The following is a 51,525-nucleotide window of genomic DNA, read 5'->3' as shown; positions in this document are numbered from 1 at the left end:
AAACAAGAAACCCCATAGATCGCCGCACATATCCCACCGCGCCTTCGTTCAATCCGGCTGCAATGAGGTCCGCATAGCCATGCCCGAAAAATTGCGCCGCGGACCTCACAGAAGCCTCCAGATTCCCCCGGCGCGAATTTTCTGACTCATTTGGCGCGAAGGAGATTCGCGTGGGGTGCGGCACGGTTAGGTGAGACATCCGGCTGCGGTAATTTGAACCGCAACCGGAGGTTTGGAAGTGACAAAAGAGGAAGAGCGTACTGCTGGGTCGAGATCGCCTGATCGCCTAGCTCTGGCTCTCATGAGCTGAAGCGGAGGAGCATTTTGATTGCTTCGTCGCGCAGGACCCCAGGCATTCAATTCCCGCCCTCTGGCGCATGACGTTCTTTCAGCAGGTCACATGATCGCCGTGCTCCTGGCCGGGGATAGCCACAGGCTTGGCCGCACCGGGCGCCAATAGGCGCGCAGAGTCTCGAGGATGCGCTTATTAAGAGATAGAGGCAATGCCCCGTAGCCCCATGCCAAAAGATACCACAGACGCTACCATATCGGAAAGGGCTGCAGCGCGTGGCCTATATTACTCCATCATCTCTTTGATTTTATTGGCTCCCCGAGTAGGACTCGAACCTACGACCTAGCGATTAACAGTCGCGTGCTCTACCAGCTGAGCTATCGGGGAATGCGGTCACGCCTATACAGGCCAGGGGGCGGTTTGCCAAGCCCGTCAGCACAAATCCGGCTCCAAGCTGAGTCGGCAAAATCGCCGCCGTCATTCCCGGACGCCGCGCAGCGCGCGATTTGGGAATCCACAGCAAACGCAGCGCGCCTGGATCGGCTCTGATTCCCAGTCAGGCCTTGGGCCCGCCGGAATGACGCTCGCGCTCACGCCGGGCTCAGCGCGTCCGCCGGCGCGAAGGCGGCGAGCGCGGCGGCGACGTCGTCGGGCGCGGGCAGACCCGCCTCATTGCCAAGATGCTGGATCTTATGGGCCGACGCGGCGCGGGCGAATTCGAAATGCGCGCGCCAGGGCGCGTCCGGCCGCTCCAGATAAGAGGCGCAATAGGCGCCGTGGAAGACGTCGCCGGCGCCCGACGTGTCGACGATCAGCTCATGCGGCACCGAGAGCGACGGCATCTGCGAAACCTCGCCGTCTTCGTCGTACCACAACATGCCCTTCTCGCCGGTCGTCACCGCGCCGATCCGGCAGCCCTTGGATTTCAGCCAGCCGAGCATGTCGAGTTCCGAGAGCGACATCTGCTCGCACAGTCTTTCGGAGACGACCGCAACATCGACGAAGCCGGCCAGCTCGTCGATGCAGGGCCGCAGCGCGCCGCCGTCGAGCGAGACCAGCAGGTCTTGGGCCCGCGCCGCCTTGGCGTAATGCAACGCGGCGTCGGCCATATGTCCGTCGAGATGCAGAACCCGCGCTTGCGAAATGTCGAGCCGGGGAAACGGCTGCAGATAATTGTCGTCGCGGGCGCGCAGGATCGCCCGCTTGCCGTCATTGGGCCAGACGAAGGAGAGCGAGGAGCGCGCCACCCGCCGCGGATGCACGTCGATCCCGTAAGAATGGGCCATGTCCATGAACATATGGCCGAGCCAATCGGACGCGAGCGTGGTCAGCAGGCCGACGGGGTGGCCAAGCTTGGCGCAGGCGAAGCCGGCGGTGACAGCGTTGCCGCCGAAACTCACGGCATAGTCCTGCGCCAGCGTCTTCTGATCGCCGGCAGGCAGCCGCGCGGCGCGCATGGTGACGTCGATATAGGCGTGGCCGATGAAGAGCGCGTCCAAGGCTCAAATCTCCCAGATGCCGCCAACTGGCAATCGAAGCTGTAACCTCAGACCGCAAAGCTGGTTCCGCAGCCACAGGAGGCGACGGCGTTGGGATTTTCGATACGGAAGGACTGGCCCATCAGATCGTCGACGAAGTCGATCCTGGCGCCGGCGAGAAAGCCCATCGACGAGGGATCGATCGCGACCCTTGCCCCGGCCTGCTCGACGAGGGCGTCCCCTTCGCCCGGGGCAGCGTCGACGCCGAAATGATATTGGAAGCCGGAGCAACCGCCGCCCTCAACCGAAACGCGAAACACCGCGCCGGGCGATTCATTGGCGAGGATTGCGTGGATGCGCCGCGCCGCCTGTTCGGTGAGCGCAATATCGCTTGGCGCCGTCGTCATCCGTTTCTCCATCGCTTGCTTATGCGGGCCGTCGCGCGTTTCAGCGCGATTCGAGCGCGGTCGCGCGATCGAATGGAACTCGCCCCGAAAATCGAATTTCGGCCTATCCAGTTTTGCGCCTCGCCAGCCCATTGCGGATATGCTCCATGCCGCAAGATAGGTCCAAACCTGTGGCCTTTCAATGAAAGGAGCGCAATGTGGCGATTCGCGGCCCTCTCGCGCCATACGCCAGCGACGCGGCGCGCTCGCGCGGGCGGCTCTATCCGGAGTCGCCGTCGCCGACGCGCAGCGAGTTCCAGCGCGATCGCGACCGAATCATCCACTGCACCGCCTTTCGCCGGCTCGCCCATAAGACGCAGGTCTTCGTGCCGCTCGACGGCGATCATTTCCGCACAAGACTGACCCATACGATTGAGGTCGGGCAGATCGCCCGCGCGCTCGCCCGGGCCCTGCGGGTCGACGAGGATCTCGCCGAGGCCGTGGCGCTCGCCCATGACCTCGGCCACACGCCTTTCGGCCATGCCGGCGAGGGGGCGTTAGAGGCCTGCATGGCGCCCTATGGCGGGTTCGATCACAACGCCCAGGCGCTGCGCGTGGTGACGCTGCTTGAGCGCCGCTACGCGCGCTACGACGGTCTCGATCTCACTTGGGAGACGCTCGAAGGCATCGCCAAGCACAACGGGCCGCTGCTGCCCGGCGCACGCGATGAGCATGCCGTCCCTCATCCTGAGGAGCCTGCGCGCATAGCGGCGGGCCATCCGCTTTCGCGCTATATCGTGGAGTTCGACGCGATCTTTCCGCTGGGCCTCGATAGTTTCGCCAGCGTCGAGGCGCAGGCAGCGGCTCAGGCCGACGACATCGCCTATATCGGCCATGACATCGACGACGGGTTGCGCGCCGAATTGTTCTCGCTCGACGACATTGCGCGAACGCCTTTCATCGCAGGCGTTCTCGCGCATATCCGCGACGCGCATCCTGGCCTCGAACGGGGACGCGTCATCCACGAACTCGTGCGCAGGGTCATCACCGCCTTCGTCGAGGACGCGATCGGCGAATCGCTGCGCCGTCTGGCGCGGGTCGCGCCCGCCAGCGCCGACGCGGCGCGGGGGGCGGGCGAGACCCTCGTCGGCCTTTCGCCGCCGATGGCAGAAGCCGAGCGCGACATCAAGGCCTTCCTCTTCGCCAATATGTATCGGCACGAGAAAGTCGCGGGCGTGTGGGCGCGCGCGCGCGACGCGATCTCGCGGCTGTTTCCGGCCTTTTTCGAGAGGCCCGAGCTGATGCCCGCCGAATGGGCGGCGCAAGCGACAAAGCTGCAAGGCGCCGAGAGGGCGGTGGTGGTCGCCGACTATATCGCCGGCATGACCGACCGCTATGCGCTGGGCGAGGTGAAGCGGGTGTTTGGGGGCTAAACGCCAGCCGCTAAGGGACCTCCGCGTCGGACCGGATCGCTCAAGTTTTTTGCCAATCGCCAGCGGTGCGGATGATTTCCCCGGCCCAAGCTGTTAAACGGGCGGTCGACCTTCCCGCCCGGACCTCCATGAACATTTTCGACGACTTTCACGCCCGCATCGCCGCCGTTCTCGATCGCATCGCCGGCGACGGACGTTTGCCGAAGCTCGATCATGCGCGCTTCGTCGTCGAGCCGCCGAAGGATACGACGCTTGGCGATCTCGCGTCGAACGCCGCCATGGTCTTCGCCAAGGAGGCGAAGCCACATTTTTCGTCGCCGCGGGAATTGGCGGTCGAGATTTGCCACGCGCTTGCCGAGACCGAGAATGTCGCCAGCGCGGAAGTCGCCGGGCCGGGTTTCATCAATATCCGTCTGAAGCCGAAGATTTTCGCTGACGTTCTCCGCGCAGCGCTACGCGATCCGGCAAATTTCGGGCGCGTCGCCAAAGGCCGCGCCAGCGCCCTGCAGGGCAAGGTGAATGTCGAATTTGTCTCGGCCAATCCGACTGGGCCGATGCATGTCGGGCATGGCCGCGGCGCCGTCTTCGGCGACGCGCTCGCAAATCTCTTGGCTTTTTCGGGCTGCGAGGTGACGCGCGAATATTACATCAACGACGCCGGCGCCCAGGTCGATGTCTTGGCGCGTTCCGCCTATCTGCGCTACCGCGAAGCGCTCGGCGAAGCGATCACGATTCCCGAGGGCCTTTATCCCGGCGATTATTTGAAGCCCGTGGGCGCGGCGCTCGCAAAAGCGCATGGAAAGACGCTCGTCGAAAAGCCCGAGAGCGAGTGGCTGCCGATCGTTCGCGCCGCCGCCATCGACGCGATGATGGAGATGATTCGCGACGATCTCGCCGCGTTGAACATCACCCACGAGACGTTCTTCTCCGAGCGCGCCTTGCATGAGCAAAAGAATGGCGTCTCCGACATCGACGCCGCGATCGACTGGCTGCGGGCGAAGGGACTCGTTTACGAGGGCCGATTGCCGCCGCCGAAGGGACAATTGCCTGACGATTGGGAAGACCGCGAGCAGACGCTGTTTCGATCGACGCAATTTAGCGACGACGTCGATCGGGCGCTCAAGAAATCGGACGGCTCGCCGACCTATTTCGCTGCCGATATCGCTTATCACAAGGACAAGATCGATCGCGGCTACGACACGCTCGTCGACGTGTGGGGCGCCGACCACGGCGGCTATGTGAAGCGCATGGCGGCGGCCGTCGCCGCGCTTTCCGACAAGCGCGTGACGCTCGACGTCAAGCTTTGCCAGCTCGTGAAGCTGATGCGCGCCGGCGAACCGGTCAAAATGTCGAAGCGGTCAGGGGACTTCGTCACGTTGCGGGAGGTCGTCGAGGAGGTCGGCGTCGACGCCGCTCGCTTCATGATGCTCTACCGCAAGAATGACGCGCCGCTCGATTTCGATCTCGCCAAGGTCATCGAGCAGTCGAAGGACAATCCAGTATTCTATGTCCAATACGCACATGCGCGGGGAAAGTCGGCGCTGCGCCAGGCGCTCGCCGCATTCCCCGATATCGACCTTGCAGCCGAAAGCTTGGCGGAAGCGGACCTGTCTCGCTTGGTGGACGAAGGCGAGCTTGCGCTGGCCAAGATCATCGCGCAATATCCCAGGGCAGTCGAGGCTGCGGCGGCGGCGCACGAACCGCACCGCGTGGCCTTCTATCTGCACGAATTGGCGAGCGTGTTCCATTCGCATTGGAATCGCGGCAAAGATCAACCACAATTACGCTTTGTTAAGGCTGATGATAGACAGTTGACCATCGCCCGGATTGCGCTGGTGAGCTCTTTAACAGTCGTCCTGGGGTCAGGCTTGAGGCTGCTCGGCGTGAGCGCCCCGGACGAAATGCGTTAATCGACGCTTGAGGGCCACGTCCGGGCGTCGGACGCGCCTATTAATTTGCTTCGCGTCCCAGGGGATAAGTGAGCGAGGTGCATCATGCGCGAGACATCCGTTAGAGGCCCGGCAATCGACCTTGGCGAGTTCGAACGGCGGCTGCGCGGCGCGCGCGCCCCCCAAGTCGAGGATACTCTCGGAGAGCTTGCGCGGCTGGACCATGGGGAGAACTCCGGCGCGACAGATCCTTACGGCCGGATTCTGGCGGCGCCGCACGATCCTCGCATTCCGGCCTCCGAGCTAAGGGGATCCTATGACCCCGCGCCGCCGGTGGCGGCGGAACCGTCCTATTATCCAGAGCCGTCAATGGAGCAGCCTCCGGAGCGCGCCTATTCAGTGGACCCTGCGTTCCAAGACATGCCGCAGGGCCACGAACCGCGACAGGACGCATACGAGACCGGCTCCTACGGCGCCGAGACCAGTTGGAGCGACGACTCGCAGTTCCTCGACTACGGGCCGGAAGAGGGCGAATACGAGGCCCCCTACAAAAGCGGTTGGCGAAGCTGGTTCCGGCCATGGCACGCTGTCGTCGCGATTTCGCTCGTCGCGGTGCTGAGCATCGGCTTCGCGTTCTGGCATCGAAGCGGTTCAAACGCTTCGCGCGAGATTGCGACGATCATGGCGCCGGAAGGGCCCGTAAAGGTCAAGCCGAGCGCCGAGACCGAGGCGGCGTCCGACGCCAGCGGCGCCGTGGTCCTTGACCGTAAAGAGCAGGCCCCTGTTCAGCAGGTTTTGGCCAATCAGGAGCAGGCGGTAGATCCTTCCGTCACGCCGAATGTGGCGAAGCTCGGCGACGGCCCTGTAGACCTGCCGCATGAGCCTCCGCCGGCGGTGGCCGCGCCAAAGAGGGTCAAGACCGTCACCGTGCGGCCGGATGGAAGCCGGATGGACGAAGGGGCGTTGCCGCCGGCTGTCGCCGTGGCGAGCCGGCCTGCTCCGGAACCGGCGCCGGCTGCTGTCGCCATGGGCGCCGCGACCGCGACCCCATCGAGCCAGGCGAAGCCGACCGCGACTCCGCCGCGAATCGTCAAGCCGAAACCCGCGGCCCAGCAGGCCGCCGCGCTCGAAGAGTCGGCGGCGCCCGATGATGATTCCGACCCGGCGGCGGCTGCGGGCAAGGGCGGTTACGCCATCCAGTTCGGGGCGGCGCCAACCGAGGCGGATGCGCGCGCTTTGATGAAGACCGTCGTCGGCAAATATAACTCGCAGCTTGGCGGGCGGAAGCCGACGTTCAAAATGGCCACTGTCAACGACAAGACGGTCTACCGCGTGCGCGTCGGCGGCGTGAGCAGGGAGTCCGCCAACGCGATTTGCGGCAGGGTGAAAGCCTCGGGCGGCGCCTGTTTCGTCGCGGGGAACTGACCCGAAGACATGCGAGCCTTCATCTGCGGACTTAAGGGCGGCACGCTCGAAGAGACGGAGCGCGCCTTCCTGCGCGAGGCGGCGCCTTGGGGCGTGATTCTCTTTCGCCGCAATATCATTGCGCCGGAGCAGGTTTCCCGTCTGACCGCCGACATTCGCAGCGCTCTCGGCCGCCACGCGCCAATTTTCGTTGATCAGGAAGGCGGCCGCGTTCAGCGGCTCGGTCCGCCGCATTGGCGCGCCTATCCGGCAGCCGCCCGTTTTGAACTGGCCGGCGCTTACGCCGCGCAGGCCGAGCGGCTTGCCTGGCTCGGCGCGCGGCTTATCGCCCACGATCTGCGACAGGTCGGCATCGACGCCGATTGCCTGCCGGTGCTCGACGCCCCGGCGGAAGGCTCGCACGCGATCATCAGCGATCGCGCCTATAGCCGCGCGCCGGCGCGGGTCGCCGTTCTCGGCCGCGCCGCCGCGGACGGGTTGATGGCGGGCGGCGTCGCGCCGGTGATGAAGCATATTCCCGGGCACGGGCGCGCCCGCGCCGACAGCCATCTCGAGCTGCCGGTCGTCGAGGCGTCGCGCGCCGAGTTGGAGGCCACGGATTTCGCGCCGTTCAAGGACAACGCCGATCTGCCGATGGCGATGAGCGCCCATGTCGTCTACACGGCGATCGATCCAGCGGCGCCCGGCACGCTCTCGAAGGCCGTAGTCGAGGGCGTGGTTCGCGGCCACATCGGCTTCGACGGACTTTTGATGACCGACGATCTGTCGATGAAGGCGCTAACGGGGAGTTTCCGCGAACGCGCCGAGCGCGCCATCGCGGCGGGCTGCGATATTGTGCTGCATTGTAACGGCGACCTCGCGGAAGCGCGGCCGGTCGCGGAAGGCGCGCCGCCGCTTGCAGGCGCGGCGCTGGCGCGCGCCGAAAAGGCGCTTGAATGCATTCAGCACATCGAACCCTTTGACCTCGCGGCGGCCACGCGCGAGTTCGACGCAGCGATGTCGGCGGTGGCGTGAGGTCTTGCGTGTCGTGAAGCGGTCCGTCGCCGCGGCGCAGGCACAGGGGTGTGCGCGTCTCTGTTCCGAAGACCTTTCTCACGGGCAGGTGATCGACAATCTGCAGATTATCGACCCTTTCCGATAGCGGTCTCTTCTGTGGATGGCCGCGCCAAGGCGCAGGCCGCGCTTGCGATGGCGGGCCAATGGAGCCAATCTTCGCGTGAAAGTCAGGCGACATTGATTCGCCAAGGGAAAACAGGCGCAAAGCGATAGAAATGGCGCAGGAGCTGACCTTCGAATTGGACGAGCCCCGCGGGGCGGGCGAGGAGGCCTTCCTCGTCGACGTCGACGGGTTCGAAGGGCCGCTCGACCTGTTGCTGGAGCTGGCGCGCCGGCAGAAGGTCGACCTCGCGCGCATCTCCATCCTCGCTCTCGCCGAGCAATATCTCGCCTTCATCGAGGCCGCCCGCCGCGTGCGTCTGGAGCTTGCCGCCGACTATCTGGTGATGGCGGCCTGGCTCGCCTTCTTGAAGTCGCGGCTGCTGCTGCCGGAGCCGCCCAAAGGCGAAGAGCCGTCGGCGTCCGACCTCGCCGCCGCGCTTGCTGAACGCCTGCGCCGGCTCGAGCTGATGCGGCGCGCCGCCGACAAGCTCACCGAACGCGCCCGGCTCGGCCGCGACATGTTTTTGCGCGGCGGTCCGGAGGGCGTCGAGACGATCTCGCATCCCAAATTTCAGGCGAGCCTCTACGATCTTCTTTCGGCCTACGCCCGCCAGCGCCAGAAGACCGCGACCTCGCACGTGGTGCTGCGCCAGCGCGCGGTCTGGTCTCTGGCCGAAGCCCGCGAAGCCCTCGAGCGGCTGATCGGCGTCGCGACCGAATGGACCGTCCTGGACGATTTTTTGCTGCATTACTGTGTCGACATGCAGACGGCGCGCACCGTGCGCGCCTCGGCCTTCACCGCTTCGCTCGAAATGGTGCGGGAGGGGCGCTTCGATATGCGTCAGGACCGGCACTTCGCGCCGCTTTGGGTTCGGCGGCGCGCGCCTGAGGAAGCGGAAGCGTCTGTGGGCGCGTCTTAGCCCGGAATTTCGAGGAGGACGCGTAGTGGCGCAAGCTGCGGAGAAAATCGAACTGTTTGACGTGAACAGCGACGAGGAGCTTGCGCGTCACGAGGCCCGGCTGCGCGAAGCGGAGCGGATTATCGAAGCGCTCCTGTTCGCCTCCGCCGAGCCGCTTGACGAAGCCGAAATGGCGCGCCGTCTCGAACAGGGCCCCGATCTCGAGCGAGTCATTGAGCGGCTGCGCGCCCATTACTCGGGCCGCGGCGTGAATCTTACCCGCGTCGGCAAGAAATGGTTTTTCCGCACCGCCGCCGACCTCAACTGGATCCTCGCGCGCGAGCAGGTCGAGGAGAAGAAGCTCTCCCGCGCCGCTTTGGAGACGCTGGCGATCATCGCCTATCACCAACCCACGACCCGCGCCGAGATCGAGGAGATTCGTGGCGTCGCCATATCGAAGGGCACGCTCGACGTGCTGCTCGACACCGGCTGGATCAGGCTGCGCGGCCGCCGCAAGGCGCCGGGACGGCCGATCACCTATGGCACGACCGACGCCTTCCTGATGCATTTCGGCCTTGAGCAGATCGGCGATCTGCCAGGGCTTGACGACCTCAAGGGCGCCGGCCTGTTCGACGGCCGCCTGCCGAAAGGCTTCGGCGTGCCGCAGCCCTCAGACGACGCCGCCTTGCGCGACGACGAAGAACCGCTCGAAGACGAAGCGCCGGAGCTTCTGGAAATGGAGTTTCCGGACGAGCCCGAGGCGCTGGACGCTCCGAACGAGCCGGACGGCGACGAGCTTTGACGCCGCCACGCCTTGGCGTGGTCAGGCGATGACCCTTCCTGGTTGTCGCAAGAAGCGCACAGCGCAGCCGGTTGCGCTTCCCGTCCTTGTTTTTGCGCCCACGGACGCATAGTTTCCGGGCAAACGCCGGTCATGCCGGTTTTCTCTCTCTTAGGAAGGATGCGCGCCATGGGCGGTCTGTCGATCTGGCACTGGATCATCGTCGGCGCGGTCGTCTTCATTCTCTTTGGCGGCAAGTTCAAGATTTCCGACGTGATGGGCGACGTCGCCAAAGGCATCAAGGCCTTCAAGAAGGGCATGTCGGAGGACGATGGCGCCGACGTGAAGGAAACGTCAAAGACGCTGCAGCATCAGGCGGCGGAACGAGCTGGCGAAGAGAAGTCCTCGGAAACAAAAAAAATATAGCGTTGACGCCCTCCCCTTGACGGGGAGAGTCGCGCTGCAAGCGCGGGGTGGGGTAAGAAGCCCTTGAACCTCGCCATCGTCACCCCACCCCGAAGCGCTTCGCGCTTCGACCCTCCCTTCCAAGGGAGGGATTCAGGGCGCCCGAGCACCACGCATGTTCGATCTCGAACCCGGAAAGCTCATCGTCATCGCCATTGTCGCCCTCATTGCGATTCCGTCGAAGGATTTGCCGCGGGTATTGCGCTCGCTTGGCCAATTCACCGCAAAAATGCGCCGCATGGCTGCGGAGTTTCAGGGACAGTTCATGGAGGCGATGCGCGAGGCCGAGCTTGAAGATTTGCGCAAGGGCGTCAGCGAAATGCGCGACGCCGTAAAGGAAAGCGTCAAGCTCGACGGCGCTTTTGATCCGATGGCCGAGGCCCGCAAGCAGATCACCGGGGCAATCAAAGGCGAATCGCTTTCGCGCACAGAAGCTCCTCAGGATGAGGGATCTCGTATTTCGGAAGGCGAGCAGGCTGATTCGTCGAAGAAGGCCGCCACATGAGCGAGGGCGACGAAGCCGAAATCGAGGCCAGCAAGGCGCCGCTGATCGAACATCTGATGGAATTGCGCGAGCGCCTGATCAAGGCGCTGCTCGCTTTTCTCGCGATGTTCGTGCTCTCCTTCTTCTTCGCCAAAGATATCTACAATCTGCTTGTCATTCCCTACACGCAGGTCGCGGGCCCCGAGGCGCGGCTGATCTACACCGCGCCGCAGGAATATTTTTTCACCCAGATCAAGGTCGCGCTGTTTACGGCGGCCTTTCTCTCCTGTCCGATCGTGTTGTCGCAGATTTACGCCTTCGTCGCGCCGGGACTCTACAAGCATGAGCGCACAGCGTTTCGGCCCTATCTTTTTGCGACGCCGATTTTTTTCGCGCTCGGCGCGCTCGTCGTCTATTTTCTGGTGATGCCCAATCTGCTGCGCTTCTTCATCGGCATGCAGCAGGCGAATGAACCGGGCAAGGCGCAGATCGAACTGTTGCCGCGCGTTTCCGAATATCTTTCGCTGATCATGACGCTCGTGCTCGCCTTCGGTATCGTCTTTCAGCTGCCGGTGGTCCTGACCCTGCTCGGACAGGTCGGCATCGTCACGTCGGAATTCCTGAAGGAGAAACGCCGCTACGCGATCGTGCTCGTGTTCATCGTCGCCGCGATTCTGACGCCGCCGGACGTGTTCTCGCAACTCGCGCTGGCAGTGCCCGGCATACTTTTGTACGAAGCGTCGATTTACGCCGTGCGCGCGATCGAGAAGAAGCGTGCCGCCGCCCAAGCGGCGGCGAGCGGCGGCTCATAGGCGACATCTCGCCGCTTGACCCTGTCACGTGCCCGCGAGAGAAAGGCGCCCTCGACAAAGCCCCTGCCGTCATGGCCGGGCTTGTCCGGGCCATCCACGCCGAGACGCTGCGCTCGTTTTCATATTACCGCAGTCGCCTTCGTGGATGCCCGGCACAAGGCCGGGCATGACGCGTTTGCAACAGTTCGCCCGTTACTCCCCACCGCCAGCAGGCCGATATGTACGACATCAAATGGATTCGCGAGAACGCTGAAATTTTCGACCGCGGCCGCGCGCGTCGCGGGCTCGACCCGATGTCGGCGCAGCTGCTGGCCTTCGACGATGCGCGCCGCGCCGCAATCGGCGCATTGCAAAAGGCGCAGGAGCGGCGCAACGCCGCCTCGAAAGAGATCGGCGCCGCGATGAAGGCGGGCGACGGCGCCAGGGCCGAAGCGCTCAAAGGCGAAGTCGCACAAATTAAGGAAAATTGGCCGGCGCTGGAAGAGGCCGAGCGCTATGCGATCGCCGAACTCGACAACGCGCTCGCGAGCATTCCCAACACGCCGCTCGACGAAGTTCCCGATGGCGCCGACGAGAACGACAATGTCGAAGTTGCGCGCTGGGGCGACCCGCGCGTTTTCGACTTCACGCCGAAGGAGCATTTCGAAATCGGAGAGAGCCTTGCACTCATGGATTTCGAAACGGCGGCGAAAATTTCCGGCGCGCGTTTCGTCGTCAACAAGGGCGGGCTGGCGCGGCTTGAGCGTGCGCTCGCGCAATTCATGCTCGATCTGCATACGAATGAGCATGGTTACACGGAAGTCAGCCCGCCGCTGCTCGTGCGCGACGACGCGATGTTCGGCACGGCGCAATTGCCGAAGTTTGAAGAGGATCAGTTTGCTGTTTTGAAAGGACTGCAAGATATCCACACTCGCGATATGGTGATCGATAGCGCGCGGCATGATCCGCCCGTTACATCGCAAGACATTCCTCCGCTCGATCAATTCTGGCTCATCCCCACCGCCGAAGTGCCGCTCACAAATCTCGTGCGCGAGTCCATCGTAGACGAGTCGCAACTGCCCATGCGCATGACTGCCGGCACCTATTGCTTTCGCGCCGAAGCGGGCGCCGCCGGTAAGGACACGCGCGGCATGATCCGCCAGCATCAGTTCTACAAGGTCGAACTCGTGTCGATCACCACGCCGGAGCAATCGCTCGAAGAACATGAGCGCATGACGGGCTGTGCCGAGATGGTGTTGCAGCTTCTCGAACTGCCCTATCGCAAGGTCGTGCTCTGCACCGGCGACATGGGCTTCGCGAGCCAAAAAACCTATGACCTCGAAGTCTGGCTTCCGGGGCAGGGGAAATATCGCGAAATTTCCTCATGCTCGGTTTGCGGCGACTTTCAGGCCCGGCGCATGAACGCCCGTTATCGCCCGGCCGAGAGCAAGGGGCCGCGATTCGTTCATACGCTGAACGGCTCCGGCGTCGCGGTCGGCCGCGCCATGGTCGCCGTGCTGGAGAATTATCAGCAGGAAGACGGCTCGGTCGACGTGCCGCGCGTGCTGCGGCCTTACATGGGCGGCTTGTCGCGCATTTCCCGGTGAACGGTCTTTCGCGGGCTGCAGCGCCCGCGTCTCGCTTTTTCCGCGCATTCGGGCTCGGGCGAGGTTCCAAAGAAAGGCGTCCAGCCATAGCCGTAATCTGCGCGCGGCGCATAGCCGTCGCTGAGCAGGCCGGGCGCCGCGACGGGCAGCACGACCGGAGCCGCCAAGAATCCTAAAAGACCAGATCCGGGCGCTGTCGGCGGCGCGCCAGGAATGACAAAGGCCGCCGGCACATAGCCCATGGTCCCGCCATACTGCACCTGACACCAGCGGCCGCATCCCAGGACATTGAACGGGATATTCGCCCCCATGGTCGTGACCGGCCTCGCATCGACGCTGGGGCTGACTTGCAGCGGCATTTCCGCCGCCACATAGGCTTCAAAAGCGGCGACGCGGCCGGGAACGGCGGCAAGCAACGCCGCCAGCAAGAACGACAGTCGTAAGCGCATCAAAAATCCCCCAGAGAATGGGCCTGAGCAATTCGCGTCATTGTGGACGTTTAGCGTCGAATCGTCCAAAGAAACCTGGGCCTCGTCAAATCGCCCCAAGCGCGAGCGAAACCGCCAAAAGCATGCGCATTCTCCTCACCAATGACGACGGCGTTCACGCGCGCGGCCTGGCGATCGCGGAAGCGATCGCGCGCGAATTCACCGATGACATTTTCGTCATCGCGCCGGAGTTCGAGCAGTCCGGCGTTTCGCATTCATTATCGCTCAACGATCCGCTGCGGCTGAGGGAGATTTCGCCGCGACATTTCGCCGTGAAGGGCACGCCGACGGACTGCGTGATCATGGGTGTGCGCAAGCTGATGCTCGATCATCCGCCCGATCTCCTGATTTCCGGCGTCAACTGCGGTCAGAATATCGCCGAGGACGTGTCCTATTCCGGCACCATCGCTGGAGCGATGGAGGGCACGATTCTGGGGATACCATCGATCGCGCTGTCCCAGGTCTATGATTTCTTCGCAAACCGGCAAACCGTCCACTGGGCGTGCGCGGCGACGCACGGCGCCGAGATTGTGCGTCGGCTGCTGGCGGCCGGCATACCAAAAAATGTGTTGATGAACGTGAATTTCCCCAACTGTCCGCCCCAGGACGTCGCGGGCGTCGCGATCACCATGCAGGGCCGGCGCAGCAGCGACATCATGAGGATCGAAGACCGCAAGGACGGCCGCGGCAATCCTTATCACTGGATCACATTCCAGCGCGGCGATTTCAAACCGGGGCAGGGCACCGATCTCATGGCGCTTGAAGAAGGAAAGATTTCGATCACGCCGCTGCAGCTCGATTTCACTGATCACCCGACCGTGACGCGGCTCGCGACGGCCTTCGAGAGCGACAAATGACCGGCGACGGCGGCGCACCCCAAGCGGCTGAGTTCGAAGAACGCGCGGCGTTGCTGCTGACGTTGCGTCAGGGGGGCGTACGCGACCTGTCGGTCTTGCGCGCAATGGAGGCGACCCCGCGCGAGGCGTTTGCGCCCTATCGCTTTCGCGATCTCGCGAACCGCAACCTCTCCTTGCCGATCGGCTGCGGGCAGACCATGTCGCGCCCGGTGGATCTTGCCCGGCGGCTAGAGGCGCTCAAGGTCGGCCGCGGCCATCGGGTGCTCGAGGTCGGGGCGGGGTCCGGCTATGGCGCGGCGGCGCTGGCGCAGCTCGCACGCGAGGTCGTGAGCCTCGAGCGGTTCGGGACTCTCGCGATCGAAGCCTCGCGCCGCTTGGCCGCCCATGGCGCGACCAACGCCAAGGCGGTCTGCGGCGACGGTCTCGATCCTCCTTTCGAGCTTGGGCGTTTCGATCGGATCATCGTGCAGGCCTCGGTCGGCGCCGCGCCGGCGGCGCTGATCCAATTGCTCGCGCCGGGCGGACTTATGCTCTTTGCCCGCAGAGCCCACGCCATGGCCGGCGCACGGGCGAAGGAACGATTGATTAAGCTTGATCGCAATGAGGAGGGCGAACTGCGGGAGACCGATCTCGGCCCCTGCCGCCTGGGCCCGGCCATTCCCGGCCTGGCGCAGGCGCTCTGAGACCGGTCGAACGTCCCGGTCGCGCCTGCGGTACGCAGGAAGGACGGGTCCAGCGAACAAGTCGCCCGGAATTCGTGTCATTCCTGTCGAAATGCTGAAAATTTATAGAGTCGTCGACGTTTCGCGTTCATCTTAAACGCCTCCTTAACCGCCGCGCTGTTATCGATAGTTCGTTCAATGTTGCGTTCGGGTGGGTCGCGTCATGGCTATCAAGCGTCCATTTGCTTATTCACGCGCCGCGGTGCGGTTTTTGGCGGCCGCAGGCGTCGCCGCCTTTGTCGCCGGCTGCTCCGACGCATCGCGTTTCATCGGCGATCCGTTCTCAGACCCGTTCTCGGGCTCGGCAAAGACCGCTTCGGTTGGAGTCGATCGAGCGCCGGTTGGCGCCATCGCCAGCGCGCCTGCGCAGAGCGCGCCCTCGAGCGCGGTGGAGTCCCGTCCGCTGCCGGCGCCCGCCGCCAGCGGCTCCGCGTCCGGCGCCAGCGCTTCAACCGCTCGAACCGCCCCGCCTGCCGCCGCGCAGTCGCCGGCGCGCGTCGCGGCCGGCGGCGGCCATTGGAGCGCCGAGGGCGGCACGCCGATCGTTGTCGCCCAGGGCGAGACCGCAAATTTGCTCGCCACCCGCTACGGCGTGCCCCCAGAGGCCCTGCTGCGCGCGAACGGCTTCAATATCGCGTCCCAGGTTCAGCCGGGCGCGCGTCTCGTGATTCCGGTTTTCCGCGCCGGCGGCGCCCCCGTCGTCGCCACGCATGCGCCCGCCAGTTCGGCGAAGGCGACGGCGGTCCCCGCGGCCAAACCCGTCGCAGCGAAGCCCTCGGCCCCGACAAAGCCGATGGCGGTCGCAAAGCCAGCCGAGCCGACCAAGCCGAAGCTGGCCGATTCAAAGGTCTCCGCAAAGGCCGAACCGCGCATCGCCGCCGCGACGCCTCGCGCGGTCAAGACGGAGCGCATCGTGCGAGCCGCGCCGGCCGAAGCGGAGGCGAATGCAGCCGATGCCCCGAGCAAGGCCGTTGTCGCTGAAACGCAGCCGGAAGCCGGCGGGGCCCGCAAGGTCGACAAGACCGCGACCGCCTCCATTCCCCCGGCTAATGACGTCAAAGCGGTCGCCTCCGACGATGGCAACCCCGAATTCCGCTGGCCCGCGCGCGGCCGCATCATTCAGGGCTTCTCGTCGGGCGGCAATGACGGGATCAACATCGCCGTGCCGGAAGGCACCCAGGTCAAGGCGGCAGAAGGCGGCGTCGTCGCCTACGCCGGCAATGAACTCAAGGGCTACGGCAATCTGGTGCTCATTCGCCACCCGAACGGTTTCGTCTCCGCCTACGCCCACAACGGCGAGCTCGATGTGAAGCGCGGCGATCAGGTCAAGCGCGGTCAGACCATCGCCAAGTCCGGCCAGTCGGGCAATGTCGGCTCGCCGCAGCTTCACTTCGAGCTGCGCAAGGGTTCGACGCCGGTCGATCCCACGCGTTATCTCGCCGGTTTGTAAGCGTCGGCGCTAGAACCCTCCGGCGCTCCGCGAGACATAGACGCTGGAGTTCGAGACGGCGGGTCCAAGGAAAGGCCCGCCGCTCTCGTCTTTTGATGCGTCGCGACCAGGGAAAATGCTATAGGCCGCGGGTCATAACCTGAGGAACCCGCACAAGTGACCTATCGTCTTGCTTTGGCTTTCCTGTTCGCCGCCACGCCGGCTGTCGCGGCCGATCCGACCGGCGTTCCGCAATGCGACGCCCTGCTCAAACGCTACGAGGCGTGTTCGGGACAAATGCCGCCGCGCCAAGTCCATGCTGCGCAAAAGGAGTTGCTCGAGGGCGCCATGGGCATTCGCGCCGCGGCGGCCGATCCTTCGAAACGAGCCGATCTCGAACGCTATTGCGTCGACCGCTTCGAGCAGATGAAGAAGGAAAGCGACATCAAGGAGTGTATGTCGAAGCCATGAGCGGCGCGCGGGCCTGGACGTAGTCCTTTCCACGCATTTCGATCAGGCGGGAGGCGGCGCGCTCGAACTCGCGCGCCTCCGCGCCGAAGGCGGCCTGATAAAGTTCGCAAGGTTCCGCCGCGGCGGACACGATCAGCAGAACGCGCGCGTCGTAGAGAACGTCGACGAGGGTGATGAAGCGGCGCGCTTCGTTACGCTGTTCGGGCGCGAGAGTCGGAACGTTTTCGACGATCACCGCATCGAATTTTTTGGCGAGCGCCAGATAATCGGTCGCCGACAGGGCCTGATCGCAGAGCGCCGAAAAGCTCAGGCGCGCGACGCGGCCCGCCGCCTGCGGGATTTCGATGCGCCGTCGCTTGACCTCGATTGTCGCTGGCGTCTCCGCGGCCCCATCGGCGAGCGTCGCGAACAACGTATCGATCGACGCTTTTGCACGAGAATCCGCGGGCGTGAAATAGACCTTTCCGAGATCCCCGCGCCGCTGCCGATAGTCGCTCGACGATTCGAGACGCACAACGTCCATTCGCTCCTGCAGCAGGGCGATAAAGGGCAGAAAGAGATCGCGGTTGCGGCCGCCTTCATAGAGCCGCGATGGCTCGACGTTGGAAGTGGCGACAACCACGACGCCCGACGCCAGCAGCGATGAAAACAGGCGCGCCAGTATCGTTGCGTCGGCGATATCGTTCACGGCGAATTCGTCGAAGCACAGCACGCGCGCTTCTTGCGCTATCTCCTGTGCGACGCAGGTCAAAGGATCGGCGTCGCCGCCGGGCGGATTTCGACGCAGTCGATGCAGCCTTTCGTGCACATCCGCCATGAAGGCGTGGAAATGTGCGCGGCGCTTTTTTTCGACGGAAAGCTCGCTGAAGAACAGATTCATCAGGAATGTTTTGCCGCGCCCGACCTGTCCCCAGAGATAAAGCCCGCGCTGGCGCGGCGTGCGACGACGAAGTTTTGCAAGAAGCGCCTGCCTCAGACCGGCGTTCCTCGGCCCGCGGCCGGCAAGCGCGTCGGCGAGCGCCTGAAGCTTCTCGACGGCGGCGCGCTGCGACGCGTCGCGCTCCAGCGCGCCTTGCGCGACGAGAGCGTCATATTTCTCGACGATGGCCTGGGCGCGCGACGTCATATGCGCCGCATCCGTCCGTTCGTCTCCGCAAGCGCGCCGGGACGAAGTTCGCAATAGAGCAGGCGATCGGAGTCGACCGGCCCCGGCATGGTGATTTTGCCGCGAGGCACGCGCGCGAAGCCGAGCCGCGCGTAATAGTCCTCGTCGCCGACGAGCAGGACGAGGCCGTGTCCGGCTTCGCGCGCGGCATCAAGCGAATATTTGACCAGCGTCTCGCCGACGCGCTGCTGGCGAAACGCCGGCTCGACGGTCAGGGGTCCAAGCAGAAGCGCCGGCGTCGATCCGACGAGGATCGGGGTCATGCGATTGACGCCGACGAGCAGCGTGCCGATTCGCGCGACGAAGGACAGCGAGCGATCCGGCTCGACGCCTTCGCGCAGGCGGTAGGCCGTACGCGCGTATCGGCCCGGACCGAACGCGCGTTCGTCGAGCTTCTCGATATGCGCGTCGTCGGCGGCCGTGAGCGGCGCAAATTTTACGGCGAGATCGATCATAATGGCGGCTTGACCCTGGGCGCTGGCCATATCACGCGTTGTCTGCGCCGCAAAACCTCTCGTTGCGCTGCGACAAGCCGGCATGCGAGCCTGCGCCTGGAGAGGAGCCATGCCGGAATATTGCTTGCGCCCCGCGGCCGTGCGGGACGCCCGCTCGATCGCCGAGATCAACGTCATGGCATGGCGCGAGACCTACGCCGGGCTCATGCCGGCGGAAGCGCTGGCGGCCATCGACCTCAACGCCTGGACGCGGCGCTGGCTGGAGAGGATCGGTTCGGGAGAAAGCGGCCAAGCGGTCTTCGTCGCGCTCGAAGACGGCGTTCCGGTCGGCTTCGCGCGCTGCACTCGTCAGACCAACCCGAAGCTCGTTCCGCTGGGCTTCAACGGCGAAATCGCCTCGATTTACCTCCTGCGGCGCGTGCAGCGCCAAGGGTTGGGCAAAGGCCTGATGGCGCGGCTCGCCGAATATCTGATGTCCGTCGGCTGTGCGAGCGCGGCCGTGTGGGTGCTCCGCGACGCAGCGAAGGCGCGCGGCTTTTACGAGGCGCTCGGCGCGGCGCCTGTTGGCGTCGAGGGCGTCTGGGAGGTCGAAGGCGTCGTTCTGCCTGATCTCGCCTATGGATGGCGCGATCTGCGGATCCTGGCTGAGGCCGCTGTCGCGGGCGCTCGAAAAGCCTCACCAATAGGGTGATATGGGCGTCTTTTCCAACGCCTCGGCCAGGCGCGCCCGCGTCGCGACGGTCGTCTCCGCCGGCAACGCATCTAGCGCGAAGAAGCCGGCCTCGGCGATTTCGCGATCGGGGGCGCGCGGCTCGGTGATGCGATAAGACCGCGCGACGTATAGGGCGACGTGGTCTCGCACCGAGAAGCGCCGATTGAAATAGACGCCGAAAAGTTCGGGCGGTTCGTCGAGCAGGACGTTGGCTTCCTCGTGGAGTTCGCGCTTGAGCGCGTCGACCAGCGTTTCGCCGCTTTCAACGCCGCCGCCCGGCAGATAGAAGCCGCGTACATAGGTGTGACGGACGAGCAGCACTCGGCGCTGATCGTCAAGCACAAGGCCGCGTACGCCTAAGGTCATCGGACGCTGAAACCGCGCGCTCAAGGCGATAAGCCTGCGCGTGAAACGAGATCGCGCCGAATGCGTCTCGCCCGACTGCTGCTCCCTCAAAGCGCTCTCCGCATGCCGAAACTATGGCAAACGATCTGCGAAGGTTCTACAAATCGCCAGCCCATCCTAGCAGAAAGCGCCGCCGTCGAAGGGGCATGGAGGGAGATGAGGTTCTCTTGAATTTTCGACTGGCTCATCTGTCCGACGCCCATATCGGTCCCATTCCGCGGCCAAATCTCGCCGAGCTTCTCGGCAAGCGCGTCACGGGCTATGTGAACTGGCTCTATAAGCGCGGCGCTCAGCACGACATGGGCGTGCTCGCCAGGATCGTCGCGGATATCAAGGCGCAGGCGCCTGACCATGTCGTCATGACCGGCGATATCGTCAACATCGGACTTCCTGGCGAAATCGCCCTCGCCAAGGACTGGCTCGCCTCTCTCGGCGCGCCGAGCGATGTGAGTTTCACGCCCGGAAATCACGACGCCTATGTCGCCAGCGTGACGGATCTCGTTCACGACGTTTTCGCGCCCTGGACGAGCAGCGAGGCGGAAGGCGCAGGGTTTCCCTATTTGCGCCGGCGCGCCGGCGTCGCGCTCATCGGACTCGACACCGGCGTGCCGACTGCGCCATTGGTCGCTTCCGGCCGGCTCGGCGGGGGCCAGCGGGCTGCGCTCGCTCAATTGCTGGATGGCGCGAAGGCGGAAGGGCTTGCGCGCGTCGTCTGCCTCCATCATCCGCCGCATGTCGGCGGCGCCAGGTTGCTGCGCGGGCTTGAAGACGCCGCGGAATTCGAAAGCGTCATCGCCCGCCATGGCGCCGAATTGATCGTGCATGGGCATAATCACAAGCCGAGCCTGCATCGACTTGCCGGACCGGACGCGGCGGCGCCCGTGGTCGGCGTCGCGTCGGCCTCGGCGCGCCCTGGCGGGCATTATCCGGGCGCGGCCTACAACCTTTACGAAATCGAGCGCAGGGGCGACGCGCTGAGCGTCCTGCTGCGCAGGCGCGGATTGAACCAGGTTGGCGAGGTCGTCGAACTTGAATCGGTCGAACTGTGACGATTAGCTCGTGAAATAGGTGCGAAAAATCCAAGCCCCTAATACGGCTAACAGCGCAAAGAAAGCGGCTGCGCCAAAAAATTCCGCGACGAACGCGGCGGCGCGAGAGACTTTGCTGGAGAAAGACGAGGCGGTGTCGCGCGCAGTCGCTTTGTTGCGGGCCGCGGCCGCCTTAACGGCAAGCGCCTGCGCCGCGCCGCCGCTCGCATAATCGATCGCCAGCGCTTTTTCGCGCTCGATCAGACGATGCGCGATATAGGCGGTGATCGCCTCGACAAGTTCCTCGGCGCTGTCGCTTTCGCAAAGCGCGACCCGGCCATGACGCGTATCCTGAAGAAAACGGTAGGTGCGCCGGTCGCGATCCATCTCGACAAAGCCGATCTGGTCGATGAACAGGCGTGGCCGTTCGGCGGGCGCAACGCCTACGTCGAAAATGTCGCAGTCGTCCGGCAGCTGCGCCAAGACTGGCGCCAGCGCATCGCCGAGCATTTCCAGACGGGCGATTTCCGCGGCGCGCAAATCAGAAATTGCGGCGGAGCGCTCGGCGTTCTCGAGGCGCGCACGGCGCAACGCGCCCGCAAGACTCGCCATACGCTCGTCAAGCGAACCATTCGCTCCCGTGCGGGCGACGCGCTCCCGCTCGACGAGAAGCGACAGCCGCTCGGCAGGCGTGGCGTCGGACGCGCCCTTCCGTTCGTCGTCGCGCGTGTCGGCCGGCGGCGCGGGCAGGGGCTCTTCCATCTCGTCCACTCGCTGAAGCCCTCGTGACGCCGGGGCGATAAAGCATTGGGAACTATAGCGGCTCTCGGCGGCGGTGCGAAGCGCGAGTCCGCCAAATGGACGCGGGAGTCGACTTTTTCCCCCGCCTCCGGCAAGGGACTTCATACGATAGCCGCTGATTCCGGACATTAACGAAAAAAACGCCGGATGCGACAGAGGCGCGGAGGGGATCCATGGCCGTCAATCGTGGCGAATCAGACGTCAAAGGCTCCGCGTTCGAACGCATCCTCATCGGCGCGGGATTTGCGGTCTTCGCTGCGCTGGAGGCGGCGGGCGGCGGCGAGCATGCGATCGTCGCCGGCTTTTTCGCCGGCGCCGCAATTTTTGTGCTGCGCCGCTCGTCCGAGAGTACGCGCCAAGCGGCCGATTTCGCCGTGGATTTCCTCGTCGTCGCGACTTTTACGCTGCTGTGCGACCGCTCCGGCGTTTTATGGCGCGCGCCGGACAGCTTCGCCGACCTTTTCCGGTTTTCGCCTGTGGGCGCGGGGACCGCCGCCATCCTCTATCTCGCGGGGGTCGTCACGCTGAGGGCGCGTTCGCGCATGGCGGTGCGCGCAGCCCTCTTCGTCTTGCCGCTGCAGTTCAGCCTCTTGCTCGCACTCGGCTCGCCGCTCCTCACCCAGATCGGCGGCTGGATGCTCCTCGGCCTCGACGTATCGGAGGTTTTGAGAAAGATCGCCGGCCGCACGCTGGTCCTGTTCCTGCTCAATGAGTCAATCGTTGTCGGCGTGCCGCTCGCGCTGGGCCGGTTTCTTCCGCGCCAGTGGCGCCCGCATGGCATTCTGTTCGCCTCAGCCTTCTTCGCGTCGTTAACCCCCTATATCGCGACCTCGGTTTCCTTTTTCTTCGCGCCCTACTTGCCCTATCCGGCGACAGCGGCGATTGCGACCGTGGCGGCGGCGCTCGCGCAAGCAGGCTTGTGGGGCCAAACCTATCTCGTGACTCAGGCGATGGCGGGTCTGTTGCGGGCGACGCCGTCGCTGCAGGTCGTGGTGTTCCATGATTGGCGGACAGGCGCTGAAAAAGGCGCTGTCTATGGCTTCGTGTTTATGGCGCTGCTGCTTGCGGCTGGACTGGTCGTCTCTTTCCCGCCGGCCATGGCAGTGATTTCCGTCTCGGGACCGGTCGGCGGCGCGTTGATCGGCGCGGCGCTTTTTCCGCTTGCGCGCGCCATCGTGGAGAGCACCGACTCGACGCCGCCGTTCTTCGCGCGCGTCAAAGAGCTTTATCTGCATCCATCGAACTATTTTCGCGGCGCGGTTGCCGGCGCGTCCATCGGATTTGCCCTGATGATCGGGCTCCCAGCGGCGAGCGGCGGCCACAGGTTTCTGTTCGGCGTCGTCGCGGGCGCGCTCGCCTATGCCGGCGTCGACGCGGCGATCGATTTCGCCGCGCTGACGCAAGGACGCCGGCAGCATCTGCGCAGCTGGCGAGTCTATTCGCTCGGCGCACTCCTCGGCGCGCTCGTCGCCGGCGCCGTCTCCTGGTATCTCGACGTGGGGCAAGTCGAAACGATCGTGGCGAAATTCTTCGCCTATACGTCGCTCGACTATGCGGCGGACGGCCGTCCGATCAACGACTATGTCATTCGTCCGCTGTTTTCCAAATGGGGCGCGACGGATCTCGGCAAGGTTGACGGCGGCGTGAGGCTGCTCTTCGACGAGTCGTTCTCAGGCGTCATCCAATGGGTGTTCGCCGCGCCGCTCTTTTCGGTCAATCTGTTTTTCCTGACGGCGCTCGTCGAGCGCAGCCTGCAGCCGCTTCGGCGCCTCGCGAGCTGGCAGGGCCTCGACATGCTCGTTGAAAACGCCGTGCGCGTTTTGCGCTGGGGCCTCTGGATGGCGCCGGTCATCTATTCCTTCCTTAAGGCTTCGCCGGACCCAAGCTGGTACAATCAGGACGGGCTCATCAGAACCGGCGTCGCGAGCTGGATGAGCTACATCCTTCCGGACTCTGATTTTCGCGCGTGGAGTCTCGATATTTTCACAGCGCTGCTCGCCTATGACGCCCTGCGCGTGCTGATCTGGTTCGACCATATGGGCTTGCGGGTCGCGACGCTCGTCAATCTCTCTTTCGTCGGCGGCGACGTGGCGGACGAAAAGGCCGCGGGCTTTCTAGGGAAGTCGCAAACCAGCCGCGCGATCCCGGAGGGCATCCGCCGTTTCGGCACCTGGGCGCCGCTCCTGCTTCCCTTTTATATTCCCCGCGGCGCGGATTGGGACAGCGCGTGGAGCGCCTCCGAGCAATTGGCGCACACACGGCCGCCCTCTTACGCCTATCTGGTCAGCGGCTATCTGATCTACGCCGGCCTCGTCGCCTTCGGCCTCGTCATCTTCCTTCTCGGCCGGCTGGCGCGCGCGCAGAAAGTGACGATTGAAGGCATCACCGGCGCCGGCGGTGTGCCGGGCTCGCGACCGTTGAAATTGAACAACGGGCTGATGACCAGCGAGTGGTTCGAGGACGGGCAGGGCGCGATTCGAATCGAAGGCGTGGCGCGCGGCGGACCGCCGATCGATTTGACGCGGCGGCCTGACGATCATGCCCATCCGCGCGGACGCTTCCTGTTTCTGCGGGAAGACGGCGGCGAGCTTTGGTCGATCGGCGAGGCGCCGACCCGTTGCCGCGCCGCTCAGGCGTCGCTCACCGACGCGGGCGAGAACTGTTTGTTCTTCATGGCTGAGCGCAATGGCTTCGCGGTCGAAGCGCGAGTCTCGCTCGCCGCTGACGAAGCGGTCGAAATCACTCGATTAAAGATCGTCAATCTCGAGCAGCGTCATCGCAAGTTGACGCTCGCGTCGTTTCGCGAATGGGTGCTCAACGAAACCGGCGTCGAACTGCGCGACGCCGCCTATAATGCGATTCATATCGGCACCTGGTACGTGCGGTCGCTCAACGCGATTTTCGCGCAGAACCGTTTGCTCAAGGGCGGGGCGCGTCGCCAGTCCGATCGCCGACTGTCGCCCGAGATCGGCTTTCACGCGATCGGCGGCGGCGCGGATGCGAAGATTTCCGTCGTCGGCTACGAGGATGTGAAGGCGCGGTTCTATGGAATGGGATCGACTCATGCGCCCGACAGCCTGCTGGGATTGGCGGCGCCGCGCGATCCGAAAGACGAAGGTTTGCTGTACGGCTTCGAGCCATGCGCCAGCCTGCGCATCGAGGTCGAACTTGGCGCCGCGGGCGCGACCGAATTGGTCATCGTCGACGGCTGGGCGCGCGATATGGGCCGGGCGACGGATTCGATTGCGCGCCATCTGGGGCTTGCGCCTGTGGCGCCCGAGACGCTGAACACGGCGCTGTCGCGCCGTCGCGGCCTCATTCTGCCGACGCCGCCCAAAACGCCGCGCTACGTTTTTTCACAGGATGGACGCAGCCTCACGCTCGCGCCTGGCACGCCGCGGCCCTTCGCCCATGTGATCGCCAACGCCTTCGGGCAAGGCGCAGTGCTCACCAATGACGGCGATATTTTTTCCTTCCACGGCAACTCGCGACTGAACAGTTTCACGCCGTTTCGCATGGGCGAGGGCCGTATGGCCCCGGCCGGACAGAGATTCTACATTTATGATCTCGCCCGGACCGACGCGCATAGTCCGACTTTCGTGCCGCTGCGCCGCCGCGACGCCGACTATCAAGTGACGTTTTCGCCGGGAGTCGCCGTCTATCACGCCGCGCGCGATCACCTCGATCTCGAGATGACCGTATTTGTGAGCCCGACGCGGCCGATTGAGTTCAAGATCATCAAGATCCGCAACAAGACCGATCATGAGCGTCTGCTGCAGATAACGCCAGCGATGGAAATCGTATTGGCGGAAACGCCGAACGAGAGTCTGGGCGCGCTGGAGTCGCGCGTCGACGCGAATATGCAGTCCATCTACTTCCGCAATCCACGCAATAACTTCGTGCGGGGGTGGGCGTTTGTAACGACCTCGTTGCCGGCGGAATTCGCGGAGACGTCGCGTCGTCGCTTCCTCGGCCATGAAAGCCGCGATCCATATCTGCCTTACATGGTCGAGCACGGTCACCCGGACGCCGGCGCGCCTGCGCATGAACGAAAGATCGCCGCTTTCAGCGGCGCAATCGATGTGCCTGCAGGAGAAGAAGCCGTCGTCGTCGTTGCGCTCGGACAGACGACGACGATCGAGGAAGCAAACCGACTTGCCGATTATGCACGCGATCCGCAGCACGCCTACGCCGAACTCGCGGCGAACGAGCGCGCCTGGGACGGTCAGCTGTCGGTGTTGCGCATCAAGACCAACCGCCCCGATTTCGACCGTCTGGTCAACGAATGGCTGCCCTATCAACTGCTCGCCGCGCGCCTGTGGGGGCGCACCGGACCCTCGCAGCGTTCAGGCGCGACAGGCTATCGCGACCAGCTGCAGGACGTCATTCCGCTGATCCATCTCGCGCCGGAGCGCGCCCGCGCGCAAATCCTGCTGCATGCCGCGCATCAATATATCGAAGGCGACGCGTGCAAATGGTGGCACCGCGCGCCGAACGGCGGCACTGGACTCGCGGACCGCACGCATTCATCCGATCCGCATCTCTGGCTGCCCTATGTGACGATCCGCTATGTCCGCGGAAGTGGAGACTACGCCATCCTCGATGAGGTGGAGACCTTCCTCGAAGCCAATCCCGTGCCGAAGGATCAGGAGGGCGAGGCCACCGTGCCGCTGACCTCGCGCGACAAGGACACGCTGCTCGGCCATTGCGCGCGCGCCATCGAATGGACGCTGGATCGCTTCGGCGCGCATGGTCTGCCGCTGATGGGTTCGGGCGACTGGGACGACGGAATGAATCTCGTCGGCGACGAAGGCCGCGGCGAGAGCGTGTGGCTCGGCTTCTTCCTGCACGGTATCCTTCTCGACATTGCGCCGATCTTCGAGGCGAAAGGCGACGCCGAACGGGCCGAGCGCTATCGCGAACGAGCGGCGAAGCTTCGCGCGGCGCTTGAAACCTGCTGGCGCGGCGACCGCTATATCCGCGCCTATGCCGACGACGGCGGAGAAGTCGCGCCGATGAGCGCCATGACCTCGTCATGGCCCACGCTGGCCGGGGCCGTCGACGCCGCGCGCGGCCGCGAGGCGATCGAAAAAGCCCTTGCCGTTCTGGGCCTGGGCGATCGCGTGCTGCTCGTCGCTCCGCCCTATGACGAACATTCTCGGCCTTATCCGGGACGCAGCGCCGAATATCCGCCCGGCGTGCGCGAAAACGGCGGCCAGTATTCGCATGGCGTTTCGTGGTTCGTCGATGCCTTGGCGAAGCTCGGCGCGCAGGCGCAACAGGATGGCGATCCGCGCGCCGCCGACGAGCTGTTTCGCACGGCGTTCAAGACGTGGATCGCGATTTCGCCGATTTCCAAGCTCACCACGCCCGCCGCTGCTGACATTTACGGCCTGCCGCCGCACCAGCAGCCAGCCGACGTCTACAATGGCGAGGGCTATGGGGGCCGGGGCGGTTGGAGCTGGTATACCGGCGCCGCGGCCCGCATGTTGTCGGCGGCCTATGCGCTGCTCGGGTTGGAATTCGAGAATGGCGAACTGAAGCCGCGTCCCGACGCTTTCCTTCCCAAGGGCGAATTACGGCTGGAGCGCGTGGACTACCTTGGCAAGACGTTCGAAGCGGAGCGGCGCCGTCGCGTCTGGTAGCTCGGCCTGGAGGCGTTGAGGTCATGGCTGATCGCGTCGTCACGCTCAACGCCGGGTCGTCTTCGGTGAAGTTCGCCTTGTTCGCGGCGGATGCGGACTGGCCGCAGCTGATCGTCGCCGGCACGGTCGAAGGGCTAGGCGCGAAGCCTCGCTTTCGCGTCGCGATCGCGGGGGGCGAGACGCGCGACGCGCCGCTCGCCGGAAAGCTCACCCACAAACAGGCGATTGCGGCGATCTTTGCATGGATCGAAGACGCTTACCCGGAGGCGGCGATTAGCGCGATCGGGCATCGCGTCGTGCACGGCGGGTTACGTTTCGCCGCCCCCGTCATCGTCGACGCGGAAACGCTCACGGCATTGCGAGAATTCATCCCGCTTGCGCCGTTGCACCAGCCGCACAATCTCGCCGGAATCGAAGGCGCCTGCGAGGCGTTTCCGAATGTGCCGCAGGTCGCGTGTTTCGACACGGCCTTCCACCGCGGCCATGCCTTCGTCGACGACGCCTATGCGCTTCCCTATTCCTATTACGAGCGGGGTTTGCGCCGTTTTGGCTTCCATGGTTTGTCGTATGAATATATCGCGCGGCGTCTGCGCGCGATCGATCCGATTCATGCCGAGGGCGGCGTTATCGTCGCGCATCTCGGCAATGGCGCGTCGCTTTGCGCATTGAAAGGCGGGCGCTCGATCGCCACCACCATGGGCTTCTCGGCGCTCGAGGGCCTGCCGATGGGCACGCGTAGCGGACAGATCGATCCGGGACTGCTGCTCTATTTGCTCCAAAGCGACGGGATGACGCCAAAGAAGCTGTCGAGGCTGCTGTATGAGCGCTCGGGCCTTCTTGGCCTTTCCGGCGTCTCGCATGACATGCGAGCGCTCGAAGCTTCCCAGGAGCCGCGCGCCCAAGCCGCCATCGCCTACTTCATTCATCGCATCAAGATCGAGATCGCCGCGCTCACGGCGGTCATCGGCGGGCTCGACGCGCTGGTTTTTACCGCCGGAATCGGAGAGCGCTCCCCGCGCATCCGGGCCGGCGTAGTCGAAGGGCTCGGCTGGTTGGGATTGGCGCTCGACGGAACAGCGAATGCGCGCAATGACGCGGTCATTTCGGCGCCCCGATCGCGTATTCCGGTTTTCGTGACGCCGACCGACGAGGAAGCGATGATTGCACGCCACACGATTGAAACGGTGGGACTGTCGGCCGCGGCTAGATGAGCGCGCGGCGGCCGAAAGGCAGCATTGTCGCCGTGGCGACGTCTGAAAATTCGCCCGCCAATCAAGCTGGGAAGAAATCACGAACCGATTGACCCGCCTTGCTAAATAGCTAAAATGTCTACGATTATTTGGAATACATGGCGCGGTTAACCTCACGCGGCGGCGCGGGTGATCTCAATCGCAAAATTTCGTCGTCGCTTCCGATTGGAAGAGGTTCTCGTGCGCAACCTCAGAGAAAGCGAAAGCCCGTCGTCCGAAGACGGAGGTCTGACAGCCGCCATCGCGCGGCGAATTCCCGACGCTATCTCGCCTGATCATCTTACGTTCGCTGGGCTGTCTGGCGCCGTCCTCGTCGCCGCCGCGTTCATCGCCAGCCGCTGGTCAAATTGGTTCCTGGCGCTTGTCGCGTTGGGGCTCGCGTTAAACTGGCTGAGCGAAGGTCTGGTGCGCGCCGTTTTGGCGCGTCGCGGCTCCGTGCGTCCGCTCTATGGATACTTCATCGACAATTCGGCTGACCTCGTCGCTCAAACGCTGATGATCATGGCGTTCGGCTTCTCGCCCTATTTCACGGTTCCCTCGGCGCTGCTCGTTCTTTCCCTCTATTTGCTGCTCAGCTCGTACAAATATTTGCTCGTCGTGATCCATGGCGAAGAACAGCCGCGTGGCGGATTTGAACCTAAGGGCGTTCGGCTGCTCGTGATGGGCTGGTCGCTCTTCGCGGCGTTGATAGGAGATGCGCTCGCCTCGCAACGCATTTTCTCCTTCGCCGTGCTTGACGTCGTCGTCGGAAGTCTGTCGATTTGCGCCTTTGTCTTCTTCGTCTTTATCGTTCGCCGGGACTTGGCGCTCGTTCGGCTGCGCGAGCTTGACGCCGCAGATCGTGGCGATGACGATTCATCGTCGGATCAGGATGATATTATTTCGATTGTCTCGCATTTCGCCTCGGCCGGTCGTGGCGTGCCGGCGCGAAGCGAAAAGAAAATTTCGGCGCGCTAAGCCGCCACTCTTAAAGCAATTCGCCGCCCCTCGGACTCGCATCGCACGGGATCGACACAGCGCTCCAGAGCAAATGTCCTTCTGGATCGACTCTCCTTCAGCCTGTCGAAAGTGAAAGGCCTAGCGAACAGGTCATCGCGATTGACAGCGTTGACGGAGCTGCTCAATTTTTTGCTTGCTCCTTTTGTTTGCCGCAATTCTGTAATTGACGTACGCGATGGACGAGCAAAATTCTCGTATGTTTTTGCGGGTCAAAGCTGAGCTGTAGGTGAGCAGGAGTGGGCTGAGATGAAACCCAGTAGCGCGAAGCTTTCGACTGACAACCGAACGGTGGCGTTGTTTGAAGAGGCCGCGAATAAGTTTCGAACCTATTTCGAGCGAGAAGTGCTTGCCGCGCTGCCGGAATTCGCGCGCCGGGAGCTCGAAAGCGAATTGAACGCATTGGCCAATTTATCGGAGGACGATCCTGTTCCCCAATTGGCGGAGGCGTCGCTCGTTCGCGCGGAGCAATGCGCGCATGACTTGCTGAGCATGAACTACGACGGTCCCGCCGGCTCGTTCTTGCGGCGCTCGGTGCGCGAGGCTGCGAGCGACATAAAGGGGGCGGTGATCGCCGCCTCGCGGCGAGGCGGAAACGTGATAAATTTTCCGCGAAGAGTTTGCTGATCAAGCGCTGAATTCACAAGCCGTCCAAACTTGCGGCGATAACAAGCCCGGCCGCCGCTTGTCGTCGTTGTGGAATTGCAGCTCGCCGAGTCGACTTGGACGAAGTTCACAAATCTCTCTTTGCAGAATTGTCTGATGCGCCGAGGCGGACTCGGTCACCATTGGAAAAAGCAAGAGCGTTGAAGCATTCACCTTCACCTTTCCGCGCCGCTGCAGATTCGGTCGGCGGCCTGCTATGTTCCGCTTGCGGCCGCTCGACGCAGCGTCCGTCGTCGGAACGAGCGGAGAGATGGTAAAATGCTCACCTCAATCGCCGGTCGGTCGGTTATCGTCACTGGCGGCAGCCGGGGCATCGGTCGCGGCGTTGCCCGCGTCTTCGCGGCCAAGGGCGCGCAGGTGCTGGTGGTCGGCCGCGACCTCGCGCAGGCCGACGCGACGGCGGCCGTGATCCGGGCCGATGGCGGACAGGCCAACGGTTTCGCCGCGGACGTCGGTGATCCCGGCGATGTCGCGCGCATGGCCGGTGCTGCGGTCGAGCGGCACGGCGGCATCGACATTCTCTGCGCCAACGCCGGCGTCTTTCCCGCCGCCCGTCTGCTGGAGATGACTCTGGAGCAATGGAACGAGGTGCTGTCCACCAACCTCGCCGGCGCCTTTCTGTGCGTGCGGGCCTGCACGCCTGCGCTGGCGCGCAGCGGCCGCGGGCGGATCGTGCTGACCTCATCGATCACCGGCCCGATCACCCGCTATCCCGGCTGGACGCATTATGCGGCGAGCAAGGCGGGACAACTTGGGTTCATGCGCACCGCGGCGCTGGAACTGACGCCGCTCGGGATCACCATCAACGCCGTTCTGCCCGGCAATGTGCGCACAGAAGGACTCGACGCGCTCGGCGAGGACTATGCAGCAAAAATGACCGCCTCGATTCCCCAACGCCGGCTCGGGAGCGTCGAGGACATCGCCTATGCCACGCTGTTTTTCGCCAGCGACGAAGCCGGCTACATCACCGGCCAAACGCTGGTGATCGACGGCGGGCAGGTATTGCCCGAGTCGCTGATGGCGCTTCAGGACATGGATCGCTGACGCGGGATCATTGATTTCGGGAGCCGCCCCAGCGCATAGTTCGCGATGTTGCGAGCCCACGGTTCGCATGAGCGTAGGATGGGGAATGCGTGACTGACAGCGGCTGTTACCTCCTCGGCTGCAGTGAAGCCGAACAGGCGCGGCTCGACAGCCAGAGCGCCGTTCTCGCGCCCGTGACACAAGCTCAATTGGACAGGCTCGGAATCAAGCCCGGCGAACGAGTCATCGATCTGGGGTGTGGCCCCGGTTATGTGTTGAGTCTCTTGGCCGAGCGCGTCGGTCCCGGCGGATCGGTGATCGGCCTTGAGCGCGACGCCCGTTTCGCCAGCCTGGCGCGCCGCTATGTCGCCGAGCGCGCTCTATCACAGGTCGAGGTCATCGAGGGGGACGCGTTCGACACCGGACAGCCCCGCGCGTCCTTCGATGGCGCCCATATGCGACTCGTTCTTGTCAACGTGCCGGACCCTCAGCGTATCGTGCGCGAAATGGCGTCGCTCGTCCGCCCCGGCGGCTGGGTCGCGAGCTTCGAGGCTGACCTGCTTTCGTTAAATTGCGACCCGCCCAGCGCCGAATGGATCCGTCTTCTCGACGCCTATAAAGCCTATTCGGACGCGCAAGGGATCGACCTTTGCATCGGTCGACGCACGCATTCGCTTTTCCGCGCGGCCGGCGTCACGGACATCCATGTCGAGGCGGTCGCCTATGTCTCCTCGGCGCGCAATCCGGGTCGCCTGATCCTGCTCGACTTCGTCAACAATGTTCGCGAGAAGATGATCGAGCAGGGCTTTATCGGACGGGCCGAGCTTGAGAGCGACGTCGCCGCCGTTGAGCGGCATCTGTCCGATCCCGATGTGCTGGTGACGTCACATCTTTTCTACCAGTTGTCGGGCCGCGTTCCGCGATAGGTTGAGTGGCGGAACCGGTTGGGACGCGCCTTCTCCGCGACCCCGCGTCGCCCACCATCGCCGCGACGGCGCAGCCCAGCAGGATGCCAATAATGCAGGGGCACGAGATTTCTCCCGCCAGCAATCGTTGAGGCTCGATTGGCAGGGCGTCTTTTCGAACCGACAGGGCTGAGAACCCCGCAGCCCAAAATCACGAATGATGGTGATGATGGTGGTGGTGATGGCGATAATGATGATGATGGACTTCACCAGCCGAGATCGCCGGTGAGGGGCTGACAGGCGCCGCCGTGTGATTCCCCGTCACCTTGTCCAATACGCCGGTTATTGCGTTGCCCGCTTCGGCGCCGACCCGATTCACGCCCGCGCCAAGAGCTGAAATCGGATCTTGGGCTTTCGCCGCCTGAGCCATGACAGCAGGGCCGAGCATTAGGCCGAATACCAACCCAATCTTCTTAAGGCGCATCATTCGAACCTCCTACCTCTGTTTGCGAAATGGACCTCATCAATAGTTCACTGCGGCTTTCGAGCCAACGTTTTTTCCGCGCTAGACGAGTTGACGGCCTCGCAGCTGAATGCAAGCGCGACTATGCCGATTGCATGGCAGGCCACTGAGAATCAACAAGGCGAATCGTCCAAGAACGGCTGCCCGCGCTCTGTGCAAGAGCCGGCCGAACAGGTCGACACGGCGCCCGGTAAAGATAAGCAAGCCTGCCTCCGGGCCCTGAAAAGCAGACTCAGGTCCCCGTCGGAAAGGTGTTACATGTGATTGCACCCACTCTAGGGAAACGAAGTCAGAACCGGAATGTTGACGTCATTGGGCCCGATCACTGGTTTGAGGCTTCCCACCGGCAATTCGCGGCCTTCCGGCAAGAAGATGATATTGGTGTCGTAGCCGCCGACCTGAAATGCCGAGGCGCCAAAGTTCTGGGGGCGGAATCTGCTGGCGAAGAACCAGTAGCCGCGACAGCCTTGCGGCTGCAATACTTCATGGATTTCTTCAAGCTGTTTGGCCGAACTGAATTCTAGGAAGATATTGGGCTTGTGTCGCGCGATGAGATTGCAAGCGCCGCGCAAAACTTGCGGCTCATGTCCTTCGGCGTCGACCTTGATGAAATCGACGCGACTGAGCGAAGCGAGTTCGGGATCTTTGTCCAACGCAACCATGGCGACCTTGTCGTTCCAAACCGAGCCGTTGAATCTCGCCTCTGTGCTGAACCCCGACAAGAGCGAAAACGCGCCATAGTTCCACGGGCGTTCGTAGTCGCTCGTTTCAATCTCAATCTCCCCGCATTGTTCGCCGACAGCGAGGTTTCGGGCGACGATGTTCAGCCGGTTGTTGAGAGCAATATTGCCGCACAGAATGTGAAAGATCGGCCGCTGCGGCTCGTAGGCATAAATTCGGCCGTGTTCGCAGATGATCGAAAGCGGTATGGCGTGCAGCCCCATGTTCGAGCCGACCTCGACGCAGATTCCGTTTGCCGGCAGCAGAGCGCGAAACAGGTCGACCTCGGCCTCCGCCCATTCGCCGTACATATCTACATTCTGGCTGATGAGATCGCCGCGCAGCAGGATAAAACGGTCCCAGCGGCAATCTTTCAGATATGTCTGCATCGACTCTTTCGCCCTGCTTGAAAGTTTCGCCGCTGCGTCGGCCCGAGACGACGCCCGTTAGCTTTAGCAGGTTGCTGAAAAACCTGTCGCGTGAAGGCAGGAGAAGTCGTCAGGCTTGATCTCTTGGCGCGGGTGACCGCCTCCGAGCGACGCGGCTCCGCCACGACATGGTCTCAGTGAGACGCGGCGGCCGATCGAGCGCCGCAGAGACGGGGCAAGCTCCGTCCGCTCGTTGATGGCAGGGAAAAAACTTGGCGCAGACTGGAAGGCCAAAATCATTTGTCGAAGTCATCGAGGGTGTCGGCGACGGAATCGAAGTCGAGCTTGAAGCGCATGATCCGCGCCCCGATCGCTAATGCCGTGGTCGCGTCCGGCGCTATGATGCTGTTGCTTCAGCTTCAGCGCTGAGGCTTCCTAATCGACGCTTGGGCGGCCAAAGATAAGCGAAGACGCCGACGCGCAAAGCGAGCGCGCTCGATCAAACGTGTTTCGCGAGACGAGCTGCCGCGCCAATCATAGCTCCAAGGAATGCGCCCACTGCAGTTCCGATCAAGCCGAAGAATGAGCCGATCACGGCGCCGACTGCTGCGCCGATCGCGGCGCCGGAAATGGCGGTAATCTCGCTCTCGCTGTGGGCGGCCATCGGTCATTCTCCCGGTTGTTTACAAGGGCGCAGTCGTCACGATCCCAGATCATAGGCAGGCGGTAATGGGAAGCAACGGTTCAAATGACGTTCGGGCGCTAAGCGTCGCCTGCGCCTGCCACGCTTGCCTCGGCGCGTTTCAGAGCTAATTGGTCGGCGTCGCTCTCATGGCGACCTTCTTCTGTCATCATTCCCTCGACTCCACGGTCGCGGCTCTTTTTTCAGCTTCACGCCGGCTGATCGGAGGACGATACTTTTCATCGCGCCAGCAGCGGCTATTCTGACAAATGCCTGCCTTCGGAGAGCCATTGCGATAGGTGGGCGCACTCCGTCCCTTGCCCGCGGCTTCGATGAGGGCTGCGGGCTTTTATGCGGATCAATTTGCTTGCAAGTTGGTCAGACGCGCCCGAGTCATCGTCCCAGCGCGTCTTTGGCCACCAAGGCGAAGTTACCCGGCTGGAGCTGACGCTGAGCCGAACCCACCGTCAGTGCGCCCGACGCCTTTGCTCGGGCGTGGCGGGGGCGGCAGATTGAGGTCAACCAGTCTCGTCGCCCCATGCCCAATGACGCCGTTCATCAGTCCGCAGGTTGCAAGTTGTCTGCTGAGGATTTGCCACTGCGTTGATCGACCAAGATTTCGTAATTTAGCTTCTGACCTTCCTTGAGGTCACGCATCCCCGCACGTTCGACTGCGCTGATATGGACGAATACGTCCGGACCGCCTGATTCCGGCTGAATAAAGCCGAAGCCTTTCTGGGCGTTAAACCATTTTACGGTTCCAGTTGGCATGCGATGTCCTTTCAAGAACAAGCATCGGCCTGCTGCGGGATTGCGACAGCGCGAAAATCGAAGTTCTGGATAGGAAGTCAGATGCCAACGCGCCCAAATGCCCGAAAGCAAGATCGTTCGGCCGAAATTCGATTGATCTCATATAACGGGAAGACAAGAGAAGCGAAACGCCCCACCGTGACCCCGAAAGCGGCGCTGGCATCGGTGCCCTGGCTTCGGGCGGCCTAGCCGGTCCGACGCTGGCCGCCGGGGCGGTTGGAGCCGCGGGGTCAGAACCTCGCCAAGATCACGCAATGCTCGGCTCAAGCGAAAAGCCAACGCGCGAGCCTCAGCCGTTGAACGCGGAGCCATAACTGCGGGAGCGTGGCGTTGACGGGCGCGTTCATGCCGGCTCCTTCGCGAGCCAGCGCTCGGCCTCGAACGCCTCGGCGAGCCGTTCCATTTCGCGGGCAACATCGTTCGCAATTTGCATAACGCCAGCGCCCTCGCGATCGCTCATAACGTCGCCGATCGTACAGACGAGTCCCCACATGCGGCGCGTCATGTTGGCGAGTTCGTCGTCGAACTGGCCGGGAGTGATCGGGTCGCCTTCGTCGGGATTGTAGAAAAGGCGCACCGCCTTCGCGATGGCCGCGGCGCGTTCGGTTTTGATGCAGTCGAAAACCCGCATTGTCAGGTCAGGATCAACGCCGGCCTCGCGAAGCGCTTCAATAAGAGCGCCCGAACGCTCGCGGGTCTCGTTTGTGATATCTTTTGCTCTTAGCCATGATGCGAACCTCTATCCTTCGCGTTGTGAGAGCAACAGGAGATCGCAAAGATTACTTCGGCTGGCAGAGTTTATTCGGCTTCAGAAATCGAGCGCTTCCACTACGGACCCAGGGACGCCAATTAGGCGGGCCGGGCGTGCGGTTGAGGAAGGTCATATGATAGCCGCTTCTCGAATCAGCGCGATCTACGCGGAGAGCGTCATGATCAAGAAGGCCTGGCGGCAATTGGAGCTTTGTTAGCGTCGGCAGTTCTAGGGGCGTGGTTTGTGCATTTCTTAGGCCCAGACGGAAAGCTTCCGACTTGTTTTGGCCACTCGCAAATGGAGATCCTGAAATGCGATATTCTCTTACACGCAGACTTCTTGCGGAATTTCTTGGGACTTTTTGGCTCGTCTTCGGCGGCTGTGGCAGCGCCGTGATTTCCGCCGGTTTTCCGCAACTCGGCATTGGGTTCCTCGGCGTGTCGCTGGCCTTCGGGCTCACCGTGCTGACGGGTGCTTACGCCTTCGGCCCCGTATCGGGCGGCCATTTCAATCCGGCAGTGACGCTCGGCGTCGCAACGGCTGGCCGCTTCCCGTGGAAGGAGGTCGTGCCTTTTTGGGTGGTGCAGCTTCTTGGTGCGACATTTGCGGCATTCGTGCTGCTCAAGATCGCTCAGGGCAATATCGATTTTTCGCTTGCCAACGGCTTCGCCGCTAACGGCTATGACGAACATTCGCCGAATGGCTACACATGGCAGTCCGGCCTTCTGGCCGAAATCGTGCTGACAGCCTTTTTCCTGCTTGTTATTCTTGGAACAACTGAAGGCCGCGCGCCGGTCGGCTTCGCGGCGATCGCCATCGGACTGGCGCTAACGCTGATCCATCTGGTCGACATCCCCATCACCAACGCTTCCGTGAACCCTGCGCGCTCGACGAGCCAGGCGCTCTTCGTTGGCGGATGGGCGCTCGAGCAGCTTTGGCTGTTCTGGGTTGCGCCGCTGCTTGGCGCCGTCATCGGGGGGCTCCTTCATCGCTTTACGCTTGCTGATGACTGACCGCGACGTGACGGCACGTTGCCTGTTTGGGACGAATTGACTGGAGCTGCGCTTTTTGGCCTGCTCTTAGTCAGGCATTGGGCCGCTGTGTTGACTGATACGCTCCGCCATCCGTCCGTCACGATGGCGCATCCCGGCGAGATGCTCGCGAAAATCACGATCCCCGCCACCGGCAAGAGCAAGGCGGAGGTCGCACGTCTGCTCGGCGTTTTACAGCAGACACTCTATGACATTCTGAAGCAGAAGCAGCCTGTCACGCCGGCCGTCGCCGTTCGTCTCGGCAGGCAGTTCGGCGACGGCCCCAACGTTTGGATCAGCATGCAGGCCGCTTATGACTTCTGGCGCGCCGAGCGCGAGATTGATGTAAGCGACATCCACACGATATAGCCGCGCTCGAAGCGGCCGGTGTCGAGTTCATCGAAGAGAACGGCGGCGGGCCGGGCGTGAGGCTTCGTAAGGGCGGCGCCAAGCGGCAATTATCGAACGTTGATCGTAGTCGACCTTGACGACAGCTTTCGGACGGCGGAACTTGGCAATTATATCAAGCCGGGGGAGGGTTCGCAGATGACAAGCCCAAACGATTGCTCTGATATTGCTGTTTTAAAAGAAATTCATGAATTGACGGGACGCATCAGCGACCAGCGCATTCAAACAATCCTGCGGTCGGTTATTGACGCGGTAGCCCTTAATCCACAGCCGCTGCCGCCTCGCGCCCACGAATTATTGCAGGCCGTGGTCGATGCGCTTAATCCACAGCCGTTGCCTCCCGCGCGTTAGGTTCAGGAAGATGCGACGCAAATGAGTGCTCGGCCTTCTCAGTTTCGCGGAGCGCAGAGCCCCATCAGAGATGGTCGGACTTTTTCCTGCGAGTGGCGGTGGTTTCAGCGATGGTGCCGACACCGCTCTCAGGAGCGGCGGCGCCTGATCGCTGGGATTGTTTGCATAAGTGATTGATTTCTTTGGTGCGCAAGAGGGATTCGAACCCCCGACCCCATCATTACGAATGTCAAGGTCGAGCATTTCTGCCAATTTCTGGCGGGTTCTTTCCTGTCTATAGTTATCGGTATTTCAGCGATTTGTGTTGCATTTTGATTTCTCGTGCTTACCCTGAATGCCATCGCGGTGGCGACACGGTGGCGACATGGCCAATGCCAGTCCTTAAGCTCTCCAAGAAATCCGTTGACGGGCTCGCGCCTCGCGATCGCGCCTTTATCGCCTTCGACGCCGATCTTGCCGGCTTCGGCGTCCGCGTCATGCCCTCCGGCGTCAAGTCATGGGTCGTCGAATATCGACCGAATGGAGGAGGGCGCAGCGTCTCTAAGCGGCGAGTGACGCTCGGCAAAACGACAGCGCTAACGCCCGATCAGGCGCGGCGAGCGGCCGCCGGCCTGCTCGCTCGCGTCCGGCTCGGAGCCGACCCAGCAGCGGAACGAGCTGAGCAGCGTGAGGCGCTCACCATTTCCGAGTTGATTGATGTCTTCGACGCCCAACACATCGGGACGATGTTGAAGCCGGGAACGGCTGTCAGTCATCGGGTCGCGACCGACGTCCTTCGAGGAGCCCATGGAAGTGTGAAAGCAGGCGCGCTAACGCGGGCCAAGATCGCTACCCTGCATGCGCAAATGGCGGATCGCCCCTACGCCGCCAATCGCGCCGTCGCAGTTTGGGCGAAGCTGTTCGCTTGGGCGGCTGAACGCGGACACGTTCCTGAGGGCCACAATCCGGCGAAAGGCCTTAAGAAATATCGAGAGCAGGGCAAAGAGCGCTTTCTCACGTCCGAGGAACTGGCACGCCTCGGGACAGTTCTCACGCTCGCTGAGACGCGGGGGCTTCCGTGGCATGTTGACGAGATAAAGCCCAATGCCAAGCACGCTCCGAAGGAATCGAACCGCCGCCGTATTCTCGATCCGTTCGCAGTCGCCGCGATCCGGCTCTTAATTCTTACCGGTGCGCGCCTGCGGGAAATCCTTCATGCGCAATGGTCGCAGGTCGACTTGGAGCGCGGGGTTATCTTCCTAAGCGACTCAAAAACCGGGAAAAAGCCAATTTACCTCTCGGCGGCGGCGCAGGCTGTTTTGGCGTCGCTGCCGCGCATCGAAGGCAACTCGCACATCATCGCGGGCGCCAAGGAAGGCGCGCCGCGGGCAGACCTCAAGAAGCCCTGGGCGGCCGTGAAGAGAACCGCCGGCCTTGAAGGCGTCCGGCTGCATGATCTCCGTCATTCGTTCGCGAGTTTCGGGGCGGGAGCGTCGCTTGGCCTGCCGATCATCGGGAAGCTGTTAGGCCATTCGCAGGCGGCGACAACCCACAGATATGCGCACCTCGACGCTGACCCGCTGCGCCGCGCGGTCGATACCATCGGCACGACGATCAGCGCAGCGATGGAGGGAAACAAGGGTGGCGACGTGGTGCCGGTCAGGAAGCTGGGCACAACCTCCACCTAACGCCACGCCTAAGTGGCTATCCGGTTGACAAGTGTCGAACGCGAAATTCTCTTTCCCCCGCTTTCTTACGATCCCCGTGGATTCGCCTAATGACAAAGCCGGCAAAGGGAAACGCCCGCAGAAAACGACGGCTTCCAAGATATTGGGCGTCAGTAACCACGCTCGGCCACGAATTTGCGCCGACCGAAAGCCAGTGGCGCCAAATGGAGGAAGCGCTTGGGTGTCTCCTTGGTGATAAGGATCGCGCAGAAATTCGCCGTCTCAGCCTTGAATATTTCGAAGCTGCTGAAACGGAACAAAACGCACCATTCGTTACTGATGTTCGAAAGTGCTTGGATAGTATTATCGACGCCGCCGGGCGACTCCGCTCGCTTCTCGTGAATCCACCGGGGAACGCCACCCAACGCGAGGCCGCCTTCCAAGCGCAAGCCGCTGCGTTCTACCAAATGCGAATAACCACGGATGGAAAGCATACTCGCGAGGACCTCATTGAGACCTTGGAAACGTTCGTCAATACTGCGATTGAGACCGACAAAGATCTCAAAGAGAGGGCGGCCTCTGGATGGGGCTATATTGAAGGAGACAGCTGGAAGACATTGATCATTCATCTTTGGGAATACGCCGAAAAGAGGGAGTGGAAGCCATCTGCATCGAAGGGCCGAGGAAAGTCCCACCATGGTCCACCATCAAGATTTGTGGCTTTTGTCGCCGCCGTTCAATGCGCATTTCCAACGGGACTACGACGCTACTCGCACAGTTTGGACGGCTTGGCCAAAGCCGTTTCGGCGGCGCGCTCTAGCGCCAAAAACAAGGAGGAGCGAAATTGGGAATGGCCAGACTGGTTAACTGACCCGGAGCTCCGAAAATAGATCGGTCGCTCCGACCGTAAACGCTGAGGCGCTCACGCACGCTTCAAATTAGGACTTTATCCGCTCGGCTGGGCGCACCTAATGTCCCGCCCGCCACTAGAAAATATGCGTAAATTTCTTGTCGTTCCGCGCGCTACCGCGCCGAGTGAGGAATGACACGATGCAGACTCCCCAATTTCTTCGGCGGAAAGCCGCCGGCGAATATCTCAAGTCCAAATATGGCTTCGGCTCCGAGAGGACGCTCGCGAAACTCGCCTGCCTAGGCGGCGGTCCGCTCTTTCGGAAAGCCGCGAACGCCGCAATTTATGCACCCGAAGACCTCGACGCCTGGGCGGTGGCGAAGATCGGCGCGCCACAGAAATCGACCTCCGACGCGGCGGAGGCGTGAATCGTGGCCCACACAGCAAAGAGCCCGCCGGCGGCGACCGGCGGGGCTCGGAATAGTGATCAGTCTGGCAAGGCGATCGCTTCCGAGATTGTCTCGCCGAAGCAAGACCTGCAAGCGTTGCTGCCGAGCCGCGCGACGCTCTCCCGCAGATGGCCAGGGCTGCGCGTCAATCGCCTGACATGGCGCTGGGTCGATGACGCGTCGCGCGCGAGGGGCGAGGACATTCAATCGCTGCTCGCCTTCCTCAGTGAGGGGGGCAGCACCCAATGAACGCGCCCATTCGCCCGCCCACCTTCGCAGCCGCGCAGCCGACTGAAGCGCAGTTGATCGCCTGCGACGCGATTGTCGAGTTTGCATCAATCATGTGCGCCGAGTCCGCCGCATTGCTCGCGGCGGCTGCGGCCGCAGATGTGCCCGCCATCGAAGCGTGCTTGTGGACCTCTCGCCGCACGCTGACAGCCACAATCAAGTCCTGGCGTGAGTCCGTTCCGCCACTCCATCGGGACGGAGCCGAATGACGCGCGCTCATCACATCCCGCCAGCCGACTTCGCGTCCTGGCCGCGCGCGAAGCGCGACGAATGGTTTGCTACGGTAAACCAGGAAATCTCGGCAATCGGGCGCACGCCGGCGCGCAATGGCAACGGCGCCGCGCCAATACGCGTAGCAGCGCCGGAGCCGGAGGCGACCGACGCGCCGGGGCCGGAGGCGACCGACGCGCCAATACCGCTGTTCCCTGCATTACCCAAGGCCGAGCGCTTTCCGATCGAGGCGCTTGGCCCCGCTCTATCCCGCGCCGCCGCTGCGATCTCGCGCAAGGTTCAAGTTCCCGAGGCAATCGCAGCACAATCCGTATTGGCCGCCGCGGCGCTCGCCGCGCAGGCGCATGCGGACGTAATGCTGCCCTACGGGCAGACGCGGCCGTTGTCGCTGTTCTTCGTGACGGTGGCCGCTTCCGGCGACAGGAAATCTACTGCCGACAATGAAGCCCTATGGCCAATCCGCAAACGCGAGAAGAAGTTAAAGGAGGAGCACGAGCGCGCACACCGCGAGTGGAAGATCGCTTGTGCGGCATGGAACGCCGAGAAAAGGAAGATCGAAGCGGACAAGAAATTGGACCTCGATCAGCGGCGGAAGTCGCTCGCCGCAATCGGACCCGAGCCCGAGCCGCCGCTCTATCCGTTCCTCACGGCCCCGGAGCCGACGATCGAGGGGCTCGTGAAGGCGTGGATCTCGGCGCCGGCGTCGCTGGGCGTTTTCAGCGCCGAGGGCGGCATGTTCATCGGCGGACACGGAATGTCCCAGGACAACCGACTGCGCTCCGCCGCCGGTTACAGCGAAATGTGGGACGGCAAGCCAATCAAGCGGCTTCGCTCTCTCGATGGCGTGACCATCCTCCACGGGCGGCGACTCGCAATGCATTTGATGGTGCAGCATGATGCGGCGGCGCAATTCCTCGCCGATCCGCTCTTGCGCGACCAGGGCCTTCTGTCTCGCGTGCTGGTTGCCGCGCCGGAGAGCATTGCGGGCACGCGCCTCTATCGCGACGCCTCGCCAGAGGACGACGCCGCCATTCGCGCATATGGCGCTCGCATTCTCTCTATCCTTGAAGCGCCGTGGCCACTGGCCAATAGCCGCAAAAATGAGCTTGAGCCGCGTGCGCTCACGATGGCTGCCGACGCCGCCGACGCATGGCGCGCCTTTTACAATCACATCGAAAGGCAATGCGGCCCCGGCAATGATCTTCATCCAGTGCAGGACTTCGCGGCCAAGATCGCGGAGCATGCGGCGCGCATCGCTGGCGTTCTGACGATCGTCGACGACTGCGGGGCGGCAGAGATCGGCGTCGAGACGATGCACTCCGCTCTGAAGTTGGCGGACTGGTATGTGAACGAGGCCGTCCGCCTTCAAAGCGCGGCCCGCACCGATCCTCGCCTTGTGCGCGCGCAGATGCTTCTCGATTGGCTTCGGTCGAGGGATCGGGATGAGATCAGCTTCCGCGAGATCGGTAAGCTGGCCCCGCCGCCGTTCAGGACCAAAGCCGGGGCCGATGAGGCGATCGGCATTCTGAAATCTCATGGGTGGCTTGAGGAGACATCCGCTAGGCCCCGCAAGTTCCGGCTGATCAGGGAGGCGTGAGGGCGATGGCTTATCAGCGCTTCAAACTTCCAGAATTGAGTTCCGGCCTTGCGGCAGTTGCGGCAGTTCACCCCGAAAACCGCCAAACTGCCGCAAACGCCGCAAGCGCCGCAAGGGGTGAACCGGAAATCGAAATTCCAGCGCCGATTTCTCTCGAAGACCGTCGGGCCTCGGTTGAGAAGATTTACGAGCGCATGGCCGCCGAGCGCGAACGCCGTTGGCGCTGGTGGGAACAGCCCGTCGAAGGCTGGCGCGAGGGCACGCTGACGCTCCGCAACATCGCCCGTGACGAAACGGTCGTTGTCGACTTCAACAAATGGAAGGCTGGCCGATGACCCGCCGCCGTCTCCCTAACCGCCGCGCGCATGAAGCGGTCGCCTTCAGCTTTCGCGGCATTGAATATGTCGCCGGCGTCGGTCGCTTCGAAGATGGCTCTCTCGCTGAAGTCTTTATCGACTGTGCGAAGGGATCAAGCCCGGCTGCCGCTGACGCACGCGACGCCGCAGTCACCTTGTCGATCGCCCTGCAATATAGCGTGCGGCCTGAGGCCATCCGCGCCGCCGTCACCCGCGAGAGCGATGGCTCGGCCAGCGGCATCGTCGGCGCCGTGCTCGATATTCTCGAACAGGAGCGGTCGCGATGAGCATCATCGGAGTCGACATTGGCGTGCATGGCGCGCTCGCGCTTCTCTCGCCGGATGGCGAATTGCTCGAAGTGGCCGATATGCCGATCCTGCGCGACGGGCCGAAGGGCCGGCCTGCCGTGAACGGCCCTTTGCTCGCCGATCTCGTTTATCGTTGGCATACTGGACACGCCTTTATCGAGCTCGTCGGCCCTCGCCCAGGTGAAGGCGCAGTAGGCGCATTTTCCTTCGGCCGCTCGCGCGGGCTTGTAGAAGGCGTTCTAGCCGCGTGTGGCGTTCCGGCTACCCTCTACCGCCCGCTTCAGGGAAACGCATTGTGGGCTTTCCTGCGGTCCGCAACGGCACAAAAGACACGGCAAGATCGGAGGCGATCAGCCGCTGGCCCGCAAAAGCCGCATTCTTCGCCCGCGTGAATCGCGCGGAGGCTGCGCTGATCGCCTCCGCCGGACGGATAAAATTGGTGGGCAATGCCTAACAAGCCGCATACGTCTGCCCTAACGACGCCGCGCTCGCAGCGCGTGATCTGGAAAGCTGTTCTTCGATTGTTGCTCGTAGTTCGCGAGGGCTTGGCCGAACGCGCGCGGGAATTTCTCGACAAGCCAAGGACTTTCGAATGCACGCCAACGACCATCAGATTGATTTTCTCAGCAGCCGACTTGTTCGGGGCGTTTATGATGCTCGAAACCGCTATTTTCACCACATGGAATTGGCTTGATCTATGTTCTGCCAAAGGCCAGGATTCGCAGGACAAGCCCGAGGAGCGGAAAGTGGCGCCACTTCCTAATGTCCGGCAGGAAGCCTTTGCTCAAGCAGTCGCGGCGGGCAAATCGGCGTCAGCGGCTTACGCCGCTGCCTATGGTCGCTCCGCCGATACGACAAGCCGGGTAAACGGCAAGCGGCTGCTAACAAATGCTAACGTCCGCGCCCGTATCGGCCAAATTCGCGATGAAGCCTCGGGGAGCGCTCATCCCACCCTACAAAAGATCTTCAAAACGTTGGAAGAAGCTGCGTTGGAAGACATCAGCTCCGGCTCTTTGCGATCCGCCTGCAAGAAAGCCGAGCAATATTCAAAAATGGCCCTCAGGCTGTCCCGGCTCACTCACTGACGCGGCCCGCGCCAAGTCGAGAAATTCGACCAGGGGCCAACTTTTGGTGACTTGAACCTGGCCGTGCGGTCGCCAAGAAAAAGTTGTATTGCTTAACCGTGGGATTTTCTCGAAATCTCCAACGTATTGCGACAGAGGGTTGTGGTAGGGACCTTCTCGGGAATTAGTTGCAACTTCGGTTAAACCCGGATTCATAGCCGCTGAGCAGTCAGCTATGAACTGAGGGCTGATCGTCAATGGTCGCGTCGAACGTAGCCGACATAAAAGCAGCTTGTCATAATGGCGTAGATTGCTTCATCCGGATCTACTTGATCGGACATGATCGACGCCGATCCATCTTCACAGCCGCTGCAGTCAAAAATCAGGTAGCCGTCAGATTCTCGATCGGTGGCGAACGGGGTGAAGATGTAGTCGCAAGCCGTCTTGCCCAAGCTCTGGTCCAGCAGACGCGCCGCGGTGGCGGCCAGTCCGGCGGTATCATCGTCAAGCTGAGTGACGATCGCAGCCCAATTTCGCGTATGCGTTCCGGGAGCCGACGTGTCGCCGCAAACTCGGTTACTCGTCCTATCAACGAGAACAAGGCGCTTCATCGAGCGCGTCTCCAGAAATCCCCGCCACCAGAAAATTAGCCCTTGAGGCGACCGAGCGCCAGCTCAAATTTCACGGGATCAGCGGCTCCGTTTGTGTCATAATCGTCGCCGCCCAACACGTTACGATTGGCAGGATAATCAGGGGACGACATGGCGCAAAAGAACCTGGCCGACTACATGCAAGAACAACTTGCAGGCGCTCGCCGGAATCTGGCGTTGTCCGCAATCGACTTCTCGATCCCCGACGAAAAAATCCTCGAACTCCGAGAGTCGGTTCGTCGTGAAGCCGCAGACGTTCAACGCCTCAAAAAGAAAAAGGGCTTTCTGGGGTTCTTGGGGCTCTGATCGTAGCAGCGACGAGCGCCGCGGGCCGCCGCGTCTTCCCCGGATGCAGGCAGCCCGCCCCTCCGACGATCGCCGATCTTCGCGCCGAGGGCGTCGCGGGGGATTGGGTTTGATGCAAGCAGGTCGGGGGCGCTCGCACAGTTCGTCCGGCGCGGGCTCGTCAATCGGCTGTCGGGCGCAGGCGCCAGGACAGTCACGCAGACGATCGCCAGGGCGTTGACGGCGGACGCGAAGCGCTGATGGCCCGCCGCTCCCGCGGAGGAAATGACGCCGGCGCACGAAAAAGCCCGGTCGTCGCCGGCCGGGCTGGAGTTTTGCGGTTGAAAGGATCGTCGCCTGTTGGCAGGCGACAGGCCGAACCGTAAGCGCGCCGAGCGATGCGGGCAACCGCGGCCGGCCGCTACAGTTAATGCTATGCTAACGCTATGTGCGGTCGAAACCCGAGCCAGACCCAATTGGCTTTTCAGTTTTTTTGGATCGGCGAAGTGGCGAAGGACGAGAGGGGCGCATTGCCGGGGATGGGGTAAGCGCAGGGGTAAAGGGTGGGGTAAACCGTTTACCCCACCTTGGCGCGATAACGTTCTGATCCGACGCAAGTTCTTCCGCGATCCCGCGCCCGACCCAATAGGCTTTTCATCTCTTATTGGGGCAACGGCCACCGCAGCGATCCGTCGACGCCGCGCCATGCTGCGGTCAGTGGATCGGCGACGCGAAGATCGTCACGCGAGGCGAAGAGGAAGAGAGAGGAGCCGGGCGCGCCCGGAGGCTGAATGGATCGCAGCGCCTCGATCATCGACCGGATGCGACTGTCGTCGCTTGTGACGAACAAGACGCGAAAGAACTTCCAGCCGAATCTTCGCTCGAAGAGTGGGAGTGATTGGCCGAAAGATAGGAGCGAAGTTTGCGCTCGATGCTGGTCTGGGAAAAGTCCGCCCGGGTGATCGGCATGGTGCCCCGGTCGATCTCGACGAAGAAGTTTCGCTGCGCGCCCTTCTTCGATTCGATGGCGAAGGCGATGTCCGGGACTAGTCCGATCTCGTGGCGCGCTCCTTGATGCGAAACGGTGACTCCAAACGCAAACGGATTGCCCCTATACAAGCCGGCGGCCGCCAGCGACTTGGAAACAATGTCCTCGGCGTTGGCGTAGTGGTAGCCGGAACGCTCGGCCGAAAGTTGCGCGGCGACTTCGAAGTCAGCAATCTCCAATTGGTGCTCGATGAAGGGTCGGCCGGCCTCCAAATTCTTGCGGCCCCAGTCGATCCCCGACAGGCCGATTTCTCCACGCTCGCGCAATAACTGCGCTCCCCGATCGGCGAGGGCATAGACCATCGGGGGCGGAGCCCTTTGTCGGATAGTAGTCGAGTTGGGCGCGGGGACGGTCGACATACCCTGCATGATAGAGGTGGCAAAGCCGATCGTTCGTTCGGTCGAGCGATCTCCCCACGAGCGCCGCGACGTGCGTCGACCGCAAGAAGCGGTGTCGCGCGATGTGTCGGATGATCTCGATGTCGTCTTCGGTCACCCGGAAGGCTGGCGCATCAGAGGCTCGCCGGAATCGCGGTCGGCGGCGTGCGCTTGCGTCTGACGCATGGTCGCCCATGCTTTCATTCTAGCAATCTCGAAGGCGATGATCGGCGACGTATGTTGCGTAGCGAATAGCAATGTCGAGCTATGTCGTGCGCCGGCGCGGTCGGGCGGGCTATGTCGGGCTACAGCGTGGCGTGCCGAGCTTTGGCGGGGGCATGGCCGACTACTTGGGGACGGTGGCGTTGCAAATCCCGGCCTGGAACGTTCGTAAACGAGAAATGCAGGCTTCCGCCGCTTCTTGTTTTGTAGCACGTTGACTCGTGGGGGGCCTTTTGGTGTAAGTTTTTCAGATGGGGAAGCGATCTCCCCACGAGGCGACATGCCCAAGAATCGCGTCCAGCTTTTCAAAGCAAGGGACGCTGCATGTCCTTATATGCCTCAATCTTTCCTCGCGAACGCGCCCGGCGGAGATGGTTCTTCGAGAGCCTGATCCTTGCCGCCTGCCGCGCCGCCAGAAATTTCTCGGCCGGTGCCTCATCGCCATTCCGGGCGATTGCCTTGTCGAACTTCCGATCGCAAATCCCGCTTCGTCACGCACGCTGAGAAGGAGGAATTCCCATGACCCGCGCGACCTTCCTAAATAATGCGATACCCATGTTCATCCTGCTCGCCTCTTGCGGCGCCTCGCCAGCGTTGGCACAAGCTCCCGAATCCTTGAAAGGAACGGCCTACGTCACCTCCTGGTTTGGCGGCGTCGTCACGGCGATCGACCTCGCCGCGGGCTTGGCGGGACGAGCAATCCCCGTAGGCGTCCACAACCACAACGTCGCGCTTCGCCCCGATCAAAAGCAGGCATGGGTGACCAACAACAGCACCGGAACCGTGTCGATCATCGACACGCAATCGAATAGCGTCGTCAAAACCGTTTCGACAGGGAAAGGGCCGCGCCATACCTATTTCAGCCCGGACGGCCGTGAGGCTTACGTCACTAATGAATTCGACGATCACGTGGCGATCTTCGACGCGCAGGCGGCGGCTTCAATGGGCGTCGTCAAAGTCGGATCGATGCCCCATTTCGCCCTCGTCTCGGGCGATAAACTGTTCGTGTCGAATTACGGCGGCGGCGACGTGAGCGTCCTCTCGCGTTCGACGCGCAAGACATTGGCCACGGTCCCGGTCGGGGCGGGTCCCTTGGGCGCGGGCGCGACTAAGGACGGCAAGCGCATCTATGTCGCATGCCACAATGCCAACCATGTCGCCGTCATTGATGGCCAAACCCACAAACGCCTTACCGACATAGCCACGGACGCCGGTCCCGTTCAGGTCACGGTCGCCCCAAATCAATCATACGCTTATGTCGCAAATGACGGCGCTGGCACGGTGCAGAAGATCGATCTCGCGGCGAACCGGATCGTCAAAACAATTTCGATCGCGCCGGATGCCGGTAGTCATGGCGTCGGCTTCGCGGGGGACGGACGCTGGCTCTTGATTACCAACACCGGCGCCAACAGCGTCTCGATCATCGATACGGAGACGGACGAAGTGATCAAGACGATCCCCGTGCCCAAGGCGCCGGAAGGGATCGCTGTGAAACGATGAGCAGCGGCTTCATGAAGGAGGCATCCCACGCGCGCATATCGTCCGCTCTTGATCGACGCGGCTAATGAGCCGATGCGCCACTCTTGTCGTCACCACCCGGGCGGTAGATGATGATCTATTCTTGGCGAGACGTTATTGACACTCGTGGGTAAGTTTGATGTAACCTCGCCGCATGGGGAAGCGATCTCCCCTCGAGGCGACATGCCCAAGAATCGCGTCCGGTTTTTCACCAAGGGCGCATCATGTCGTCAATCAACGCAATCTCTCCCGATAAACTTGCTCGCCTCATCGGCGTCCCTCATTGCCCTGCGCTCATCGACGCGCGGACCGACGAGGAGTGGGGAAGCGATCCGCGCTTCATTCCTAGCGCGCTGCGGCGCGCTCACGCCTCTGTCGCTGAATGGGCCAGCGAATTTGCCGGCCGTGCGGTCGTCGTCATCGACCAGAACGGCCAAAATCTCGGCGAAGGCGTGGCCGCCTGGCTGCGGCAAGCCGGCGCTGACTCGGCCGATGTGCTCATCGGGGGACATGTCGGCTGGGCGCAATCGGATGGGCCGCTGGTTCCGGCGGCGAATCTGCCCCCGCGCGATGCAATGGGGCGCACCGTATGGGTTACCCGTTCGCGCCCAAAGGTCGATCGCATCGCCTGTCCCTGGCTGATCCGACGCTTCGTCGATCCGACGGCAGTGTTTCTGTTCGTCGCTCCGGCCGAAGTGCAAGGTGTTGCAGAGCGCTTTTCGGCCGAGCCTTTCGACGTTGAAGGCGCATTTTGGAGCCACAGAGGCGAGCGCTGCACTTTCGACACGATGCTGGAGGAATGGGGATTGGAAATGGGGGCCTTGCAAAGGCTCGCCGTCATCGTGCGTGGCGCGGATACGGCGCGGCTCGATCTCGCTCCCGAAGCCGCAGGTCTGCTTGCGGCTTCGCTGGGCTTGTCGCGCATGTATCCGGACGATCTCGAACAGGTCGAAGCGGGCACGGCGCTCTACGATGCCTTTTATCGGTGGTGCCGCGACGCGACGGACGAGCCGCACAACTGGCCGGCAACCAAACCGGGAAAAGCGCCATGAACGCGCCGGCGACATTCAACACTCTAGGTCATGGCGTCTCCATGCGCGAGGCGTTCAGCGTTTGGGCGCGCATCGCTTTGCTGAGCTTCGGCGGCCCCGCCGGCCAAATCGCGCTGATGCACAGGGTCCTCGTCGAGGAAAAGCGCTGGCTGTCCGAAAGTCGCTTTTTGCACGCGCTCAACTACTGCATGTTGCTGCCTGGCCCAGAGGCCCAGCAACTCGCCACCTATGTCGGCTGGCTGATGCACGGAACACGCGGCGGCGTTATGGCGGGAGGGCTATTCATCCTGCCCGGCGTGGCGGCGATTATGGCGTTGAGCATCGTCTATGCGCTGTTGGGCAAGGTCGGCTTCGTCGCGGCAGCATTCTTTGGCCTGAAAGCCGCCGTGCTCGCTATTGTCGTCCAGGCGGTTTTCCGAGTGGGAAAGCGGGCGCTGAAGAACCGCGTGATGCAGGGCATCGCCGCCGCCGCCTTCGTCGCAATCTTCTTCTTTGATGTCTCCTTTCCGCTCATCGTCTTCGCTGCCGGCGTGATCGGCTACTTTGGGGGGAAAGCGAAGCTCTCTGAATTCGCGGGCGGCGGACATGGCGGCGCGAAGACTTCTGATAGCGACAGCTTGCTCGGCAACGAACTTCCTGGCCATGCCAAGTCTTCGATCGCGAGCACGCTGAAGGTTGCGGCGATCTGGCTCGTTCTCTGGCTCGCGCCTGTCGCCGCCTTGCTCATGTCATTTGGGCCAGCGAACGTCTTCAGCCAGATCGCGGTCTTCTTTAGCAAAATGGCCATGGTCACGTTTGGCGGCGCTTATGCGGTTCTCGCCTATGTCGCGCAGCAGGCGGTCGACAATTTCCACTGGCTGCAATCGCGCGAAATGCTCGACGGCCTCGGCATGGCGGAGACCACGCCCGGTCCCTTGATCATGGTGTTGCAGTTCGTCGGGTTCCTCGCGGCCTATCGCCAGTCCGGCGTCTTGCCGCCGATCGTGGCCGGGACGCTTGGTGGCTTGCTCGCGACATGGGTCACGTTCACGCCGTGTTTCTTATGGATATTTCTCGGCGCGCCCTTCGTTGAAAGACTGCGCGGAAACAAAGCGCTCGCTGGGGCGCTCGCGGCCATCACGGCGGCGGTTGTCGGCGTCATCCTCAATCTTGCGGTGTGGTTTGCGATCCACACGTTGTTTAGCGAGGTCGTCGCCCTACACGGCTTTGGCTTGTCGGTCGAGGCGCCTGTGCTGCGAAGCGTCGATCCTTGGGCGCTCCTTCTGACGATCGGCGCGGCGCTCGCTATCTTCCGTTTCGACATGGGCATATTGCGAACGCTCGCGCTCTGTTCTGCGGCCGGCGTTATGCTTTACCTCCTCGGCGCGTCGCCAGCTTCCGCATCGGCGTCATGGGCCGCGACAGTTGAGGAGGCGACGCAAGCCCCCTCAGATGAAACACTCGGAGAGATGCGCGAATGCGGAACGGCGCATACAGATTAGCGAGAACCAGGAGGCTGAACATGACACATGATCTTGATCGCAGAAACTTCATCGGCACCGCCGCAACGGCAGGGGCGCTCCTTGCAGCGAAGAGCGCGCGCGCGGAAGACACAGCGGCGGCTCCGAAGAAGAGCGCGGCTCACGTCACCAAGCCGATGCCCTTCGACCCTAAGACCATCAAAGGCATGTCCGAAAAAATTCTCGTCTCGCACTACGATAACAATTACGTCGGCGCCGTGAAGCGGCTGAACGCCATCGCCGAGCAACTGGCAAATCTCGATTTTGACAAGGCGCCGGGATTCCAGATCAACGGCTTGAAGCGCGAAGAGCTGATCGCGACCAATTCAATGATC

At 62.9% G+C, this 51,525-nt stretch carries 55 protein-coding genes and 1 tRNA gene; 41 read left to right on the top strand and 15 right to left on the bottom strand.

Going from position 1 to position 51,525, the window contains the following annotated elements:
* Positions 1-603: 603 nt before the first annotated feature.
* The 3 genes from QZ964_RS07700 to QZ964_RS07690 all read right to left on the bottom strand — a co-directional run bounded on the left by QZ964_RS07700 (position 604) and on the right by QZ964_RS07690 (position 2,177).
* Positions 604-679, bottom strand: a tRNA-Asn gene (locus QZ964_RS07700).
* Between the two features lie 203 nt (positions 680-882).
* Positions 883-1,791, bottom strand: a complete 909-nt coding sequence (locus QZ964_RS07695) for a sugar kinase (protein ID WP_292530686.1) — start codon at positions 1,789-1,791, stop codon at positions 883-885.
* A 47-nt stretch (positions 1,792-1,838) separates the two neighbouring features.
* Positions 1,839-2,177, bottom strand: a complete 339-nt coding sequence (locus tag QZ964_RS07690; protein WP_292530684.1) for an iron-sulfur cluster assembly accessory protein — start codon at positions 2,175-2,177, stop codon at positions 1,839-1,841.
* 197 nt (positions 2,178-2,374) lie between these two features.
* Here QZ964_RS07690 and QZ964_RS07685 point away from each other — a divergent pair, with 197 nt between their 5' ends.
* The 10 genes from QZ964_RS07685 to serS all read left to right on the top strand — a co-directional run bounded on the left by QZ964_RS07685 (position 2,375) and on the right by serS (position 13,088).
* Positions 2,375-3,589 carry a deoxyguanosinetriphosphate triphosphohydrolase gene (locus QZ964_RS07685; RefSeq protein WP_292530681.1) on the top strand — a complete coding sequence of 405 codons (1,215 nt, stop codon included), beginning with the start codon at positions 2,375-2,377 and terminating at the stop codon, positions 3,587-3,589.
* A gap of 128 nt (positions 3,590-3,717) precedes the next feature.
* The gene (gene argS, locus QZ964_RS07680; RefSeq protein WP_292530679.1) at positions 3,718-5,499 is read left to right on the top strand and encodes an arginine--tRNA ligase; all 1,782 of its coding nucleotides are present in this window, start codon (positions 3,718-3,720) and stop codon (positions 5,497-5,499) included.
* Between the two features lie 84 nt (positions 5,500-5,583).
* Positions 5,584-6,903: an SPOR domain-containing protein gene (locus QZ964_RS07675; RefSeq protein WP_292530677.1), complete on the top strand. Its 1,320-nt coding sequence runs from the start codon at positions 5,584-5,586 to the stop codon at positions 6,901-6,903.
* Positions 6,904-6,912: 9 nt separating this feature from the next.
* Positions 6,913-7,917 (top strand): beta-N-acetylhexosaminidase, encoded by a 1,005-nt coding sequence (gene nagZ, locus QZ964_RS07670; protein WP_292530675.1) that lies wholly within the window; start codon positions 6,913-6,915, stop codon positions 7,915-7,917.
* A 257-nt stretch (positions 7,918-8,174) separates the two neighbouring features.
* Complete coding sequence (locus tag QZ964_RS07665) at positions 8,175-8,981, top strand: ScpA family protein (protein ID WP_292530672.1); 807 nt, start codon at positions 8,175-8,177, stop codon at positions 8,979-8,981.
* A gap of 25 nt (positions 8,982-9,006) precedes the next feature.
* Complete coding sequence (gene scpB / locus QZ964_RS07660) at positions 9,007-9,762, top strand: SMC-Scp complex subunit ScpB (protein ID WP_292530670.1); 756 nt, start codon at positions 9,007-9,009, stop codon at positions 9,760-9,762.
* A 168-nt stretch (positions 9,763-9,930) separates the two neighbouring features.
* Positions 9,931-10,167, top strand: a complete 237-nt coding sequence (locus QZ964_RS07655) for a twin-arginine translocase TatA/TatE family subunit (protein WP_292530669.1) — start codon at positions 9,931-9,933, stop codon at positions 10,165-10,167.
* 154 nt (positions 10,168-10,321) lie between these two features.
* A complete protein-coding gene (locus tag QZ964_RS07650) occupies positions 10,322-10,711 on the top strand; it encodes a preprotein translocase subunit TatA (RefSeq protein ID WP_292530667.1) in 390 nt (129 codons plus the stop codon).
* On the top strand, positions 10,708-11,502 hold the full coding sequence (gene tatC, locus QZ964_RS07645) for a twin-arginine translocase subunit TatC (protein WP_292530663.1): 795 nt from the start codon (positions 10,708-10,710) through the stop codon (positions 11,500-11,502). The genes QZ964_RS07650 and tatC overlap by 4 nt, the downstream gene beginning before the upstream one ends.
* Positions 11,503-11,720: 218 nt before the next feature.
* The gene (gene serS / locus QZ964_RS07640; protein ID WP_292530661.1) at positions 11,721-13,088 is read left to right on the top strand and encodes a serine--tRNA ligase; all 1,368 of its coding nucleotides are present in this window, start codon (positions 11,721-11,723) and stop codon (positions 13,086-13,088) included.
* Here serS and QZ964_RS07635 read toward each other — a convergent pair.
* Complete coding sequence (locus QZ964_RS07635; protein ID WP_292530659.1) at positions 13,055-13,537, bottom strand: SH3 domain-containing protein; 483 nt, start codon at positions 13,535-13,537, stop codon at positions 13,055-13,057. The two genes, serS and QZ964_RS07635, sit on opposite strands and share 34 nt — an antisense overlap.
* 122 nt (positions 13,538-13,659) lie before the next feature.
* Between QZ964_RS07635 and surE the strand changes: the two genes are divergently transcribed.
* The 4 genes from surE to QZ964_RS07615 all read left to right on the top strand — a co-directional run bounded on the left by surE (position 13,660) and on the right by QZ964_RS07615 (position 17,055).
* Positions 13,660-14,433 (top strand): 5'/3'-nucleotidase SurE, encoded by a 774-nt coding sequence (surE, locus tag QZ964_RS07630; protein ID WP_292530657.1) that lies wholly within the window; start codon positions 13,660-13,662, stop codon positions 14,431-14,433.
* Complete coding sequence (locus QZ964_RS07625; protein ID WP_292530655.1) at positions 14,430-15,116, top strand: methyltransferase domain-containing protein; 687 nt, start codon at positions 14,430-14,432, stop codon at positions 15,114-15,116. The genes surE and QZ964_RS07625 overlap by 4 nt, the downstream gene beginning before the upstream one ends.
* 202 nt (positions 15,117-15,318) lie before the next feature.
* On the top strand, positions 15,319-16,605 hold the full coding sequence (locus QZ964_RS07620) for a M23 family metallopeptidase (protein ID WP_292530652.1): 1,287 nt from the start codon (positions 15,319-15,321) through the stop codon (positions 16,603-16,605).
* Between the two features lie 156 nt (positions 16,606-16,761).
* Positions 16,762-17,055: a hypothetical protein gene (locus QZ964_RS07615; protein WP_292530649.1), complete on the top strand. Its 294-nt coding sequence runs from the start codon at positions 16,762-16,764 to the stop codon at positions 17,053-17,055.
* Here the strand turns inward: QZ964_RS07615 and zapE are convergent.
* Complete coding sequence (gene zapE, locus QZ964_RS07610) at positions 17,030-18,181, bottom strand: cell division protein ZapE (protein ID WP_292530646.1); 1,152 nt, start codon at positions 18,179-18,181, stop codon at positions 17,030-17,032. The genes QZ964_RS07615 and zapE overlap by 26 nt on opposite strands.
* Positions 18,178-18,675, bottom strand: a complete 498-nt coding sequence (locus tag QZ964_RS07605) for a GNAT family N-acetyltransferase (protein ID WP_292530690.1) — start codon at positions 18,673-18,675, stop codon at positions 18,178-18,180. Before QZ964_RS07605 ends, zapE begins: the two co-directional genes overlap by 4 nt.
* 109 nt (positions 18,676-18,784) lie before the next feature.
* On the opposite strand from QZ964_RS07605, the gene QZ964_RS07600 reads away from it, so the two are divergent.
* The gene (locus tag QZ964_RS07600) at positions 18,785-19,366 is read left to right on the top strand and encodes a GNAT family N-acetyltransferase (RefSeq protein WP_292530643.1); all 582 of its coding nucleotides are present in this window, start codon (positions 18,785-18,787) and stop codon (positions 19,364-19,366) included.
* Here QZ964_RS07600 and QZ964_RS07595 read toward each other — a convergent pair.
* On the bottom strand, positions 19,352-19,753 hold the full coding sequence (locus QZ964_RS07595; RefSeq protein WP_367119243.1) for an NUDIX domain-containing protein: 402 nt from the start codon (positions 19,751-19,753) through the stop codon (positions 19,352-19,354). The genes QZ964_RS07600 and QZ964_RS07595 overlap by 15 nt on opposite strands.
* Before the next feature lie 206 nt (positions 19,754-19,959).
* Here QZ964_RS07595 and QZ964_RS07590 point away from each other — a divergent pair, with 206 nt between their 5' ends.
* Positions 19,960-20,841 carry a metallophosphoesterase gene (locus tag QZ964_RS07590; protein WP_292530640.1) on the top strand — a complete coding sequence of 294 codons (882 nt, stop codon included), beginning with the start codon at positions 19,960-19,962 and terminating at the stop codon, positions 20,839-20,841.
* Positions 20,842-20,844: 3 nt separating this feature from the next.
* On the opposite strand, the gene QZ964_RS07585 is transcribed toward QZ964_RS07590, so the two are convergent.
* A complete protein-coding gene (locus tag QZ964_RS07585) occupies positions 20,845-21,582 on the bottom strand; it encodes a hypothetical protein (protein WP_292530637.1) in 738 nt (245 codons plus the stop codon).
* A 212-nt stretch (positions 21,583-21,794) separates the two neighbouring features.
* On the opposite strand from QZ964_RS07585, the gene QZ964_RS07580 reads away from it, so the two are divergent.
* The 6 genes from QZ964_RS07580 to QZ964_RS07555 all read left to right on the top strand — a co-directional run bounded on the left by QZ964_RS07580 (position 21,795) and on the right by QZ964_RS07555 (position 32,127).
* Entirely contained in the window at positions 21,795-27,266 is a 5,472-nt protein-coding gene (locus QZ964_RS07580; protein WP_292530634.1) for a glycosyl transferase family 36, read from the top strand.
* A gap of 23 nt (positions 27,267-27,289) precedes the next feature.
* On the top strand, positions 27,290-28,477 hold the full coding sequence (locus tag QZ964_RS07575) for an acetate/propionate family kinase (protein ID WP_292530631.1): 1,188 nt from the start codon (positions 27,290-27,292) through the stop codon (positions 28,475-28,477).
* 219 nt (positions 28,478-28,696) lie between these two features.
* Complete coding sequence (locus tag QZ964_RS07570; protein WP_292530628.1) at positions 28,697-29,473, top strand: hypothetical protein; 777 nt, start codon at positions 28,697-28,699, stop codon at positions 29,471-29,473.
* Positions 29,474-29,761: 288 nt separating this feature from the next.
* Positions 29,762-30,139, top strand: a complete 378-nt coding sequence (locus QZ964_RS07565) for a hypothetical protein (RefSeq protein WP_292530625.1) — start codon at positions 29,762-29,764, stop codon at positions 30,137-30,139.
* A 297-nt stretch (positions 30,140-30,436) separates the two neighbouring features.
* Positions 30,437-31,222 (top strand): 3-oxoacyl-ACP reductase FabG, encoded by a 786-nt coding sequence (gene fabG, locus QZ964_RS07560; protein WP_292530622.1) that lies wholly within the window; start codon positions 30,437-30,439, stop codon positions 31,220-31,222.
* Between the two features lie 89 nt (positions 31,223-31,311).
* Positions 31,312-32,127 (top strand): methyltransferase domain-containing protein, encoded by an 816-nt coding sequence (locus tag QZ964_RS07555; RefSeq protein ID WP_292530619.1) that lies wholly within the window; start codon positions 31,312-31,314, stop codon positions 32,125-32,127.
* A gap of 190 nt (positions 32,128-32,317) precedes the next feature.
* Here the strand turns inward: QZ964_RS07555 and QZ964_RS07550 are convergent, their stop codons facing one another.
* The 5 genes from QZ964_RS07550 to QZ964_RS07530 all read right to left on the bottom strand — a co-directional run bounded on the left by QZ964_RS07550 (position 32,318) and on the right by QZ964_RS07530 (position 35,840).
* Positions 32,318-32,593, bottom strand: coding sequence for a hypothetical protein (locus tag QZ964_RS07550; RefSeq protein ID WP_292530617.1), 276 nt, complete (start codon positions 32,591-32,593; stop codon positions 32,318-32,320).
* A gap of 311 nt (positions 32,594-32,904) precedes the next feature.
* On the bottom strand, positions 32,905-33,738 hold the full coding sequence (locus tag QZ964_RS07545) for an FkbM family methyltransferase (protein ID WP_292530615.1): 834 nt from the start codon (positions 33,736-33,738) through the stop codon (positions 32,905-32,907).
* Between the two features lie 478 nt (positions 33,739-34,216).
* Positions 34,217-34,381 (bottom strand): hypothetical protein, encoded by a 165-nt coding sequence (locus QZ964_RS07540; RefSeq protein WP_292530613.1) that lies wholly within the window; start codon positions 34,379-34,381, stop codon positions 34,217-34,219.
* Positions 34,382-34,957: 576 nt separating this feature from the next.
* On the bottom strand, positions 34,958-35,170 hold the full coding sequence (locus QZ964_RS07535; protein WP_292530612.1) for a cold-shock protein: 213 nt from the start codon (positions 35,168-35,170) through the stop codon (positions 34,958-34,960).
* Positions 35,171-35,552: 382 nt separating this feature from the next.
* Positions 35,553-35,840 carry a hypothetical protein gene (locus QZ964_RS07530; protein ID WP_292530610.1) on the bottom strand — a complete coding sequence of 96 codons (288 nt, stop codon included), beginning with the start codon at positions 35,838-35,840 and terminating at the stop codon, positions 35,553-35,555.
* Positions 35,841-36,271: 431 nt separating this feature from the next.
* On the opposite strand from QZ964_RS07530, the gene aqpZ reads away from it, so the two are divergent.
* The 13 genes from aqpZ (at position 36,272) to QZ964_RS07465 (ending at position 44,560) form a co-directional block, all read left to right on the top strand.
* Positions 36,272-36,973: an aquaporin Z gene (gene aqpZ, locus QZ964_RS07525; protein ID WP_292530607.1), complete on the top strand. Its 702-nt coding sequence runs from the start codon at positions 36,272-36,274 to the stop codon at positions 36,971-36,973.
* Between the two features lie 87 nt (positions 36,974-37,060).
* On the top strand, positions 37,061-37,360 hold the full coding sequence (locus QZ964_RS07520) for a HigA family addiction module antitoxin (RefSeq protein ID WP_292530604.1): 300 nt from the start codon (positions 37,061-37,063) through the stop codon (positions 37,358-37,360).
* Between the two features lie 99 nt (positions 37,361-37,459).
* Positions 37,460-37,750, top strand: coding sequence for a hypothetical protein (locus QZ964_RS07515; RefSeq protein ID WP_292530601.1), 291 nt, complete (start codon positions 37,460-37,462; stop codon positions 37,748-37,750).
* A gap of 371 nt (positions 37,751-38,121) precedes the next feature.
* On the top strand, positions 38,122-39,417 hold the full coding sequence (locus QZ964_RS07510; RefSeq protein WP_292530599.1) for a site-specific integrase: 1,296 nt from the start codon (positions 38,122-38,124) through the stop codon (positions 39,415-39,417).
* 89 nt (positions 39,418-39,506) lie between these two features.
* A complete protein-coding gene (locus QZ964_RS07505) occupies positions 39,507-40,286 on the top strand; it encodes a hypothetical protein (RefSeq protein WP_292530595.1) in 780 nt (259 codons plus the stop codon).
* 160 nt (positions 40,287-40,446) lie between these two features.
* A complete protein-coding gene (locus QZ964_RS07500; protein ID WP_292530593.1) occupies positions 40,447-40,674 on the top strand; it encodes a hypothetical protein in 228 nt (75 codons plus the stop codon).
* A 3-nt stretch (positions 40,675-40,677) separates the two neighbouring features.
* Positions 40,678-40,944, top strand: coding sequence for a hypothetical protein (locus tag QZ964_RS07495; RefSeq protein WP_292530591.1), 267 nt, complete (start codon positions 40,678-40,680; stop codon positions 40,942-40,944).
* On the top strand, positions 40,941-41,192 hold the full coding sequence (locus QZ964_RS07490; RefSeq protein WP_292530588.1) for a hypothetical protein: 252 nt from the start codon (positions 40,941-40,943) through the stop codon (positions 41,190-41,192). Before QZ964_RS07495 ends, QZ964_RS07490 begins: the two co-directional genes overlap by 4 nt.
* Complete coding sequence (locus tag QZ964_RS07485; RefSeq protein ID WP_292530586.1) at positions 41,189-42,811, top strand: YfjI family protein; 1,623 nt, start codon at positions 41,189-41,191, stop codon at positions 42,809-42,811. Before QZ964_RS07490 ends, QZ964_RS07485 begins: the two co-directional genes overlap by 4 nt.
* Before the next feature lie 5 nt (positions 42,812-42,816).
* Positions 42,817-43,146, top strand: coding sequence for a hypothetical protein (locus tag QZ964_RS07480; protein WP_292530583.1), 330 nt, complete (start codon positions 42,817-42,819; stop codon positions 43,144-43,146).
* Positions 43,143-43,454 (top strand): hypothetical protein, encoded by a 312-nt coding sequence (locus QZ964_RS07475; protein WP_292530581.1) that lies wholly within the window; start codon positions 43,143-43,145, stop codon positions 43,452-43,454. The genes QZ964_RS07480 and QZ964_RS07475 overlap by 4 nt, the downstream gene beginning before the upstream one ends.
* Positions 43,451-43,867, top strand: coding sequence for a hypothetical protein (locus QZ964_RS07470; protein WP_292530578.1), 417 nt, complete (start codon positions 43,451-43,453; stop codon positions 43,865-43,867). Before QZ964_RS07475 ends, QZ964_RS07470 begins: the two co-directional genes overlap by 4 nt.
* A 54-nt stretch (positions 43,868-43,921) precedes the next feature.
* Positions 43,922-44,560 (top strand): hypothetical protein, encoded by a 639-nt coding sequence (locus QZ964_RS07465; protein WP_292530576.1) that lies wholly within the window; start codon positions 43,922-43,924, stop codon positions 44,558-44,560.
* Positions 44,561-44,793: 233 nt separating this feature from the next.
* Here QZ964_RS07465 and QZ964_RS07460 read toward each other — a convergent pair whose 3' ends face one another.
* The gene (locus QZ964_RS07460) at positions 44,794-45,150 is read right to left on the bottom strand and encodes a hypothetical protein (protein ID WP_292530573.1); all 357 of its coding nucleotides are present in this window, start codon (positions 45,148-45,150) and stop codon (positions 44,794-44,796) included.
* A gap of 150 nt (positions 45,151-45,300) precedes the next feature.
* On the opposite strand from QZ964_RS07460, the gene QZ964_RS07455 reads away from it, so the two are divergent.
* The gene (locus tag QZ964_RS07455; RefSeq protein ID WP_292530570.1) at positions 45,301-45,495 is read left to right on the top strand and encodes a hypothetical protein; all 195 of its coding nucleotides are present in this window, start codon (positions 45,301-45,303) and stop codon (positions 45,493-45,495) included.
* A 789-nt stretch (positions 45,496-46,284) separates the two neighbouring features.
* On the opposite strand, the gene QZ964_RS07450 is transcribed toward QZ964_RS07455, so the two are convergent.
* Positions 46,285-46,881 (bottom strand): replication-relaxation family protein, encoded by a 597-nt coding sequence (locus QZ964_RS07450; protein WP_292530567.1) that lies wholly within the window; start codon positions 46,879-46,881, stop codon positions 46,285-46,287.
* 7 nt (positions 46,882-46,888) lie between these two features.
* Here QZ964_RS07450 and QZ964_RS07445 point away from each other — a divergent pair, with 7 nt between their 5' ends.
* From QZ964_RS07445 to QZ964_RS07425, 5 genes are all read left to right on the top strand, one after another.
* On the top strand, positions 46,889-47,080 hold the full coding sequence (locus tag QZ964_RS07445; protein ID WP_292530564.1) for a hypothetical protein: 192 nt from the start codon (positions 46,889-46,891) through the stop codon (positions 47,078-47,080).
* A gap of 560 nt (positions 47,081-47,640) precedes the next feature.
* On the top strand, positions 47,641-48,621 hold the full coding sequence (locus QZ964_RS07440) for a YncE family protein (RefSeq protein WP_292530561.1): 981 nt from the start codon (positions 47,641-47,643) through the stop codon (positions 48,619-48,621).
* A gap of 242 nt (positions 48,622-48,863) precedes the next feature.
* Positions 48,864-49,691 carry a sulfurtransferase/chromate resistance protein gene (locus tag QZ964_RS07435; RefSeq protein WP_292530558.1) on the top strand — a complete coding sequence of 276 codons (828 nt, stop codon included), beginning with the start codon at positions 48,864-48,866 and terminating at the stop codon, positions 49,689-49,691.
* Entirely contained in the window at positions 49,688-51,172 is a 1,485-nt protein-coding gene (gene chrA, locus QZ964_RS07430) for a chromate efflux transporter (RefSeq protein WP_292530557.1), read from the top strand. Before QZ964_RS07435 ends, chrA begins: the two co-directional genes overlap by 4 nt.
* Positions 51,173-51,192: 20 nt before the next feature.
* On the top strand, positions 51,193-51,525 hold a 333-nt coding region (locus tag QZ964_RS07425; protein WP_292530555.1), incomplete at its 3' end, for a twin-arginine translocation signal domain-containing protein.

It is taken from the genome of Methylocystis sp., assembly GCF_021731785.1.
Classification (GTDB): domain Bacteria; phylum Pseudomonadota; class Alphaproteobacteria; order Rhizobiales; family Beijerinckiaceae; genus Methylocystis.
The sequence above is the reverse complement of the archived record's forward strand: the minus strand, read 5'-3'. Positions and strand labels throughout refer to the sequence as shown.

Excerpts from the sequence above, each read along its gene's own strand:
- QZ964_RS07690 (WP_292530684.1), bottom strand. The coding sequence starts at position 2,177 with ATGACGACGGCGCCAAGCGATATTGCGCTCACCGAACAGGCGGCGCGG.
- argS (WP_292530679.1), top strand. The coding sequence starts at position 3,718 with ATGAACATTTTCGACGACTTTCACGCCCGCATCGCCGCCGTTCTCGAT.
- QZ964_RS07675 (WP_292530677.1), top strand. The coding sequence starts at position 5,584 with ATGCGCGAGACATCCGTTAGAGGCCCGGCAATCGACCTTGGCGAGTTC.
- nagZ (WP_292530675.1), top strand. The coding sequence starts at position 6,913 with ATGCGAGCCTTCATCTGCGGACTTAAGGGCGGCACGCTCGAAGAGACG.
- QZ964_RS07665 (WP_292530672.1), top strand. The coding sequence starts at position 8,175 with ATGGCGCAGGAGCTGACCTTCGAATTGGACGAGCCCCGCGGGGCGGGC.
- QZ964_RS07655 (WP_292530669.1), top strand. The coding sequence starts at position 9,931 with ATGGGCGGTCTGTCGATCTGGCACTGGATCATCGTCGGCGCGGTCGTC.
- QZ964_RS07650 (WP_292530667.1), top strand. The coding sequence starts at position 10,322 with ATGTTCGATCTCGAACCCGGAAAGCTCATCGTCATCGCCATTGTCGCC.
- tatC (WP_292530663.1), top strand. The coding sequence starts at position 10,708 with ATGAGCGAGGGCGACGAAGCCGAAATCGAGGCCAGCAAGGCGCCGCTG.
- serS (WP_292530661.1), top strand. The coding sequence starts at position 11,721 with ATGTACGACATCAAATGGATTCGCGAGAACGCTGAAATTTTCGACCGC.
- QZ964_RS07635 (WP_292530659.1), bottom strand. The coding sequence starts at position 13,537 with ATGCGCTTACGACTGTCGTTCTTGCTGGCGGCGTTGCTTGCCGCCGTT.
- surE (WP_292530657.1), top strand. The coding sequence starts at position 13,660 with ATGCGCATTCTCCTCACCAATGACGACGGCGTTCACGCGCGCGGCCTG.
- QZ964_RS07625 (WP_292530655.1), top strand. The coding sequence starts at position 14,430 with ATGACCGGCGACGGCGGCGCACCCCAAGCGGCTGAGTTCGAAGAACGC.
- QZ964_RS07620 (WP_292530652.1), top strand. The coding sequence starts at position 15,319 with ATGGCTATCAAGCGTCCATTTGCTTATTCACGCGCCGCGGTGCGGTTT.
- zapE (WP_292530646.1), bottom strand. The coding sequence starts at position 18,181 with ATGACGTCGCGCGCCCAGGCCATCGTCGAGAAATATGACGCTCTCGTC.
- QZ964_RS07605 (WP_292530690.1), bottom strand. The coding sequence starts at position 18,675 with ATGATCGATCTCGCCGTAAAATTTGCGCCGCTCACGGCCGCCGACGAC.
- QZ964_RS07600 (WP_292530643.1), top strand. The coding sequence starts at position 18,785 with ATGCCGGAATATTGCTTGCGCCCCGCGGCCGTGCGGGACGCCCGCTCG.
- QZ964_RS07595 (WP_367119243.1), bottom strand. The coding sequence starts at position 19,753 with ATGACCTTAGGCGTACGCGGCCTTGTGCTTGACGATCAGCGCCGAGTG.
- QZ964_RS07585 (WP_292530637.1), bottom strand. The coding sequence starts at position 21,582 with ATGGAAGAGCCCCTGCCCGCGCCGCCGGCCGACACGCGCGACGACGAA.
- QZ964_RS07580 (WP_292530634.1), top strand. The coding sequence starts at position 21,795 with ATGGCCGTCAATCGTGGCGAATCAGACGTCAAAGGCTCCGCGTTCGAA.
- QZ964_RS07575 (WP_292530631.1), top strand. The coding sequence starts at position 27,290 with ATGGCTGATCGCGTCGTCACGCTCAACGCCGGGTCGTCTTCGGTGAAG.
- QZ964_RS07565 (WP_292530625.1), top strand. The coding sequence starts at position 29,762 with ATGAAACCCAGTAGCGCGAAGCTTTCGACTGACAACCGAACGGTGGCG.
- fabG (WP_292530622.1), top strand. The coding sequence starts at position 30,437 with ATGCTCACCTCAATCGCCGGTCGGTCGGTTATCGTCACTGGCGGCAGC.
- QZ964_RS07550 (WP_292530617.1), bottom strand. The coding sequence starts at position 32,593 with ATGATGCGCCTTAAGAAGATTGGGTTGGTATTCGGCCTAATGCTCGGC.
- QZ964_RS07545 (WP_292530615.1), bottom strand. The coding sequence starts at position 33,738 with ATGCAGACATATCTGAAAGATTGCCGCTGGGACCGTTTTATCCTGCTG.
- QZ964_RS07540 (WP_292530613.1), bottom strand. The coding sequence starts at position 34,381 with ATGGCCGCCCACAGCGAGAGCGAGATTACCGCCATTTCCGGCGCCGCG.
- QZ964_RS07535 (WP_292530612.1), bottom strand. The coding sequence starts at position 35,170 with ATGCCAACTGGAACCGTAAAATGGTTTAACGCCCAGAAAGGCTTCGGC.
- QZ964_RS07530 (WP_292530610.1), bottom strand. The coding sequence starts at position 35,840 with ATGCGGGTTTTCGACTGCATCAAAACCGAACGCGCCGCGGCCATCGCG.
- aqpZ (WP_292530607.1), top strand. The coding sequence starts at position 36,272 with ATGCGATATTCTCTTACACGCAGACTTCTTGCGGAATTTCTTGGGACT.
- QZ964_RS07510 (WP_292530599.1), top strand. The coding sequence starts at position 38,122 with ATGCCAGTCCTTAAGCTCTCCAAGAAATCCGTTGACGGGCTCGCGCCT.
- QZ964_RS07505 (WP_292530595.1), top strand. The coding sequence starts at position 39,507 with ATGACAAAGCCGGCAAAGGGAAACGCCCGCAGAAAACGACGGCTTCCA.
- QZ964_RS07500 (WP_292530593.1), top strand. The coding sequence starts at position 40,447 with ATGCAGACTCCCCAATTTCTTCGGCGGAAAGCCGCCGGCGAATATCTC.
- QZ964_RS07490 (WP_292530588.1), top strand. The coding sequence starts at position 40,941 with ATGAACGCGCCCATTCGCCCGCCCACCTTCGCAGCCGCGCAGCCGACT.
- QZ964_RS07485 (WP_292530586.1), top strand. The coding sequence starts at position 41,189 with ATGACGCGCGCTCATCACATCCCGCCAGCCGACTTCGCGTCCTGGCCG.
- QZ964_RS07480 (WP_292530583.1), top strand. The coding sequence starts at position 42,817 with ATGGCTTATCAGCGCTTCAAACTTCCAGAATTGAGTTCCGGCCTTGCG.
- QZ964_RS07475 (WP_292530581.1), top strand. The coding sequence starts at position 43,143 with ATGACCCGCCGCCGTCTCCCTAACCGCCGCGCGCATGAAGCGGTCGCC.
- QZ964_RS07470 (WP_292530578.1), top strand. The coding sequence starts at position 43,451 with ATGAGCATCATCGGAGTCGACATTGGCGTGCATGGCGCGCTCGCGCTT.
- QZ964_RS07465 (WP_292530576.1), top strand. The coding sequence starts at position 43,922 with ATGCCTAACAAGCCGCATACGTCTGCCCTAACGACGCCGCGCTCGCAG.
- QZ964_RS07460 (WP_292530573.1), bottom strand. The coding sequence starts at position 45,150 with ATGAAGCGCCTTGTTCTCGTTGATAGGACGAGTAACCGAGTTTGCGGC.
- QZ964_RS07455 (WP_292530570.1), top strand. The coding sequence starts at position 45,301 with ATGGCGCAAAAGAACCTGGCCGACTACATGCAAGAACAACTTGCAGGC.
- QZ964_RS07450 (WP_292530567.1), bottom strand. The coding sequence starts at position 46,881 with ATGTCGACCGTCCCCGCGCCCAACTCGACTACTATCCGACAAAGGGCT.
- QZ964_RS07445 (WP_292530564.1), top strand. The coding sequence starts at position 46,889 with ATGATAGAGGTGGCAAAGCCGATCGTTCGTTCGGTCGAGCGATCTCCC.
- QZ964_RS07440 (WP_292530561.1), top strand. The coding sequence starts at position 47,641 with ATGACCCGCGCGACCTTCCTAAATAATGCGATACCCATGTTCATCCTG.
- QZ964_RS07435 (WP_292530558.1), top strand. The coding sequence starts at position 48,864 with ATGTCGTCAATCAACGCAATCTCTCCCGATAAACTTGCTCGCCTCATC.
- chrA (WP_292530557.1), top strand. The coding sequence starts at position 49,688 with ATGAACGCGCCGGCGACATTCAACACTCTAGGTCATGGCGTCTCCATG.